Raw genomic sequence first — 51284 nt, forward strand, 5'->3', positions numbered from 1 at the left:
AGCGGTTCTCCGGGCAATCAGCATCTGGCTAACAGCTTTAGGAGACACGCCCTAGCCCAACACCCCAACGAAGTGGAAAAGGAAGAACTATGATCCATCGCAAACTTTCCCTGGCCGCCGCCGTCGTTACGGCCACGGCATTGTCCCTGACGGCGTGCAGCGGCGGTGATGCTCCGGCCGCGGACCTCACCTCCGTATCCATCATGGCGCCGTTCCTGGAAGCCCAGCCGCCGTCGGCGGACGGCGCGGTGCAGAAGAAGCTGGAGGAGATCACCGGCAAGCAGGTCAAGATCAACTGGGCTCCCAACGCCTCCTACGAGGACAAGACCAACATCACGCTGGCGGGCTCGGACATCCCGCAGGTCATGGTGATCCAGGGCAAGACTCCGGGCTTCGTCAAGAACGCCCAGGCAGGCGCGTTCTGGGACCTGACCGACAAACTGGACAAGTATCCCAACCTGAAGACCACCTTCCCGGACATTCAGCAGAACGCCAGCGTCAACGGCAAGGTGTACGGCGTCTTCCGCGGGCGTTCCCCCATGCGCACGGCCGTCATGTTCCGGCAGGACTGGCTGGACAAGCTGGGCCTGCAGCCGCCCAAGACCACCGAGGACCTGTACAAGGTGGCGAAAGCGTTCACGGAGCAGGATCCGGACGGCAACGGCGTCAATGACACGTACGGCATCACCATCCCCAAGTGGGGTGCGCTGGGCACCAACAGCCCCTATGACGTGATCGAGGAGTGGTACGGCGCCGGGAACCGCTGGACGGAGCGGGACGGCAAACTCATCCCCAGCTTCGAGACCGACGAGTTTCTTGAGGCAGACCGTTTCATCAAGAAGATGGTTGACGAAAAGCTCATCAACCCCGACTTCGCCACTTTCGACAGCACCAAGTGGAACGAGCCGTTCTTCAACGGCAAGGGCGGCATCATTGTCGACGTCGATTCCCGGGTCAGCGTGCTCATCAACCTCTTCAAGCAGGCAGACCCCAACAACTTCCAGAACAAGGTGGGATTCGTGGGCAACCTCGAAGGCCCGGACGGCAAACTCCACGCCCACCCCACCGACGGCTACTCGGGGTTCCTTGCCGTTCCCAAATCGAGCGTAAAGACCGAGGCTGAACTGGATAAGGTCCTTGACTTCCTGAACACCATGAACGGCAAGGATGTGGGAATCCTGCTGAACAACGGCATCGAGGGCGTGAACTTCACGGTGGAGGACGGCAAGGCCGCCACCATCAAGCCCGAGACCCCGGAGGGCAAAGCCGTCACCACCGACATCAAGAGCTACGCCCAGCTGGGCATGAATGTTACGGGCAACCAGTTCTATCCGGTGAAGCAGCCCACCGACTACGAGCAGCAGGTCTTCGACAAGCGCACCGACGTCATGGCCAAGGACCTCAAGAGCGCCGTCTACAACCCGGCGGCACCCTACGTTTCCGCCACCTACGTGGCTAAGGGCGCCCAGCTGGACAACATCGTGGCTGATGCGCGGATCAAGTACCTGGCCGGACAGATCGACGAGCAGGGCCTCAAGGATGCCATCAAGCTGTGGGACACCAGCGGCGGCAACAAGGTCAAGGAAGAAATCAACAAGCTGTGGCAGGACAACAAGTAAATGGCAGCCCCTGTCATTGACACCCTGGCCGGGGAGCGGACGCGCGGAACTGCGCCCGCTCCCCGGAAACGGGGCAGGTTCTCCGTCCACTTCGCGCACTACAAGTGGCTGTACCTTCTGCTGCTGCCCGGCGTGGTGTACTTTGCGGTGTTCCGGTACGCCCCGATGTACGGGGTGTCCATCGCGTTCAAGGATTACGTCCCGTTCCTGGGCGTCAACGGCAGCCCGTGGGTGGGGTTCCGAAATTTCGAGGACTTCTTCGCCAACCCGGACTTCCCGCGGCTGCTGGGCAACACCCTGATCCTGGCCTTCCTGAACCTCGGAGTGGCCTTCCCGCTGACCATCATCCTGGCGCTGCTGCTGAACGAAGTCCGGCTGTCCATCCTCAAGCGCACGGTCCAGACGCTGGTGTACATCCCGCACTTCCTGTCCTGGACCATTGTGGCCTCGCTGAGCTTCCTGCTGTTCGCCCTGGACATCGGGCCGATGTTCCAGTTCCTGAACAGCGTCATGGGCACCAACATCGACTTCCTGTCCGATCCCGCCTGGTTCCGTCCACTGATCGTGCTGCAGGAAATCTGGAAGAACACCGGCTGGGGCACCATCATCTTCCTTGCCGCGCTGTCCACGGTGGACCAGGACCAGTACGAGGCCGCCATTATCGACGGCGCCGGCCGGTTCCGCCGCGTCTGGCACATCACGCTTCCCGCCATCCGTTCCACCATCATCGTGATGCTGATCCTGGCCATCGGCCAGATGCTGAACACCGGGTTCGAGCAGATCTACCTGATGACCAATGCGCTCAACCGCGAGGTGGCCGACGTTTTCGACACCTACGTCTACTTCGTGGGCATCACCCAGGGCGCCTACAGCTACTCCACTGCCGTGGGCCTGTTCAAATCCCTGGTGGGCATCGTGCTGATCTTCGGCACCAACTGGCTGGCCAAGCGATTCAACCAGAGCGGACTCTTCTAGCCATGAAAATCCACAACACCCGCGGCGGCCGGATCTTTGACGCCGCCAACTACGTCTTCCTGTCCGTGATCGGCCTCATCACCCTTTTGCCGTTCGTGTATGTCTTCGCCGGTTCATTCGCCACCGAGGCCGAGATCACGCGCCGGGCGTTCTTCGTCTGGCCCGAACAGTTCACCCTGGGCTCCTACGAGTACATCTTCGCCACCCCGGCGTTCGTGCGCGCCCTGGTCACCACCATCCTGGTCACCGCCGTGGGCACCCTGGTCCAGCTGGCGTTCACCGTGACCATGGCCTACCCGCTGGCCAAGAAGACCCTGCGCGGCAGGAACCTCATCCTGTCCCTGGTGGTCTTCGCCATGGTGTTCTCCGGCGGCATGATCCCCACCTTCCTTTTGGTCAAGGACCTGGGCCTGCTCAACTCCTACTGGGCCCTGATCCTGCCGGCGGCCATCAACCCGTTCAGCCTGATCATCATCAAGAACTTCTTCCAGGAACTCCCCGCGGAACTGGAAGAGTCCGCCAAGATGGACGGCGCCACCGAAATCGGGATCCTGTGGCGGATCCTGCTGCCGCTGTCCAAACCGGTCCTGGCCACCTTTGCGCTGTTCTACGCCGTGGGCATCTGGAACGACTTCATGTCGCCCCTGCTGTACCTGAGCGACAACTCCAAATGGACCCTGCAGATGTACCTGCGCCAGGTCACGGCGGCCTCGGACCTGCTGGGCACGGGCAACGTTGACCCCAACTACATCCCGCCGGAACAGGGCATTAAGTTCGCGGTGATCGTGGTGGCCACCCTGCCCATCCTCATCTTCTACCCGTTCCTGCAGAAGCACTTCGCCAAGGGCATGCTGATCGGCTCCGTCAAGGGCTAAACTACAGAAAGAACCATCATGAAAATCCTGCTGGCCGGCGACTCCACCGTGGCCAACTGTCCCACGCACGAATTCCCCATGAGCGGCTGGGGCGCCCACCTTGCCCCGCTGACCCACCAGTGGGGCTCCGTCCACAACTTCGCCAAGGGCGGCGCGAGCACCGAATCGTTCCGCGACGAGGGGCTCTGGGCAGCACTCCTCGCCGACACGGGAGCGGGCGACGCCGTGCTCATCCAGTTTGGCCACAACGACCAGAAGAAACAGCACCTCGCCGCCCGCACCGGCTACGCGGCAAACCTGCGCACCATGGTGGGGGAGGTGCGCGCCCTGGGCGCGGCCCCGGTGCTCTGCACCTCGGTGGAGCGCCGGCACTTCCGGGACACGCCGTCGTCGGGCGCTGTCCTTGAGGAAAGCCTGGAGGATTATCCGGAGGTGGTCCGTGAGCTCGGCCTGGAGCTGGACGTTCCCGTGGTCGACCTGAACGCGTGGACCCGGCGCCTGTACCTTGGGCTGGGGCGGGAAGGCTCCAGGGAGCTTTTCTGCCACTTCGCGCCGGGGACGCACTCGTACTGGCCCAGGGGCCTGGCGGACAATACGCATTTTTCCCAGCAGGGAGCTGCGCTGGTGGCGGCGGAGGTGGCCCGGCAGCTGGGCGGACTGGGGTACGGCGCGTCCGACGCCGGAACGTCCCGCACCCCGGAATTAAGCGCGACGGCGGGACGCGGCTAAGTGGGCGCGGCCGCCCCTGACCAGGCCGTCCTGTACCGCAACCCGCTGGCCGTGCCGGGGGATGTGGCCGGGTGGGTGGCGGAAGGGCCGCTGGGCCTCGGCACGCATCCCGGCGGCCTGGAGCTGTCCGGCACCCTGGACGACCAGGCGCACGGCGACCACGCGCACTGGACGTTCTGGTGCCCGGAGGAGTTTCCGGACGGCATCCGCATCAGCTGGGAGTTCCTTCCCCTCGCGGAGCCCGGCCTGGCAATGCTGTTCTTCGCGGCCACAGGGCACGGCGGCCAGGACCTCTTCAGCCCGGCCCTCACAACCAGGACCGGCAACTACCGGCAGTACCATTCCGGCGACATTGATGCCCTGCACGTCTCCTATTTCCGGCACAAGTACCCGTCCGAGCGGGCTTTCCGTACCTGCAACCTCCGCAAGAGTGCCGGCTTCGAACTGGTGGCCCAGGGTGCTGACCCGCTGCCGCCCGCGGAGGACGCCACCGATTCCTACCGCCTGGAGGTGGTGAAGGACGGGCCGCTGGTGGCGTTTTCCATCAACGGTCTTCTTCTCTTCGAGTGGCGGGATTCCTCGGACCGGGTGCTTGGCGGCGGCCGGATCGGATTCCGGCAGATGGCCCCGCTCCGGGCCGCCTACCGGAACCTGATGGTGGAGAAGCTATAGGCGCAAACCGCCGGGTGGCAGGAGGTGAGCCTTTTGCGGGCGCCCAACTCGTTGTGGCTTCCGGACTGGTGCAAGATAGAGGGGTTCAGGAACTGCCCACTGGAGGGAGGCGGGGTATGGAGCCCGTAATGGTCGACGGCGGCAAGGGTACCGTGGAATTGCGTGCCGACGGGATCATCCACCTCATCTGGGAGCCCAAAGTCCGCATCGAGATCGAGGACGCGCAGGCGGCGATGGCTGCGGTGAACCGCATTGCAGGGGACGGCAACTATCCCATGCTGGTGGACATGGCCACCACGGAGAACGTGAGCATCCAGGCCCGCTCGGTGTTCTCCATCCCGTGCGCCGCCAACCGGATCGCCCTGCTGGGGACCAGCCCGGTGGACCGGATTATTGCCAACTTCTTCCTGGGCGTGCACGTCCCGCCGTGTCCCACGCGGTTCTTCACCTCGCGGACCGAGTCCATGAAGTGGCTGCAGCAGGCGGGGCAGTAAGGCCGGGCTGGTCAGCGGGCGCTGAGTGCGGCCGTGCTCTGCCGGACCACGAGTTCCGGTGTGAAGACCACGGACCGGTGGACGGGGTTCCGGGACTCCACTTCTTCTGACAGCAGTTCGATGGCGGTCCGGCCCAGCAGCTGCGTGGGCTGGCGGATGGACGACAGGGGGACCACAGCGGAGACGGCAAAGTCGATGTCGTCATAGCCGATCAGCGCCACGTCCTCGGGGATGCGGAACGTGTGCGTCATGGTCACGGACTGCATGACGCCCAGTGCCAGGAGGTCGTTGGCGCAAAAAATTCCCTCGGGCAGCTCAGCCCGGCCGCGCTCCACCAGCATGTCGCCCACGCTGCGGCCCGCCAGGACCGTCTGCCCTTCTGCTTCCAGCACCTCAAGCGAGGCGTCCGGCTCCTCCTTGACGGCCCGCCGGGCCCCCTGGAGGCGATCCGCCACCTGCCGGATGGACGTGGGGCCGCCAACAAAAGCGAGCCGGCGGCGGCCGGTGTCCAGCAGGTGCCGGGCAGCCAGGTACCCGCCGGCGTCGTCATCCACGGCAACCGAGCTGAACTTGGATTCGTCCGCCAGCCGGTCCACCAGCACCGTGGGCACGCCGCGCTCGCGGAGGAGGTCCAGCCTGTCCGTTACATCTCCCACGGGGGAAATCAGCAGGCCCTGCACGCGCTGCTCCTGGAAGAGGTCGATGTAGTTCGCTTCCCGGCCGGCGTTGTGGCCGCTGTCGCCCAGCAGGACGGCGCTGCCCTGCAGGGCAGCTGCGTCCTCCGCCGCGCGGACCACGGCGGTGAAGAACGGGTTGCCCACGTCCAGGACGATCAGGCCGATGGTGCGGCTGTGGCCCACCCGGAGCTGGCGGGCTGCGTCGTTGCGGACAAACCCCAGCTCGTCGATGGAGCGCAGGACCCGTTCCCTGGTCCGGTCAGAGACCCGGTCGGGATAGTTGAGGACGTTGGACACCGTTCCCACGGCCACACCCGCGTGGGTGGCGACGTCCTTGATACTGGCTGTGCGGTTCATCGATTCTCCGTGCCGACGTGCCCGCAGCAGGAGGTTCCGCCGCGGTACAACAAAAGTTTCTGCCATTGCTTGACACCTGCTCAAATCCAAGAGTACTTTGAATCGTACCAATGAAACGATTCAAATTTGCTGGAGTTTGTAAGGGGAGTTCCTATGAGGGTGTGTTTCCGTTCCTCGGTCCAGCCGGCGCTGATTGACGAGTACCGGCGCCGGCATGCAGCCGTGTGGCCGGAGATGCTCCAGGCCCTCAAGGAAGCGGGCTGGCACAACTATTCCCTCTTCCTCGGAGACGACGGGCTCCTGGTGGGATACGTGGAGTGCGACGACTTTGACGCCGTGCGTGCCCGGATGGCCTTGACGGACGTCAACGCCCGCTGGCAGGCCGAAATGGCAAGCCTTTTCGAGGATTCAGGCCAGGCGCCCGACGAAGGGTTCCAGGTGCTGGCGGAAGTCTTCAACCTCGACAGCCAGCTGGCCGCACAGGGCGCCACAAGCTGACCTGCAGTACCCGCCCGCCGGAGACTCTGAACAACAGGGGCTGGCGGCAACCACGCCCCGGCAGCGGGGCATCCACCAAACGCATCAGACAGACGCTCAACACCGGAAAGAACCAACATGAACGACGTAGCAACGGCGCTGGGCAGGCTCGGAGAGCTTGCCATCGAGGTCCCTTCGTGGGCCTATGGAAATTCAGGTACGCGGTTCAAGGTGTTCGGCACTCCCGGCACGCCGCGGACAGTCCAGGAAAAGCTGGCGGATGCCGCCAAGGTCCACGAGCTGACCGGCCTGGCGCCCACAGTGGCCCTGCACATTCCTTGGGACAAGGTGGAGGACTACTCCGCCCTGAAGGATTACGCGGCAGGCCTGGGCGTGGGCCTGGGCACCATCAACTCCAACACGTTCCAGGACGACGACTACAAGTTCGGGTCCCTGACGTCCTCCAACGCGGCCGTCCGGCGCCGGGCCATTGACCACCACCTGGAATGCATCGACATCATGCACGCCACGGGCTCGCGTGACCTGAAGATCTGGCTGGCGGACGGCACCAACTACCCGGGCCAGGACGACATGCGCGGACGGCAGGACCGCCTGGCCGAATCCCTGCAGGAGATCTACGCAGCCCTGGGCGATGAGCACCGGCTGGTGCTGGAGTACAAGTTCTTCGAGCCGGCGTTCTATCACACCGATGTTCCGGACTGGGGCACCTCCTACGCGCAGACCCTGGCCCTGGGGGAGAAGGCGTATGTCTGCCTGGACACCGGCCACCATGCGCCGGGCACCAACATTGAGTTCATCGTGATGCAGCTGCTGCGCCTGGGCAAGCTGGGGTCTTTCGACTTCAACTCCCGCTTCTACGCCGACGACGATTTGATCGTGGGTGCCGCAGACCCGTTCCAGCTGTTCCGCATCATGCACGAGGTGATCCGCGGCGGCGGGTACGGCAAGGATTCCGGCGTGGCGCTCATGCTGGACCAGTGCCACAACCTGGAAGAGAAGATCCCGGGCCAGATCCGTTCCGTCCTCAACGTCCAGGAGATGACCGCCCGTGCCCTGCTGGTGGACACCGCAGCGCTGACCGAAGCCCAGCGTGCAGGCGATGTCCTGGCCGCCAACGGCATCTTCAACGATGCGTTCTATACCGACGTCCGGCCCATGCTGGCCGAGTGGCGTGAATCCCGCGGCCTGCCCGCGGACCCGATGGTCGCCTACAAGGCCAGCGGCTACCAGAAACAGATCAACGAGGACCGCGCAGGCGGCCAGCAAGCCGGATGGGGCGCCTGAGAAGTGATGACGAACAAAACTGTGCAAGACCTGATTGCCCGTTCCAACCGCCTGGGCGCGGACAAACGGAACACCAACTTCGCTGGCGGCAATACCTCAGCCAAGGGCACCGAAAAGGACCCGGTGACCGGTGAGGATGTCGAGCTCCTCTGGGTGAAAGGCTCCGGTGGCGACCTTGGCACCCTGAAGGCCCAAAACCTGGCGGTGCTGCGCCTGGACCGGCTGAACGCACTGAAGAACGTTTACCCCGGCGTCGAGCGTGAGGACGAGATGGTGGCCGCGTTCGATTACTGCCTGCACGGCAAGGGCGGGGCGGCGCCGTCGATCGACACCGCCATGCACGGGCTGGTGGACGCCGCGCACGTGGACCACCTGCACCCGGACTCCGGCATCGCCATTGCGACGGCGGTGGACGGCGAAGCGCTCACCACCAAGATTTTCGGTGACAAGGTGGTGTGGGTTCCCTGGCGCCGCCCCGGTTTCCAGCTGGGCCTGGACATCGCAGCGATCAAGGACGCCAACCCGCAGGCCGTCGGCACCATCCTGGGCGGCCACGGCATCACCGCCTGGGGCGCCACCAGCGAAGAAGCAGAGCAGAACTCGCTGTGGATTATCGACCAGGCCGAAAAGTACATCAAGGACAACGGCAAGGCCGAGCCCTTCGGCGACAAGCTCCCCGGCTATGGGGCGCTCCCCGAGGCCGAGCGCCGTGCCAAGGCAGCCGCCCTGGCACCCGTGATCCGAGGCCTGGCCTCCACGGACAAGCCGCAACTGGGGCACTTCAGCGATGACGCCGTCGTCCTGGACTTCCTCGAATCAGCCGAACACCCGCGCCTGGGTGCCCTGGGGACCTCCTGCCCGGACCACTTCCTGCGCACCAAGGTCAAACCGCTCATCCTTGACCTGCCCGCCGACGCCTCCATCGAGGACTCGATGGCGCGGCTGCAGGAACTGCACGCGGACTACCGCGAGGACTACCAGGCCTACTACGACAGGCACAAGGACGCGGACAGCCCCGCCCTGCGCGGCGCAGACCCGGCCATCGTCCTGGTTCCCGGCGTGGGCATGTTCTCCTTCGGCGCCAACAAGCAGACCGCCCGGGTAGCCGGTGAGTTCTACCTCAACGCCATCAACGTGATGCGCGGCGCCGAGGCTATCTCCACCTACGCCCCCATCGAGGAATCCGAGAAGTTCCGCATCGAGTACTGGGCGCTGGAAGAAGCCAAGCTAGCCCGGATGCCCAAGCCCAAGTCCCACGCCACCCGCATCGCGCTGGTGACCGGCGCGGCATCCGGCATCGGCAAGGCCATCGCAACGCGGTTGGCGTCCGACGGCGCGTGCGTTGTCATTGCCGACCTGAATCTTGAGAACGCACAAAAGGTCGCCGAGGAACTGGGCGGTGCCGACGTCGCCATCGGCGTCCAGGCCGACGTCACCGACGAAGCGCAGGTCGCCGCCGCGATCGACGCCGCTGTCCTGGCGTTCGGCGGCGTGGACCTGGTGGTCAACAACGCCGGCCTGTCCATTTCCAAGCCGCTGCTGGAAACCACCGAGAAGGACTGGGACCTGCAGCACAACGTGATGGCCAAGGGCTCGTTCCTGGTGGCCAAGGCCGCCGCGAAGGTCATGATCGCCCAGGGCATGGGCGGGGACATCATCTACATCTCGTCCAAGAATTCCGTGTTCGCCGGCCCCAACAACATTGCCTATTCCGCCACCAAAGCCGACCAGGCCCACCAAGTTCGGCTCCTCGCCGCGGAACTGGGCGAGCACGGCATCCGCGTCAACGGGATCAACCCCGACGGCGTGGTCCGCGGCTCCGGGATCTTCGCCGGCGGCTGGGGCGCCAAGCGCGCAGCGGTCTACGGCGTGGACGAGGAGAAACTGGGGGAGTACTACGCCCAGCGCACCCTGCTCAAGCGCGAAGTCCTGCCCGAACACGTGGCCAACGCCGCAGCCGTCCTCACCAGCAACGAACTGTCCCACACCACCGGCCTGCACATTCCCGTGGACGCCGGTGTGGCGGCGGCCTTCCTGCGGTGAGCACGGCGGCAGGGGCAGCCAACGCGCAGCCTTCCTCCAGCGTGTTTGCCGCCGTGGACATCGGTGCCTCGTCCGGCCGCGTGATCCTGGGACGCGTCTCCCCGGCAGGCGTGGCCCTGGAGACCGTCCACCGTTTCCCCAACGGCGTGGTGGAGCGCGACGGCGGCCTCCGCTGGGACTTCGATGCACTGTTCGCGGAGGTGCTTGCGGGACTCCGGGCGGCCGCCGCGGTGGCGGCAGCCCAGGGGGAGACGATTGCCGGCATCGGGATCGACACGTGGGCCGTGGACTACGGCCTGGTCAACAAGGCCGGTGAACTGGTGGCCCAGCCGTACAGCTACCGTGACGACCGCAGCCGGGCTGCCGTCGCACCCGTCCACGCCAGGCTGGACCCGGAGCGGCTGTACCAAACCACGGGACTGCAATTCCTGCAGTTCAACACCATCTACCAGCTCGCCACCGAGAAGGACCTGGACGGGCTGCAGGCACTGCTCATCCCGGACCTGATCGCCTTCATGCTCACCGGGGTGCGCCGCACCGAGGCCACCAACGCCTCCACCACGGGCCTGTTTGACGCGGTAGCGGGGGAGTGGGCCACCGAATTCCTTGCTGCCCTGGGACTGCGGAAGGATCTGTTCCCGCCACTGGTCCAGCCCGGCGAAACGGTAGGTACACTCCTGCCGGAGATCGCCGCCGCCGTGGACCTGCCCGGGGACACGAAAGTGGTGGCGGTCGGCTCACACGACACTGCTTCCGCCGTTGCCGCGGTCCCCGCTGGGGAGGAGGACTTTGCCTATATCTCCTCCGGGACCTGGTCCCTGGTGGGGCTGGAACTGAAGCACCCGGTCCTCACCGAGGCCAGCCGCGAAGCCAACTTCACGAATGAACGCGGCGTGGACGGCACCGTCCGCTACCTGCGCAACGTGGGCGGGCTGTGGCTGCTGAGTGAATGCCAGCGCGCCTGGGCCGGCGAGGGTTTCCGGCCGGACCTTGACGCACTGCTTGCAGCCGCAGCCGCCCTCCCGGCAGGGCCGCAGATCAATGCCGATGACCCGTACTTCATCGCTCCGGACGACATGCCCGAACGCATCCGTGCGGCGGTCCGGCGCACCGGCGACGTCCTGCCCAACGATCCCGCCGCCATCACGCGCTGCATCATGGACAGCCTGGCGGCCGGCTATGCCAGGACCATTACCGCTGCCGAACGCCTCGCCGGCCGCACCGTTGACGTGGTCCACGTGGTAGGCGGCGGCTCCCAAAACGCCCTGCTCTGCCAACTCACCGCCGACGCCACCGGACGCCCCGTCGTCGCAGGACCCGTCGAAGCCACCGCGCTGGGCAACATCATGGTCCAGGCCCGTGCCGCAGGAGCGGCCGCCGGCGGGCTGGCGCACCTGCGCGGCATCATTGCCGCCGGGACAACCCTGCGCCGCTTCGAACCACTCATCAGCGTGCGCCAGGGATCCATGCAGTAGAAATAGAAGATCTCCACCGCGAGGCCGCCGCACAACAGAAAAAAGAACAGGACAACGATGCCCCTCTTCGACCTGCCCCTGGCCGGGCTCCGCACCTACGCCTCCGACGTCACGCCGCCCCGGGACCTGGCGGCCTTCTGGGACGCCACCCTCGACGAAGCCCGGGCTTTCCCGCTCAACGCGTCATTCGAACAGGTGGAAAACTACCTCACGGTGATTGATACCTTCGACGTCACCTTCTCCGGGTTCGGCGGCGCCCCCGTCAAAGGCTGGCTGCACCTGCCCGCCCACCGGGAGGCAGGCGCCCGGCTTCCCGTGGTGGTGAACTACATCGGCTATTCCGGCGGCCGCGGCCTGGCCAACCAGGACACACGCTGGGCGCAGGCCGGTTACGCCCACTTCATCATGGACACCCGCGGCCAGGGGTACGGGGGCCTGGTGGGCGATACCCCGGACCCCCATCCCTCCGCCGGGGACGTAGCGCACGCCGGCCTCATGACCAGGGGCATCTCCAGCCGGGAGGACTACTACTTCCGCCGCGTCTACGTGGATGCCTTCCGCGCGGTGGAGGCCGCCCAGGCCCATCCCGCCGTCGACCCGGCCAAAGTGGTGCTGGCCGGTGTCAGCCAGGGCGGCGGCCTGGTGGTGGCCACTGCCGGGCTCACCGCGGGACGGCTCGACGGCGTCATCGCCGCGCTGCCCGATGTTCCCTTCCTGCAGGACTTCCCCCGCGCGATCGACATCACCCCGCGCGGGCCGTACCCGGAGATTGCGCAGTTCCTGGCCCGCCACCGGGACCGCTACGACGCCGCGCTGGAGGTCCTCAACTATTTCGACGGCGTCAACCTGGCCCGGTGGGCCACCGTTCCGGCACTCTACTCGGCTGCGCAGATGGACGACATCTGCCCGCCATCCACGGTTTTTGCCAGCTACAACGCCTATGGCTCCGGCACGGACCCGGCATCGGCCACGGAAGCCGTAAAGGACATCGAGGTCTACCGCTTCAACAACCACGAGGGCGGCCAGGAGCACCACTGGATCAAGCAGCTGCAGTTCCTGCGCAAGCTTCTGGGGTAGGCCGGGACGGGTCCGGGACAGAATGTGACGGACCCGATTTTGCGGCCGCGCTGCGCCGGGCTTAGGGTCTCTCCCATGACTAACCGTTGGTATGCGTATTTTTCGTTGGCTCTGGAGGGGCCCGCGTCTAACTGACACGCATCCAGCTTCCTTCAGAGCCAACAGGGCAGAGAACATTCTCTGCCCTTCGCCGTTTCTCCGGCGGGTTCTGAAATCCGGGCCCGCTTCCCATCTGGAACAGGACCCCGAACATGAGCACCGCAACAGCACCCGCCAGCGCCACAGCTTCCACGTCCAACCTGCGCGTCAGCGAATTCACGCCGCTGCCCACCCCGTCGGAGCTCCTGGCCGACCTGCCGCTGGGCACCCGGGAAGCCGCCGTCGTCGAGCGCGGACGCGACGAAGTCCGCGCCATCATGGACGGTGTGGATGACCGCCTGCTGGTGATCGTGGGCCCATGCTCCATCCACGACCCCAAGGCCGGCCTCGAATACGCCCGCCGGCTGGTCAGCCAGGCCGAGAAGCACAAGGAAGACCTGCTGATCGTCATGCGGACCTACTTCGAAAAGCCGCGCACCACGGTGGGCTGGAAAGGCCTGATCAACGATCCGCGGCTGGACGGCAGCCACGACATGGCGACCGGCCTCCGCGCCGCCCGGCAGTTCCTGCAGCAGGTCACGGCGCTGGGGCTGCCCACCGCCACCGAATTCCTGGAACCGATCAGCCCCCAGTACATGGCGGACCTGGTCTCCTGGGGCGCCATTGGTGCACGCACCACGGAAAGCCAGATCCACCGGCAGCTCGCCTCCGGGCTTTCCATGCCCATCGGCTTCAAGAACGGGACCGACGGCGGCCTGCAGGTTGCCATCGACGCCTGCGGTGCCGCGGCGGCAGCCCAGGCCTTCCTGGGGATCGACGGCGAAGGCAGGGCCGCGCTGGTGGCAACGTCAGGCAACCCGGACACGCACGTCATCCTCCGTGGCGGCCGTAAAGGCCCCAACTACTCAGCGGCGGACGTGGAACGCGCCTCCACCGAACTGGCGGGCAAGGGGCTGAACCCCCGCCTGATCGTCGACGCCAGCCATGCCAACAGTGGCAAGAGCCACCACCGGCAGGCGGAAGTGACCCTGGAGATCGGTGCCCAGCTTGAGGACGGGGGAGCGGCCGCCCGGGCCGTGGCCGGGGTGATGCTGGAGAGTTTCCTGGTGGGCGGCGCCCAGAACCTTGACGTTGCCGACCACGCGGCGGGCCGGGCTGACCTGGTGTACGGCCAGAGCGTCACGGACGCCTGCATGGACTGGGACGTATCCGCGTCCGTCCTGGAGCAGCTGGCAGCCTCTGCCCGGAAGCGGCGGCAGTCCAATTAGGGGCGGAAATAGGGGAAACACTACTTTCACATCTGCCACATGAACATCTAGAGTATCTGTGTAGGGTGGATGGCTCAGCATCGGAACACCGCATTGGCAAGTACCTGGGGTCACTGTGTCCATCCGTCAGCAAAGGAAAATAGGGAAATGTCGGCAGAACAGAACTTCTCCAACGCGAAGTTCCTGACCGTGGCTGAAGTAGCCGAGGTCATGCGCGTCTCCAAAATGACTGTCTACCGCCTGGTCCACTCCGGCGAAATGCCGGCAGTGCGCTTCGGCCGCTCCTACCGGGTTCCCGAAAACGCCGTTGAACAGTACCTCAAAGGTGCTGTCGTGGACGGCCATACCGAGACCGCCTGAGGCGGCCTGTCCCGAGCCGCCCCCGATAGGCGGTACCCTGTTAAGGAACGTTTTACGTCATTGTAAGAATCTGTCAGTTGTTCAGTTCGTAGCTTTGTCCACGAACATTCCCCATCAGGCAGGTACTGCATCTAGTTTGTAAGGAACTTTCGTGGGTTCAGTTATCAAGAAGCGTCGCAAGCGTATGGCCAAGAAGAAGCACCGCAAGCTGCTTCGCAAGACCCGTCACCAGCGCCGCAACAAGAAGTAGAGATACTTCGCAGAGCGTGGAAATACCCGTCGCCTTTCGAGGCGGCGGGTATTTTTTTGTGCTGCAGCTGCCAGGCGGTTGCCGGGCGGGCTATGCGCGGGGGCCGCGAATCCGGGCGAACCCTTTCCAGAGGCCGTAGACGGCACCGCCAAAGGTTGCTGCCTTGAGGCCCAGGGTGGCGGCCCGGCGGCCGGAGCGGAAATCGTAGACGGGCCAGTTCCGGTCCCGGGCATGGCGCCGCAGCTTGGCGTCGGGGTTGATGGCCACGGGGTGTCCCACCAAGGACAGCAGCGGAACGTCGTTGTAGGAATCGCTGTAGGCCCAGCAGCGCTTGAGGTCCAGTCCCTCTTCGTCGGCGATAGCCTGGACAGCCACCGCCTTGGCTGAGCCGTGCAGGATGTCGCCCACCAGCCGGCCGGTGTACATGCCGTCCGATACCTCGCCGACGGTCCCCAGCGCTCCTGTCAGTCCCAGCCGGGTGGAGATCACGGTGGCTACTTCGATGGGCGTGGCCGTCACCAGCCAGACCCGCCGGCCCACCCGAAGGTGCTGTTCCGCGAGTGCCTTGGCGCCCGGCCAGATCCTGGACGCGATCATCTCGTCATAGACCTCTTCGCCCAGCGCCTTGATGTCATCAACGCTGATGCCCACTGCCAGGGTGAGGGCCGAGTCCCGGACGGCGTGGACATCATCCATGTTTTCACCGCGGGCCACGAACTTGAACTGTTTCCAGGCCATGCCAGCCGCCTGCCTCAGGGTGAACGCTCCCCGCTGGTGCATCTTCCGGGCCACGTGAAAAAGGCTGGCCCCGCGCATCAGGGTATTGTCCACATCGAAAAACGCCGCTTCGCCTGGCTGCGGCGCAGCAACCGGCCGCGTGACGACGGCGACGTATTTCTCCTCGGGCATGGACTCGAGTCTAGTCAATCCACCCGCCGGCCGCCGTCGGCGTCACCCGCACGCCGCGAACGGCGATACCGTTAAGCCATGGCTACCCCCCGCGTCGTCCTGGTCACCAAAGCTGACTGCCACCTTTGCGAAGAGGCGCGCGACGCCGTCGGCCGGGTCACTGCCTCCCTGGGCCTTACCTGGAGCGAAGAGCTGGTGGACAACCAGCCGGAACTGCGTGAGCGCTATGCCGAAGAAATACCCGTGGTCCTGGTGGACGGCGTGCAGCGCGACTTCTGGAAGATCGACGAAACCCGGCTGGAACGCGTGCTCCAGCGCGCCATGGCCAATTAGGGGGTGCGGGTGACGTCCTTGGATTCAACATCCCAGCCTGTTCCGGGCCTCCCGGACGCCACGGGCACACCGGCAAAGCAGATTCCGCCTGCTGCGGTGGCCCGGCTGACAATTTATTTGCGCGCCTTGAACACCCTGCTGTCCGAGGGGGTGGAGCGGGTCTCCTCGGAATCCCTGGCGGAAGCCTCCGGCGTCAGTTCCTCGACCTTACGCAAGGACCTCTCCCATGTGGGTTCGTACGGCACCAGGGGTGTTGGGTACGAGGTCCAGTACCTCAGCCGGCACATCGCTGCGGCGCTGGGACTGACGCACGACTGGAAAGTGGCCATTGTTGGCGCAGGCAACCTGGGCAAGGCGCTGGCCCGCTACGGCGGCTTTGAATCGCGGGGTTTCGACGTGGTGGCCATCTTCGACGCAGACCAGATGGTGGTGGGCAACGAGGTGGGATGGCTGCGGGTCAGCGACGTGGCAGACCTCGAGGCCGTCCTTCACCGCACCGGGGCCAACATGGTGGTGCTGGCGCTCCCCGCCGCGGTGGCGCAGGGCATCTGCGACCGCGTGGTGGCGGCGGGTGTGCACAGCGTGCTCAGCTTCGCTCCGGTGATGCTGCAGGTTCCGGAAGGGGTCAACCTCCGCAAGGTGGACATGGCCACGGAGCTGCAGATCCTGGCCTACCACGCCCAGCGGGCACAGGCGCCGGGGCAGACGGCGTAGTTTCACGGTTAAAGGCGGCGGCCCGGGATGCTGGACATCCCGGGCCGCTGCTGCGTGGTGTGGGGTTTACCGCCCGTACGGGTTGCCGAAGCCGCCGGAATACGGGTTGGCGAACGGCTGCTGCTTGCGGAAATACGGGGCAGCGGCGGGGAGGTAGAGCAGGACGATGGCCGCGATTCCCAGGACGGTTCCGAGCGTTCCGAAGCTGGGAACGCCAAACAGGCCCAGGATGGACAGCGCCGCGAACACGGTTCCGAGGATGCGTGCCCAGTTCTTGCCCTTGCGGATGAAGAAGGCCACCAGCAGGTAGAGGGCGGCGCCGATGATGGCGAAGACCACCAGGGTGCCCGCGATGACGCTCTTGATGTCGTCGTAGGTGACGCCCGCGCCGCTCGCCTGGACCTGCTGTTCAAAGGCCTGCCGGAACTGGGGGTCGTCCAGCTGGGTGAGGCCGGTGAGCATTGAGATGACGAAAATTGCGGCGGACGCGATCAACAGCCAGAACGAGATGTTCACCAGCTGTGGAACGCCGTTGCTGCCTGCCGCCTGCGGTTGCTCCGAGGGGTACTGGGCGTACGGCGACTGGTTGTAGGGCGACTGGCCGTACTGGGGCGCAGCCGAGGGCTGGGACCCGTACTGGGGCTGGTCCTGCCCGTACTGGGGTGCGTTTTGGCCGTACTGCGGCGCGTTCTGGCCGTACTGGGGCGCAGCCGAGGGCTGGGACCCGTACTGGGGCTGGTCCTGGGCGTACTGGGGTGCGTTTTGGCCGTATTGCGGCGCGTTCTGGCCGTAGCGGGGCGTCTGGCTGCCGGACTGGTCGTTCCCCGGCTGGCCGTTGCCGGAGTGGGGGTCTTGGGGTGCGGGAGGCGGGACGGGAGGAGTACTCATGGCGTTCCTTCTGCAGGTCGGGTTCCGGGTAGGCTGCCGGGAATCGGTCCTCAGCCTTCCCCCCAGCGTGGCTTATGTCCACCGTACCCCCGGCCGGGCGCGTTGTGCGTGATTCAGCGGGATTCACGCCCCGGACCGGCGGCAACGGCGGTGCACTGTTAAGCAGGATGCCCCGGTACCTGGCCGGGAGGGCCGGGTACCGGGGCATCCGGTGCGGGGAAACTTATGCTGCGGGGGCGATGAAGGCCAGTTCCAGGTTGATGGCAACCTTGTCGCTGACCAGCACGCCGCCGGCTTCCAGGACTGCGTTCCAGGTCAGGCCGAAGTCCTTGCGGCTGATGGTGGTCTCGGCGGTCAGGCCGGCGCGGGTGTTGCCGAACGGATCGACGGCCACACCGTGGAGCTCGGTCTCAAGGGCCACGGGACGCGTGACGCCCTTGATGGTGAGGTCGCCCTGGAGCTCGTAGGCGTCGCCCTTGGGGACGATCGCGTTGGAAACGAAGGAGATTTCCGGGAACTTCTCGACGTCGAAGAAGTCTTCGCCGCGCACGTGGCCGTCGCGGTTGACGTCGCCGGAGTCGAAGCTCGCGGTCTTGATGGTGGCGTTGACCTTGGAATCGGCCACGTTCTCGGCGAGGTCCAGGGTGGCCTCTGCTTCCTTGAACTGGCCGCGGACCTTGCTGATGCCCGCGTGCCGGACAGTGAAGCCGATCTCGCTGTGGGAGTTGTCCAGGGTCCAGGTGCCGGTGGTGACGTCTGCGGGAAGTGCCATGATGTTGCTCCTTGGTGTGAATGCCTGCTGTGGTCCTGCAGTTGAAACTTCATCGGTTGAAGCCTCAACTATCTTGCTGCATCCAGTATAAACATGCATTTGCATGTTTTGTTCCCGGTTTCGGAACATTTCTTCAGAAACTTAAGTTCTACTGTTTGTAGAAAGCCCGTGCGGAAGATTTCGGATCGCACGCCATCTTTGAGAAACTGGTAGACATGCCCCAATCCACTGTCCATCTGCTCCGCCACGGCGAGGTCCACAATCCCGACGGCGTTCTCTATGGACGGCTCCCCGATTTCCACCTCTCCGAGCTGGGGCAGGAGATGGCCCGGATGCTGGCCGGCCACTTCCGGCAGCGCGCCGAGCACGGAGCCCGGATCACCTACCTGGCCGCCTCCCCGCTGGACCGGGCGCAGGAAACTGCGCGGCCGACGTCGGAATCCCTGCAGCTGCAGATCCACACGGACCGGCGCATCATCGAAGCGGAAAACTACTTCGAGGGCATGAAGGTCACCAAGGCCGAACTGCGGCGGCCAAAGCACTGGCCCCACCTGGTCAACCCGCTGCGCCCCTCATGGGGCGAACCGTACAAGCAGCAGGCCGCGCGGGTGGCGGCCGCTGTGCAGGACGCGCGGCTGCAGGCCATCGAGCTGGCTGCCGGCGACTTCGGCGCCGAGGGTCCGGAGGCCATCTTGGTCAGCCACCAGCTGCCCATCTGGGCAACGCGCCTGAGCGCGGAGGGCCGCCCCCTATGGCACGACCCGCGCAAGCGCGAGTGCACCCTGACATCCGTTACATCCCTGGTGTTCAACGACGACGGCTCGCTGCTGCGGGTCGAGTACAACGAACCTGCGGCATCCCTTCTTCCCGGTGCCGCCAGCACCCCTGGAGCCTAGCCGTGAGCAACAACACCTTTCCCTCGCGCCGCAGCATGCTTGCCGCAGGAGGCATGGCCCTGACTGCGCTGACCCTTGGACTCTCCGGCTGCGCCCAGGAGGACGCGCTGGCCAAGCAGGCCAAGGCGGGCGACAACAAGAACTACGTTGCCGGTGACGGCTCCGTGACCGAGTTCGCCGCCGCGGACCGCAAGGAAGCCGTGCAGATCCAGGGTGCGCTCTTCAACGGCACCGGGGTGACACCGTCCGATTTCCAGGGCAAGGTCAGCGTGTTGAACTTCTGGTTTGCCGCCTGCGCACCGTGCCGGGTGGAAGCGCCGCTCCTTGAGGAACTGCACCAGGAATTCAAGGACCAGGGCGTCCAGTTCTTCGGCGTCAACCTCCGTGACGAGAAGCCTACGGCCGAGGCGTTCGAGAAGACCTTCAACCTGACCTACCCCAGCTTCGACGACAAGGACGGCGGCGTGCTGCTCTCCGTCTCCGGCCTTGTCCCGCCCGGCGCCGTGCCCACCACGCTGGTACTGGACAAGCAGGGCCGCGTGGCGTCCCGCGTCCTCGGCGAAATCGAGAAGGGCACCCTGAAAGCCCTCATCACCGCCGCCGTGGCGGAATAGGGACGGGCCGGGACCGTGAACAGCCCCTTCGCCGAAGCCATCCTCAGCGGCTCACTCCTGCTGGCCATTCCGGTTGCCCTGCTGGCAGGACTGGTGTCCTTCCTGTCGCCCTGCGTCCTTCCCCTGGTCCCCGGGTACCTGGGCTACGTGACCGGCCTGAGCGGCGTGGACCTGCAAAAGCAGAAGCGCGGCCGGATGCTTGCCGGCATCGGACTGTTCGTCCTGGGTTTCTCCGTGATCTTCGTCCTGCTGGGCGGCGCATTCGGGCAGCTGGGCAGCCTGATTACGGGCAGCCAGAATGCCTGGATCACCCAGCTCCTGGGAATCCTGGTCATCGTCATGGGCATCGTCTTCATGGGCGGCTTCAGCTGGCTCCAGCGCGACGCGAAGATCCACGCCAAGCCCCCGGCCGGGCTGTGGGGAGCGCCCCTGCTGGGGCTGACGTTTGGCCTGGGCTGGGCCCCGTGCATCGGTCCCACCTACTCGGCCGTGCAGCTGCTGAGCCTTTCCGGCGGATCTTCCGCCGCCAAGGGCGCCTTCCTTGCTTTCGTGTACAGCCTGGGCCTGGGCATCCCGTTCCTGCTGATCGCGCTGGCCCTGCGCCGGGGGATGGGCGTCATGGCCTTCTTCCGCAAACACCGCGTGGCCATCCAGCGCACCGGCGGCGGGATCCTGGTGGTCCTCGGGATCCTGATGGCTACGGGCGTGTGGGGCGCCTGGGTTACCGGGCTGCAGTACTGGTTCCAAACCGACGTGAAGTTGCCGATCTGATGAGCGAGCGTGTGAACGTAAAGAAGAAGCAATCCGCCCCTGTCAAAGAGGCGAAGGCCCAGGCTGCCCTTCCGGCCCTGGGACCCAAGGGCATGCTGCGGTGGGCCTGGACGCAGCTGACCAGCATGCGTACCGCGCTGTTCCTGCTGCTGCTCCTCGCCGTCGCCGCCGTCCCCGGATCGCTGTTCCCGCAGCGGCCCGCCAACCCGGCCGTGGTGACCCAGTACATCAAGGACCACCCGGATTACGGCAAGCTGCTCGATTCCCTGCAGCTCTACGATGTCTACTCCTCCGCATGGTTCTCCGCGATCTACCTCCTGCTCTTCATCTCCCTGATCGGCTGCGTGGTCCCGCGCGCCATCGCCCACTACAAAGCCATGCGCTCCCAGCCGCCGCGCACGCCGCAGCGGCTGTCCCGGCTGCCGGAATACGGCACCCTGGTGATTCCCGCCGATGCCGCCGTCCCGGCGTCGGAGGCTGTCAGCGGTGCGGCCCGCGTGCTGCGGAAGCGCGGCTACCGGGTGGAGGTCAGGGATGCCGACGGCGCCCTCCCGTCCCTGGGTGCCGAACGCGGCTTCATGAAGGAAGTTGGCAACCTGGTCTTCCACACCTCGCTTATCGGGGTGCTGGTGTCCGTGGCCGCCGGCGGCCTCTTCGGGTACAGCGGCCAGCGCATCCTGGTTGAAGGCGACACGTTCGTCAACACCTTGGTGGGCTACGACCAGTTCAACCCGGGCACCAATTTCCAGTCCAGCCAGCTCCAGCCGTACTCGCTCCAGCTGGACAAGTTCAACATCACGTTCGACCGCGAATCCAGGGGCAAGTTCGGCCAGCCCATCGATTTCGCGGCCACCGTGACCACCAAGGAAAACCCGGACGCTCCGCCCAAGCAGGAGATCCTCAAGGTCAACGACCCCGTCACCCTGGGCGGCACCAGCATCTACCTCACCGGCAACGGCTACGCGCCGGTGGTGACCATCCGGGACGGGGCAGGCAACGTGGCCATGCAGGGCCCGGTGGTGGCAAAGCTGCAGGGCGACAATTACTACTCCTCCGTGGTGATCAAGGTGCCTGACGCCCAGCCGGACCAGCTGGGATTCGTGGGCTTCTTCCTCCCCACCGCGTTCGTCTCGGACAAGAACGTTTCCTTTAGCGCGGACCCCGAGCTCTTCAACCCGCAGCTGACCCTGAACTCGTACTACGGCGACCTGGGCCTGAACAAGGGTGCCCCCCAGAACGTTTTTGAACTGGACGTCAAGAACCTGACACCGCTCAACGCCCGGAACCTGGCCGCCGGCGGCATCACGCTTGCGCCCGGCTCCACCTACACACTGCCTGACGGCAAGGGCAGCATCAGCTTCGACGGCGTGAAGCGGTACATCGGCGTGGACATCCACCACAACCCCGGACAGCTCTATGCCCTGGTCTTCGCGCTGCTGGCCGTGGCGGGGCTGATCCTCTCGCTCTACGTCAACCGCCGGCGCGTCTGGGTCCGGACCGGCACCGCGGATGACGGCCGCACCATGGTGGAGTACGGCCTCCTGGCACGCGGCGAGGACCACCGCCTGGCCGGCGAGGCAGCCGCGCTGCGCAAACTCTTCGCCACAGAATGGCAGCTGCCCGAGGAAGGTGCCCCCGGGGACACTTCCGAAAATGCTGCCCCGTCCCAGCAAACTCCCAGGCGGACGAGCGATAATGTCGCAGGCTCCGCCGGTAAAGCCGAGGGCCCCGCCGCCAACGCAGAAGGCTCCATCACCACCCCAGCAGGCCCCACCGGGCCCGAAAAGGACCAGTAATGCCATTTGGAATCAACGAAACCATGGGCCAGTACAGCGAACTCTTCATGCTGCTGGCGGCGGGTACCTACACAGTTGCCTTCATTGCCTTCGCCTGGGACCTGGCCAAGAGCAGCAAAGCCCTGCGCGCAGTAGACCTCAAGGCCGCCCAGGCCGGGGCAGCCACCAAGGTTCCCGTGGCCGCCGGCGTTGGCGCGGGCTCTGCCGGGGCCCGCCTGGACGGGCCGGCGGACCGTGCCGAGCGCCCGTCGTCGTCCGCTGCCAGGACCACCGGCTCAGGTGCGGGCGGGGTGGTAACGGCCGACGGCGACATGAAGTACGCCACGGAACGCCGGGTTCCCGCGCGGGTCGCCGTGGCCCTGACAACCCTCGCCGTCCTCATCCACGGCGCCGGCGTTGTCACCCGGGCCCTGGGCGCCGGCCGTGTGCCGTGGGGCAACATGTACGAGTTCCTCACCACCGGCGCATTCCTGGTGGCAGCTGTCTTCCTGCTCTCGCTGATCCGCCGCGACCTGCGCTTCCTGGGCACGTTCGTGGTGGGCCTGGTGATCATCATGCTGGTGGCTGCCTCTGTGGCCTTCTGGACCCCCGTGGGCCACCTGGTCCCGGCCCTGCAGAGCTACTGGCTGGTCATCCACGTTTCCATCGCCGTTCTTTCGTCCGCCCTGTTCACCCTGACGTTCGCCATGTCCGCCCTGCAGCTGGTGCAGTCGCACCGGCAGAAGACCGTTGCCGCAGGCGGGGCAGACAAGCTCGGATTCATGCGCCTGGTGCCCTCCGCCCTGAGCCTGGAGAACCTTTCCTACCGCATCAACGCCATCGCCTTCATCGGCTGGACCTTCACCCTTATGTTCGGCGCAATCTGGGCCGAAAAGGCCTGGGGCCGGTTCTGGGGCTGGGACACCAAAGAGGTCTGGACGTTCGTGATCTGGGTTGTCTACGCAGGCTACTTGCACGCCCGCGCCACCCGTGGCTGGACCGGCACCCGCGCCGCATGGCTGTCGATCGTCGGCTACCTCTGCGTGATCTTCAACTTCACCATCGTCAACCAGTTCTTCAACGGACTCCACTCCTACTCCGGCCTCTAAGGCAGGTGCGGGGCAACTCGTGCGCTAAATAACCATTCGATGTAGCAACAGGGGTGTCCCCGGGTCCTTCGGAAATGCTACGTTGGTGACGTTCACTGTGATGAAGCTTGCATGTGGACCGCCAGCCTTCCGAGGTAACCATGAGCTACGCTCTCGCCGTAGACGTCGGGACGAGTTTCACGGCAGCCGCCGTTGTTCGTTTCCACCAGGGTCCTTCCGCTGTGCCCGAGTGCCTGCCCCTGGGCACGCGGGGGGCGTCGGTTCCGTCCGTGGTGTACTTCCCGGAGGAAGGTCCCGTCCTGGTAGGCGAGGTTGCCGAACGCCGCGGCCTGGACTCGCCCGAACGCGTGGTGCGGGAATTCAAGCGCCGCATCGGTGACGACGTTCCCATCGTCCTGGGCACCCTGGCGCTGCAGCCCGAGGATGTCTTCGCCACCATGGCCCGCTGGGTGGCTGACCGGGCTGCCGAACGGGAGGGGGCCCCGCCGTCGGCCGTCTTCCTCACCCACCCCGCAGCCTGGGGACCGCACCGCCTGTCCGTGATCCGCGCTGCCCTTGCCGCCCATGGACTGGAGAACGTCACCCTCCTCCCCGAACCTGAAGCCGCGGCGTTGCACTACGCGTCGCAGGTCCGGGTGGAAGAAGGCAGCACCATCGCCGTTTACGACCTTGGGGGCGGCACCTTCGACACCGCCGTCCTGCGGAAAACCGGCAGCAACCGCTTCGATCTGCTGGGCCGCCCGGAAGGCATCGAGGACCTGGGCGGAGCCGACTTCGACGCCGCGGTGTTCAACCATGTTGCCGCGCACGCCGGCAACGCCCTGGCGGACCTTGACCCCGCAGATCCTGCCGCCCTCGGCGCCCTAGCCCGCCTCCGGCGCGAATGCATTGAGGCCAAGGAAGCGCTGTCCGCGGACAGCGAGGCAAGCATCCCGGTGCTCCTTCCGGGCGTCCAGCAGCAGGTCCGACTGGTCCGTTCCGAGTTCGAGGCACTTATTGAAGAGCCCGTGCGGGAAACCGTCGAGGCGCTGGAGCGCTCCCTGGCCCAGCTCCACCTGCAGCCGGCAGACCTTTCCGCGGTCCTGTTGATCGGCGGCTCCTCCCGGATCCCCCTGGTGGCCCAGGTGGTCTCCGAGGAGCTGGACCGCCCCCTTGCCGTGGACGCGGACCCCAAGTCCTCCATCTGCCTGGGTGCGGCCGTGGCTGCGCTCCTGGCGCGCGCTGCTGCCCTGGCGGAGGGGGAACAGACGGAGTCGGAACCTGAAACGGCCGCCGCGGAGGCGGCTCCCGTCGTCGTGCCCGCTGCGGTCCCTCCCGCCCCCACTGGGCCAGCCCTGCCCAGCTGGTCCCGGAAATACGCGACGCCGGCCGGAGACGGAACCGGACAGGATGCCATCCGCGGTGCACGGCGCGGGGCAGGGGGCGCCCACGCTCCGAAACCCACGGTCCGCGTTACGGCCGTGGCCGCAGCCGCAGTGCTGCTGACGGTCCTGACCGCTACGGCCGCGCAAAGTCCCGACGGATTCGGGAGCCTGACGGCGATGTTCGTTCCGCAGGCCGGAGCAAGCACCGAGGGCGGTTCCGCCGGCGCCGGCGCCACCACAGCGCCCGGGGCCGGGGGAGCGGCAGCAACCGGCGGTCCGCAGCCGCTCGCAGGCGTCGAGGCCAGCGCCAGGAAGCCGATAACCCAGGAGGCCGGCATCGAGGCATCCGCCTCACCCACGGGAAGCAGTGAGGACACAACCGGCGGACCTGCGGCAGCCGGCGGAGCACCGGCGGCCAGCACGCCGCCAGGAACCGGCGGGGGCACGGTGGGGACCGGGGTCATTCCGGATTCAACCACCGTTGGCCCCGCTGCGCCGCCCAGTACCGCGCAACCGGTCCCGGCGGACCCCCTCGCCACGGACCCTGCACCCACGGTCACTGATTCCCCGGGCACCACCGCGCCGGTGAAGACTGCCCCGCCAACGACGACGGCGCCCGGCACCTCTTCGCCCGGGACAACGGACCAGCCCACTCTTGGTTCCGGCACCGTGCCCCCGACCGACCCGACGACGTCTTCCCCCACCACAGAGACTGCGACCCCCACCGCAGCGCCCACGACCCTGATGGCTCCTGCCACCTCGGGGGATCCTTCCGTGACCCCCACGGCTGACTTAACGCCCACCCCGGCCGTTGCACCGCTACCCACCCTGGAGGAGTCAACCGCAACTTCGCCGGGAACCGCCGATGCAACGGCCTCGACCACCTCCCCGGGGGCCTGACATGGACGCACATCTTCAGCGGGCGGAACGGCCTGTCCCCTTGCATACCGCACCCGACCACCAGGGGCATCCGCCACACGGCGCGGAGCTGATGGCCAAGCAGTTGAAGGGTGCAAACGCTGCGGTCCGGGAGCTGCTGCTGGCGCTTTCGGTGGGTTTCGCCCTGCCCGGACCACTTCCCGCCGATTTCCAGAACAAGTTCATGAGTGGGACGGTGGAGGACCTTGATTCCCTAGTGGACCGGGCGGAGGCCGCCGGGCTGCTGAGGCCGGACGGCACGGTGGTGGGAACGGCCCAACACGCGCTCCTCACGGCTACCCCCACAGCCAAGGTGCATGCGCTCCAGCGTGAGCTTGTCACCGTCTTCACGTCCGCAGGGCAGCCGCTGGGGAACCTCGCCCGCGAACTGGCCAGGGGCGGGCTCGCCGATCCGCGGGTGGCCGCTGAGCTGGAACAGGCAGCGGATACCGCGCTGGAAAATGACCCCCGGTTGGCGTCCCAACTCTACGAGGAAGCCCTCCTGGCCGGCGCGGATCCGCTGGCCACGGCAGCCAGGCGCGCCCAGGCCGCTGCCGGTGACGGCGAACTTGATGCCGCGGCCCGCATCATCGATGCGCTCCTGGTCAGCCCGGATCCGCCGGATGTGCGCCGCGGAGCTGATGTGGCCGCGTCCGTCTGGGCGCAGCGGGGAATGCTCGCCCGGGGAGCCCACGTCTACAGCTGGCTTGGCCCGGGCCGGGTCGGCCCCTCAGCGCCGCTTGCTGCGGTGGCCATGATCGGTGCCGGTGACCGGGCGGCAGCGGAGGCCTTCTTCCAGCACGATGCCCCGGCCGCCTCGCCTACGCTGCTTGCTGCGGCCATGGTGCAGACGGGCCAAGGCATCCTGGCCTCCCTCGGGGACAAGCCGCAGCAGGGCCTCTCCATCCTGATCCATGCCTCGGACATGCTGAACTCCGCGGGCACGGCGCTCCCTCTGCCGGAAACCCCGGCTGCCCTGGCAGCCCTCCTTGCCCTGCACAGCGGTGAGCCGCACCTGGCGGAAACGGTGTGCATGGCCGCAGTTGCAGCAGGACAGGGTGGCAATGCAGCCCAGCCGCGGCTCCTCCTGCTCCAGGCCTGGTCTGCCATGATGCAGGACAAGCTCGAGGACGCGCGCATGGCAGCGACGGAGGCGGCCAAAGCCAACCACTGGCCCCTGGTCCCGCGTGACGAATTCATGTGCGCGGCCCTTGAGGTTGGCCTTGCCCGCCGGAACGGCGACGTGCCGGAGCTGCTCAGGGCATGGGAACGGGCGCGCGAGGCAATGCTCCATACCTCGGTGGACCTTTACAACCTGCTGCCCTGGGGTGAACTGCTGATCGCCGCCGCCAGGCTCCGGGAAACCCGCCGTGTTGCGCAGTACCTCGAGGACGCCTGGAAGCTGCTGGGGCGCCTGGGCGGCCCGGCCCTGTGGGCTGTTCCCCTGCACTGGTCCGCCGTGCAGGCTGCGCTGTTAAACGAAAGCCCCACGGATCTTGCTCCGCACGCAACGGCACTGGCGCGGGCTTCTGCCCACAGCCAGCTGGCCGCCGTGCTTGCCACAGCGGGGAAAGCCTGGGTCTCGGTGCTGGCCGGCCGGTTCCGGACCGGCGACGTGGAAGCCGCCGCCCGGCTCCTGGGAGCGGTGGGCATGCCCTGGGAAGGTGCACGCCTGGCCGGGCATGCTGCCGCGCGCGCCGATGAGCGCCGGGACATGATGCGGCTGCTCTCCTGTGCGCGGGACCTCCATCCGCAAGGCAGTCCCGGCGCCGGAGCAGCGGAGGTACAGGCAGGCGGGAGCGCCGATGCCGGCAAGGGCGGCCAGCCGGACGCTTCGGGGCTGAGTGAGCGCGAAAAGGAAGTCGCCAGGCTGGTGCTGGAGGGAAAGACCTACCGGGAGATCGGCGAGGCCATCTACATCTCACCCAGGACCGCTGAGCACCACATTGCCAGGATCCGGCGGCGGCTGGGAGCGGAAAACCGGTCCGACCTGCTGGCCCGTTTGCGACTGGCCCTCGGCGTGGAACATTCCCAACAGTTGAACCCGCAGCAGGAATAACCCCTAATCCCCCTAGGCACAGGGGTGTGGGTGCCCCGGAGCGGCCGTCGTGGGTAGGGGGAATGCGCCCGATGCCCTGTCCCCGGCAGCGTATTTAGGTTTGAAGCAACCGGGAAACGTACACCGGATGATCCACCACTCAAAGAAGATGTGAGGACCACGCATATGCCAACACTCGCAAACGACCTTGTTCAGTTCCTCATGCAACTATTCGGGAACCGGGAGGCCGTCCAGGAGTTCCTGGCGGACCCGGAAAGGGTGTTGCAGGAACACGGCCTGGCCAACGTGTGCGCGGCCGACGTTGACGCTGCCATGCCGGTTGTCCTCGATTACGCTCCCATCACCGTGAATGCCACGTCTTTCGCCCGGGAACATGCCACCGGCGGCAACAGCGTCTGGGCCGGGCAAACGGGCGCGTTGGGCGGCCACGGCGGAGGCATCCCTGCAGGCGGCGCGGCTGCGGGGCAGGGGGGCACAAACTACGACCAGGATGACCACGCCCACGCGGTGCAACAACTCCACCACGTGGTGAACCACTTCTCCTACACCACCAACACCACCGTTCTGGATGACCGGGACACCATTACGGACCAGTCCGTCAACCAGAACATCTGGGCGCACGGGGACGTGGAGCAGTGGTTCGACAACCATGCCGTGGTGGCCTCCGGCGACAGGGCCGTAGCTGCCGGCGATGACGCCACGGTGCGGGACTCCAACAACATCACGGACTCCTACAACGCGGACCACTCGGCGGATAACTCCACGGACAACTCCATCCATGCCGGCGGCGACGTCGGTATCGGCAACGAGGAGACGGACATCTCCGACTCCTTCAATACCGACCTCAGCCTGGACGTGGACGATTCGTTCAACGACAACTCCGACAATTCCAGCTACCAGGACTACTCGGACCACTCCACCAGCACCGATGTGGACCTCGATGTCCGGGATTCGTTCAACGACAACTCGGACGACTCCACCCACAACTCCGTGGCCGTGGAGGATTCCTTCAACCAGGACAACTCCAGCGTGGTGGAGGATTCCTTCAACCAGGACAACTTCAGCACCACCGACGTGGACGTTCACGTCGAGGACTCCTTCCAGGACAACTCGGCCACGAGCATCGTCGAGGACAACCTGGTGGTGGCGGACAACCAGCTTGACTTCATGGAGGACAACTCCACACACACCGACGTGGACCTCGAGAACCACACCACCATCGACGATTCGGTGGTTGACGACTCCACCGTGCTGTAACACGCTATTCCCGGGAGACGAACCGCCCGGCAGGAGGCATCCACCTCCTGCCGGGCTCTTCCGGTACGGGAACAGAACCAATGAGGCACTGAGCAGGGGGCACGCTGTGGTGGACGCAGGACCGGCAAGGCCGGCGGGGCCCGTGACGTCCGGGCAGCTGGTGAAGCTCGTGGAGCAGGGTTTGCAGCTGGTGGGCGACGGGGACCGGGCTGACCTGCGCAGGAGGCTGGACCATGCCTTCGGCCGGCTCCAGGACCCCAGCATCAGGGTCATTGTGGTGGGGGAGTTCAAGCAGGGAAAGAGCAAGCTGATCAATGCCCTGGTGAACGCCCCGGTATGCCCGGTGGATGACGATATCGCCACTTCGCTGCCCACGATCGTGCGCTACGGCGAACCGGCCTCGGCCAGCGTCCTGGTTCCCAGGGCCGACAACCCAGCGGCCGGTGGCGACGGCGCGGACGCCGGCATCGAGCGCCGGCCCATCGAACTCTCCGACCTTCCGGCGATGGTTTCCGAGCAGGGAAACCCGGGTAACAGCCGGAAGCTGGCGGCCGCCGAGGTATGCCTGCCCCGGCGCGTCCTCACGGGCGGGCTCACCATTATCGATTCACCGGGGGTGGGCGGCATGGGCTCCGCCCACACCCTGACCACCCTCACCGCCCTTCCCACCGCGGACGCCATGCTGCTGGTCTCCGATGCCTCGCAGGAATACACGGAACCGGAACTTCGGTTCCTGCGCCAGGCCATGCGGATCACCCCCAGCGTTGCCGCCGTCCTCTCCAAAACGGACCTCTATCCTGACTGGCGGCGGGTTGAAGAGCTGGACCGGGGCCACCTGGACCAGGTGGCCCCGGACATCCCGCTCTACCCGCTGTCCGCGGACCTCCGCCTTGAGGCATCACGGCTCCAGGACGCGGAGCTCAACGAAGAATCGGGTTTTCCTGCCCTGGTGGCGCACCTCCGCACCAACATCGTGGGCAAGGCGCAGCGCATCCAGCGGCGTTCCGTCAGCCAGGACCTGCTGTCCGTCACCGAGAACCTGCGCCTGTCCCTCCAGTCCGAGCTGGGCGCGCTGGAGAACCCGGACGGCACCCCGCAGATGCTCGCCGCGCTGGAACAGGCCAAGGCGGAGGCGGACGAGCTGCGGAAGCGGTCCGCCCGCTGGCAACTGACGCTCAGCGACGGCATCAACGATCTCATCGCGGACATGGAATATGACCTCCGCGACCGCCTGCGCCGGATCCAGCGGGAAGCCGAGAACGCCATCGACCAGGGCGATCCCGGGCCGGTGTGGACGCAATTTTCCACCTGGCTGGAAGAATGCGTTGCCGCGGCAGTTTCGGACACTTTCGTCTGGACCAGCGAGCGGTCGCAATGGCTGGCAGCACAGGTGGCCGAGCACTTTGCGGAGGATGAGGTGTCGCTGCCCGTCCTGCACGTCTCGGACTCAGGTGACGCCCTGGACCCGGTGGACCAAATGCCGGAGCTGGACCGGGGCCGAATCAACCCCATCCAGAAAGTCCTGATCGGGATGCGTGGATCCTACGGCGGCGTGCTGATGTTCGGCCTCCTGACAGGCATTTTCGGGATGGCCCTGATTAATCCCCTGTCCGTAGGTGCCGGCCTGCTGCTGGGCCGGAAGGCCTACCGGGAAGACAAGGAGACGCGGCTGAAGCGGCGCCAGGGCGAGGCGAAGACGCTGGTCAGGCGCCAGCTGGATGACGTCACCTTCCAGGTGGGAAAGCAGCTGAAGGACAGGTTGCGCCTGGTCCAGCGGACCATCCGGGACCACTTCACCGAAATCGCCGACGAATACCACCGGTCGCTGTCGGATTCGGTGGCAGCGGCCCAGAAAGCTGCCAACACGTATGCGCAGGAAAAGGATGGGCGCATGCGGGACATCAGGGCTGAACTCAAGAAGGTGGACGCGCTGCACCGTGCCGCCGAGGCAGTGGCCGCCGAGGTTGCCGCGGCCGGTCCCCGCACTGCGGCTGGGGTGGGATGACACCGTCCACCACCGCCGGGGCCGCCGCGCTGATCCGCGAAGCGCTGGACGCCTACGCGGATGACCCGCAGGCAGTCCAGGTGCTGCAGGGCTACGCGCAGCGCCTGGCAGAACCCCTGAGGATCGCCGTCGCCGGCATGGTGAAGGCCGGGAAGTCCACGCTCCTGAACGCCATTATCGGTGAGGAGATAGCCCCCACGGACACCGGCGAATGCACCCGCATCGTCACGTGGTACCGGCATGGGCGCACGCCCCGGATCACCCTGCACCCCACGGACGGCGCCCCCCGGAACCTGCCCCTGAAACGCGTGGACGGGCGCCTCGTCTTCGTCCTGGACGGTGTGCGGGCGGAAGAAGTGGACCGGCTCGAGGTCGAATGGCCGTCCCCGGCCCTGGAGGCCATGACACTCATCGATACCCCCGGCATCGCTTCCCTCTCCCAGGATGTGTCCGCACGCTCCCTGCGGTTTCTGACTCCGGAGGACGCGCCGTCGGAGGCTGATGCCGTGGTCTACCTGATGCGGCACCTGCACGAATCGGATGTCCGGTTCCTGGAGTCCTTCCGCGACACCGGGGCGGGACGCTCGGGCACCGTTAACGCCATCGCGGTGCTCTCCCGGGCCGACGAAGTGGGAGCCGGCCGGATCGACTCCCTGCTGTCCGCAGGAACCATCGCGGAACGGTACAGCCGTGACCCCAACCTCCGGAAACTGGCACTGGCCGTTGTTCCGGTGGCCGGACTCCTGGCCGAAAGCGCCCGCACCCTGCGCCAAACGGACTTTGAGGCCCTCCGGATGCTGGCCACACTGGACCGCACCGCGCGCGAACGCATGCTGCTGTCGGCCGACCGGTTCCGCCGCGCCGTTGTACCGGAAGGGCTGACGGAAGACGCGCGGGCATCCCTGCTGGAGCGTTACGGGCTTTTCGGCGTCCGGCTGGCCATGGTCCTGGTCCGCAACGGGTACGGGGAGCCCACGCCGCTCTCCCACGAACTCGCCAGGCGCAGCGGACTTGATCCACTGTTGGAGCTGCTGGACCGCCAGTTCCAGGCCAGGGCGGGGGCGCTGAAGGCGAGGACCGCGCTGGCAGCGGTGGAGGACCTCCTGGCCAACCGGCCGCGGCCGGGGACGGAACAGGTGGCGGCTTCCCTGGAGCGGTTGCAGGCCGGCGCCCACGAATTCCGTGAGCTGCGGCTGCTGGCGGCGCTGCGGACAACGGGAGTGGACCTGGCCCCGGAGCTGGCGGCGGAAGCTGAACGGCTGATCGGCGGCCAGGGCGCCGCGGCATCCCAGCGGCTGGGTGTGGCCCCCGGGTCCGGGCCCGAGGTGCTGGCGGCCCAGGCCCGCCAGGTGCTGGGGCGGTGGCGCGTTATTGCCGAGAGCCCGCTGACGGCACGCCCTGCCGCTGAAGCCTGCCGGGTGGTGATCCGCAGCTGTGAGGGCATGCTGGCCGACTGCACCGGCACGGCGTCCGGCACGGCCCGGCAGCCGCAAACGGCGTAGTACGGGCAGGCTCAGCCCCGGGGGCGCACGCGCTTCAGCCAGGCCCCCGCAGAGGGCAGGAACAGGAGCACCAGCCCGCCGAAGGCCAGCAGGATTCCGGCGCCCCACAGCATCACCACATAGCTGCCCGCGGCCCCACCGGGGACCAGGAAGGCGGAGGCCAGGACCATGACCGGCAGGTGCGCAGCCAGCACCAGCAGCAGGGTCCAGCGTGCCCATGCCCGGCGACCCATCACGGCGGCCAGGGCGGCGGCTTCAAGCACGGTTACCAGCAGCAGGGCACCGATGCTGCCCCAAAAGACGATGTCCGCCGCGGTTCCCACTGACGCGGCGTCGTTGCCCGTGGCCATGCCCGCCACCACACTGCGAAGCCGCTCCAGGTTGGAATCACGGGCGAGGAAGGACCCCAGCAGGACGGCCAGCCCGGCGGCAAAGCTGCAGAACCACAGCGAGCGGGCGATGCGGACGGTCCGGGGTACCGGGGGAATGACAGGGATGGGAGGCTGCGCGGAGTAGGACAGGCCCGGCCTCGGTGGGGGAGCGGACAGCCGCCGTTCTTCTCCGCCGGGTGGGGACGCCATAGGCCTACTTCAGCCCGTCGGCATCGTGTTCGTCGGTGCCGCGCTGTGGTTTGCCGCCGTCTTCTCCCGCCTTGGACTCCAGCTCCTCACGGAGCTTACGGAGCCGCTCGGCCTCGGCCTGGTTGCGGCGGCGCGCCTCCAGATTGCGGAGGAAATCGGGGTCGTCGTCCGGAGCAGTGGGGTGCGGGTAGCTGGGCCGCGGCTTCGCAGTGCCCCGCGGCCGCCCGATCAGCAGCCACAGGACGGCACCGAGGACGGGGAGGACAATCTGCACAATGATCCAGGCAGGTTTTGAAATACCCCGGGTGAGGCGGCCTTCAGTGCGGATCACGTCCACCAGGCCATACACAAAGATGACGAGGACTGCGACGGCCAAAGCCACACGGAAGAGCATGCCCTTAAGTCTACTGTCAGGACGCGCGGGGACCGCCGGCCGGGACGGCTAAACTTGAATAGTGGCCTTTTTGAAATATTCCCTGATCCGCCTGGCAATCTTCGTTCCCCTGTTTGTCGTGTTTATGCTCCTGCAGGTGGGGGCGTTCATGGCCGTCATCTGCGCCGCGCTCATTGCTTTTGCCGTCAGCTACCTGTTTTTCCAGAAGCAGCGCGACGCCGCGGCAGCAGCCCTTCAGCACCGCTTTTCCGGGAAGGCCAAGCCGATGCGCTCCGCCGGTGAGGTCCAGGACGCCAACGCCGAAGACGCGTTGCTGGATGCCAACCCGGACATCACCATCAACAACGTCAAGGGCAGCGGCAATGAGGGCTAGAACCCGTGGCTGAGGATCAGCCCCAGTGAGAACAGCAGGCTGTAGCCCAGGTTGATCAGGCCAGTCTGCTTCAGCACCGGGATCAGGCTCTTACGCTTGCGGCCGTTGATCATCAGCCAGGCCGGCATCAGGCAGGCCGGAATGAGCAGCAGCACGATCAGGATCCAGGGCCGGCCCGGCGCCAGGATCACCACCAGCAGGATGGCCACGGCGAGCATGAGGACGTAGCTTTCGCGGGCGTGCTTGTCGCCAAGCCGCACGGCCAGGGTCTTCTTGCCGGCCTGCATGTCCGTGGGAATGTCCCGAACGTTGTTTGCCATGAGCAGCGCGGTGGCGATCAACCCGGTGCCGATGGCGCCGATCACCGCGGACAGGCTGATGTGACCTGCCTGGGTGAAGGTGGTGCCCAGGGTGGCCACCAGGCCGAAGAAAACGAACACGAAGAGGTCGCCCAGGCCCATATAGCCATAGGGGTTCTTGCCGCCCGTGTAGCCCCAGGCTGCCATGACGCAACCCAGGCCCACCAGGATCAGCCACCAGGCCTGGGTGAGGACCACCAGGACCAGGCCGAAGACCATGGCCAGTGCGAAGGCGCCGAACGCCGCCCACTTGACGTGCTCAGGCTTTGCGGCGCCGGAGCCCACCAGCCGCAGCGGTCCCACCCGGTCGTCGTCCGTCCCGCGGATGCCGTCCGAGTAGTCGTTGGCAAAGTTCACGCCCACCTGGAGCAGGAGCGCCACCAACGCCGCCAGGATGGCGTTGGGCAGGAGGAACGAGTCCATTTCGTAGGCGGCTGCAGTGCCGATCAGCACCGGCGCGATCGCTGCCGGCAGCGTCCGGAGTCGGGCGCCTTGGATCCATTGGGCGGCTGTTGCCACGGTTAGTACCTCGTGTTGTTTCGGTCAGACGGCTGGACGGAACGGACGCACCCGCCGCGGTGGTGCAGGTCCACTCTACTTTCCCCCGTGGCGGGTACTGAGTTCGGCGGTCATGGCGAGCCGGTCCGGTTTTCCGTTGGGCAGCATCCGCAGGGAGGCTGCGGTGAGGACGGTCTTGGGGGCCAGCGCCCCCAGTTGCCCCTGCCAGTGCCGTTGGAGGACGACGGCGGGGTCCCCGGCTTCCTGCCCCGGGACGCCGTCGGCGGGCGTAGCTGCGGGGGTGGTGCCTTCGGGTGCCAGCGCCACGTAGGCGGCCACGGCCTGGCCCCATTCGGCGGAAGGGACGCCGGCCACGAATGCTGCCGCAACGGCGTCGGACTTCTCCAACTGCTCCTGCACATGGCCTGCCGAGACTTTGACGCCGCCGGTGATGATGACGTCGTCCGCCCGGCCCAGCACGGTGAGCCGGCCGTCGTCGTCAATCGAGCCGAGGTCGCTGGTGCGGTACCAGCGCACGCCGTCCTCCTCGAAGAACGTCCCGGTCTCTTCATCCGGTGCTTCGATGTATCCGGCGGCGACGGTATCGCCGCCCAGCAGGATGCGGCCGTCTTCAGCCACCCGCATGGAGACGCCTTCCAAGGGGTACCCGTCGTACACGCACCCGCCTGATGTTTCCGCGGAGCCAAAGGTGGTGACCACCCGGACCCCGGCGTCGCGGGCAGCGTCCAGCAGGGCCGGGGACGCAGGGGCGCCGCCCAGCAGGACCGCGTTGAAGCGGCGGAGCACAGCGAGCGTCTCCGGCGAAGGATCGTCCAGGAGCCGCTGGAGCTGGGTGGGGACCAGGGATGTGAAACGGATCTTGTCGGTCAGTTCCAGCGCGGCCGCGGTGAAGGCCTCCGGGGTGAAGCCGCCGGACATGTCCATGACCCAGGGCCGGGTGCCGGCGAAGAGGGACCGCACCAGCACCTGGATGCCGGCAACGAACTGGACGGGCAGGGCCAGAAGCCACTGGCCCTCGCCCTTGAGCCGCAGTGCCGTGGCCATCGAGGACGCCGCCAGGCACTCCACGGTCAGCAGGGTGGCCTTGGGGGTGCCGGTGGAGCCGGAGGTGCGGACCACGGCCACGGCGTCGTCGCAGCCGGGGGTCTCCACGTGGCCCACCACCAGTCCGCCGTCCGGTCCAACGGACAGTTCGACGGCGGGGCCCTCGCCATGGAGGGCGGCCGCGAGGGCCTTCAGGGCCGGTTCGATGTTGAGCGGGCCGCCATGGGCGGCGTTGGGTGAGGATTCGCTGTTCATTGCCGTCCTGCCTTAGAAGTAGTGCGGGAAGCGTGACCAGTCGGGGTCGCGTTTTTGCAGGAAGGCTTCCTTGCCCTCCACGGCTTCGTCCGTCATGTACGCCAGCCGCGTGGCTTCGCCGGCGAACACCTGCTGGCCGGCCAGGCCGTCGTCGGCCAGGTTGAACGCAAACTTCAGCATGCGGATGGCCTGCGGGGACTGCCGGGCGATATCCGCGGCGTACTCCAGTGCCACCTCCTCCAGCCGTTCGTGGTCCACGGCCTCGTTGACCGCACCCATGCGAACCATGTCTTCTGCGGAATATTCGCGGGCCAGGAAGAAGATTTCGCGGGCGGTCTTTTGGCCCACCTGCCGGGCCAGGAGCGCCGAACCGTAGCCGGCGTCGAAGCTCCCCACCGTGGCGTCCGTCTGCTTGAATCTGCCGTGCTGCCGGGACGCGATGGTGAGGTCGGCAACCACGTGCAGCGAATGTCCGCCGCCGGCTGCCCAGCCGTTGACGACGGCGATGACCACCTTGGGCATGGTGCGCATGAGCCGCTGGACTTCCAGGATGTGCAGCCGGCCGGCGCGGGCGGGGTCGATGGTTTCCTGGGTCTCGCCGTCGGCGTACCGGTAGCCGTCCCGCCCCCGGATTCGCTGGTCGCCGCCGGAGCAGAAGGAGTGGCCGCCGTCCTTGGGGGAGGGGCCGTTGCCGGTCAGCAGGACCGTGGCGACGTCCGGTGTCATCCGGGCGTGGTCCATGGCGCGGTAGAGCTCGTCCACGGTGCCGGGGCGGAACGCGTTGCGCACCTCGGGACGGTTGAAGGCGATGCGCACCGTAGGCAGGTCACGCACCCAATCACCCGCGGAATCACGCTCCACCTGGCGGTGGTAGGTCATGTCCTGGAAGTCCTCGAAGCCGGAGACCACCCGCCAGCGAGTGGGATCGAAGACATCGGACACCGGGGCGGGGATCTGGTTGCTCACCGTCCAAGTCTAGTAATCGGCTTCAGCTGATGCAGAACTCGTTGCCTTCGGGGTCCGCCATGGTGTGCCAGGAATGCGGGCCCTGGCGCGCAGACCAGAGGAAGGTGGCGCCGCGGGCCTCGAGTTCGCGCCGCACCTCGTCCTTGTCCCGGCCGTCCAGCCTGACATCCCAGTGCACCCGGTTCTTCACCGTTTTACCCTCGGGTGCGGTCTGGAACAGGATGCGCCGCTGCGGGGCCCTGGCGTCGATTTCCTCCGGCGGCCGGATGGCGGCACCGTCCTTCCACACCAGGCTGCCGCGGTGGTTGGTGGTTTGGTCTTCGGTGGCGAAGCCCTGGTCGATCATGGACCGGATGAAGCCTGCGTCCTGCGGTTCCACCGCCCATTGCAGCGTTTCGGCCCACCAATCGGCAAGCTCATGGGGGCTGGCGGAGTCAACCACGATCTGGATATTCAGTCCCATCCATCCACGGTAAAGCCGGCCGGAGCGTTGCGGAAGGGCCCGCGTGGATGCCGGCGCTGCCAAAAGTATTCTTGACAATATGTCATGACATAGGTCACAGTTTTCTCCGGAAAGGGTTTTCCCTCCGTTCAGCGAGAGACAGGACAGACCATTGTCAGAGAAGACAAGAATCTCCAGCATCACCCGTCGCCAGTTCGGGCTCACGGCCTTCGGCCTGTCAGCCCTGGCGGCCGGCCTCACCGCCTGCGGCGGGGGAGGAGGGAGCTCGTCCGGCGGCGACGCCAAGACCCTGCAGCTTATCCTGTCCGGCGACACCAACCAGGGCGGCGCCTTCGCCGCCGCAGCCAAGAAGTACAAGGAAGCAACCGGCGTCACCATCGAAGTGGTGGACGTTCCCACCGCTGACATCACCACCAAGCTGAAGAACGCAGCCACGGCGAACGACCTTCCCGCCTTGGCCCGGGTCACCGGCCTTGACCCGCTCTGGGTGAACCAGCTCCAAGACCTTTCGGACATCGCCAAGAACCACGGCATCGATGGGAAGTACCTCCAGGAGTCCCCGGACGGCATCATCCCCGCCATCCCGTCGGACCTGACGGCGGTGGGCCTCTTCGTGAACAAGAGCCTCTTCGACAAGGCGGGCGTGAAGTATCCCACCGCCGTGGAAAACACCTGGACCTGGGACGAATTCGTCGCAGTCGTCACCCAGGTGCGCGAGAAGGCAGGGGCAAAGTACGGCGTCGTCATGGACCGCTCCGGCCACCGGCTCCGCGCCATGATGTACGAATTCGGCAGCACCGCCTTTGCCAAGGAGAACGGCAAGTACGCCGGGGACAGCAAGGCCGTCGAAACGCTGGAGTACTTCAAGAAGATCAACGACGACCAGACCATGCCCAAGTCCGTCTGGCTCAGCGGCGAGGACGGCAACGCCATGTTCAAGAGCGGCCAGGTTGCCGCGTACTACTCCGGCAGCTGGCAGGTGGCGGACTTCAACAAGAACATCAAGGACTTCGAGTGGCTGTCCGTGCCGCTGCCGAAGAAGGAAGTCAATGCCACCAACCTCGGCGGCGGCTTCATGGTGGCCTTCAAGGACACGGGCGCGGACGAGGAAGCCAAGAAGTTCATCGACTGGTTCTACGAGGACGCCAACTACATCGAGTTCGCGCAGCTGGGCGGCTACCTTCCGGCCAAGGACCTCAAGGTCGACTACCAGTTCCAGCAGCCCTCCTTTGAGCTGTACCAGAAGCAGATCGCCGAAAACGACGCCAAGGGAGACAACGCCATCAAGCGGGTGGTGGCCGAGGCCTACGCCGAGACCCCGTTCTCCGGCGACCCGCTCCGCGAGGAGACCGTCAAGATGCTCTCAGGCAGCCAGGACGCCAAGACCACGGTGGACAACATCGTGAAGCTCTACAACGGAGCCTGATCCCGTGGCACAGCCAACCATCAGCACGGTCGCGCCGCCGGAATCCCCGGCGCCGCGGCCCGCCGCCGGCAAGGCCGCGCTGAAACGCCGGAACCGCTACGTCATCGCGCCGCTGGTCCTGATCGGCGTCAACGTGGTCCTCTTCCTGGTCTTCTTCGTCTGGCCCGGCGCGCTGGGCCTGTTGTATTCCTTCACGGACTACCGCGGAATCGGCAAGCTGCATTTCATCGGATTCGCCAACTTCCAGAAGCTCTTTGCCGATGCAGGCTTCTACGCCGCATTGGGCCGGACCTTCACCTACACCGTCCTGTCGGTGCCGCTGGTGTACGTCTGCTCCCTGGGAGTCGCCGCGCTGCTGGTCAGCAAGGCGGTCCGCGGCCGTACGGCGGCCAAGATGGTGATCTTCCTGCCGTGGCTGATCTCCCCGATCGTTGTCGGCGTCATTTGGAAGTGGCTGTTCGGCCAGGACTTCGGGTTCGTCAACTTTGTCATCTCCACCCTCGGCGGGCACCCCCTGCCGTGGTCCAGCGATGGAAACCTTGCTCTGGCGGTGGTCATCTTCGCCTCGGCATGGGGCGGTACGGCCTTCAATATGCTGCTGTTCATCGCCGCGCTGAAGAACATTCCGGAGTCCCTGCTGGAGGCGGCGGAACTGGATGGCGCCAACGCCTGGCAGCGCTTCCGGCACGTCACCCTCCCGGGGATCGCGCCGACGTCGTTCATGGTCATCCTGCTGTCCACCATCCACGCCATGAAGGAATTCGCCATGATACAGGCACTCACCGGAGGCGGCCCTGGAACCCAGAACACCCTGATCGTGCAGTACATCTACAAGACCGGGTTCGAACAGTCGAAGGTGGGCTACGCGAGTGCGGCGTCCATGGTGCTGATGGTGGTCCTGCTGGCCATCGCCCTCATCCAGCTGCGGTTCAACCGGAAGAAGGGCTGACCCATGGCAACAGCTGCCAACATGCCTCCCGCGGTGGCGGAGGAAGCCGCCCTGGGAACCGAACGTGCCGGTGCACCGCAGCGGAAGCGGGGCGCGAAGAACCAGCGCGGCAACCGCGAGGCCCGCGCCAAGGCCTCCGTTCCGCTGACCGCCCTGACCTGGCTCATTGCGGCCATCTATGCCGTGCCCCTGCTCTGGTTCCTGCTCAGCTCCTTCAAGCCGGGCAGTGAACTGTTCAGTTACCCGTTGTCCATGATTCCGCGGGAGTGGACTTTCCAGGGCTTCGTGGATGCCTGGGAACGGGTGGACTTCGCCCAGTACTTCCTGAACACGGCCACTGTGTCCATCGTGACCACCGCGCTGACGGTGTTCTTCAGTGCCTGCACCGGCTACGCGCTGGCCAAGTACAATAACAAGGGAACCAGGCTGTTCTTCATCTGCATCCTGGCCACCACCATGCTTCCCACCGAAGTGATCCTGAACCCGACGTTCTCGGTGATCCGTGACCTGGGGCTGTACAACTCGCTGGCCGGCATCATTGTGCCGTCCGTCCTGACGGCCACCGGCGTGTTCATGTTCCGCCAGTTCTTCCTCACGGTCCCGGACGACCTGCTGCACTCCGCCAGGATCGACGGCGCGGGCGAACTGGCCATCTTCTTCCGGATCATGCTGCCGCTGTCCAGGCCCATCCTGTTCACGCTGGCGATCTTTTCATTCCAATGGCGCTGGAACGACTACATCTGGCCCTTGATCGTGCTGAACGATCCCAAGTGGTACACCCTGCAGGTGGCACTGCGCAGCATCGTGGGTGCGGAAAACATTGACTGGCCAGTCCTTTTGGGCGCGTCCGTCATTTCCCTCCTGCCCCTGGTCCTGGTGTTCCTGGTGTTCCAGAAGTACGTACTCAACGCGGACGTCAGCGCGGGCCTGAAGGACTAGGACGGTTCCGCCCCGGCAGAACCCAGGAAAGGCAGCAACATTGCAGACAGCAACAGTGGATACAGTCTTCATCGAACAGGTGGCGGGGGCGGCTGACCGGCACGTGGCGGAGTTCCTGGCCACGCGCGACGACGACGTCCCGGCCCTTGCGCACCGGCCCGCCATGGCAATGCTGCTGGATCTGGTGACGGTCTACACGGCGCCGGGCTCCGGATTCCACCGGCAGGAACACCTGCGCGGGGCGATGGACCGCTGCCTGGACCGGCTGGAGGCACTGCAGGGGCCCACCGGCCTCTTCGACGGCACGAATCTGTGCTCGCCGCCGGACTCGGCCTTCACCCTGAACGACGTCTGCCTGGCGCTGCGGCTCATCCGTGGCCTGGCGGCACCGGACCCCGTCCTGGACCCGGTGGACCGCCGGCTGGCAGCCATCGTGGACCGGTCCGCTGATGCCATGGTGGCCGGGGGAGTGCATACCCCCAACCACCGCTGGGAGCTTTGTGCCGCCTTGGCCCAGATGAACATGCTGCAGCCGCGGCAGGACATCCTGGACCGCATGGAGCAGTGGCTGGCCGAAGGCATTGACCAGCTGGCGGACGGCATGTACTCGGAGCGGAGCCCGCTGTATGCCACGGCGGTCACCAATCCCTCCCTGCTGACCATCGCGGACGCCGCAGGCCGGCATGAGCTCTTGGACCATGTCCGGCGCAACCTCACGGCGTTCCTGCCCTGGTTCAACGCGGACGGCACCGTGGAATCCGTGTTTTCCCGGCGGCAGGACCAATGGATGAGCTTCGGGGCAGCCCCGTTCCTCCACGGCTACCGCCGCCTGGCGGTCCAGGACGGGCGCGGGGACTTCGCTGCCGCGGCCACGTGGCTGGGCACGCTTCCGCTGCATGAACCGGCGAAGCTGCTGGCGCTCACCAGGCTGGACCCTTGGCTTGGCATGGCACTTCCCGCCGTGCCGCCGCCGGACGGGGCAGCGTCCCTGCCCTTGCCCCTCGTCCCGGCTGACGCGGCCCTGGAAAGCTGCGGGGCCTACCGTTTCCGCCGTGGCGGCGCGGTTGCCACCGTGTTCGGCGGCTGCGACCCGCTGGAACCTGGCGTAGGATCCGGCCTGGCCACCAACCCCACCTTCCTGCGGTTCCGCCACGGTTCGGCAGAACTCTCCCATGTGCGCCTGTCCCGGAGCTTCTTCGACCTTGGCCCCTTCCGCAGCCAGCACACTGTCCGCCACGGTTCCTCGGTGGTCCTTTCGGAGGAGCTGACGGCGAACTTTTACCAGCCGCTGCCGGCCGGAAAGCTGCGTGCCGACGGCATATACCCGCTGGAGCATGAAGGCAGGTTCAGCGCCGGGATGGAGTTCAGCGCCCGGCCGAAGGACGTCCACCGGCTGGCCACGCAGATGACGGTGGAGGCCGGGGAAGGTGAGATCGGGCTGGACATCGGATTCCAGGGCACCAGGACCGCCTTTGCCCTGGAACTGACGTTTGCCCCGGGCGGAGAACTGGGCGGCGTGCAGCCGGGCGCCGTGCCGGGAACCTTCCAGCTGGTGTCCGGAACCGGCACCTACAGCGTGGACGGGGACGTCATTGAATTCGGGCCCGGGCTGGCGGCCGACGCCGACGCGCCGGCCGCCTACAACCCCGGCGAAAGCTACCGGTACCTGGCAGGCACCAACGCTTCAGCGGGCCTCAAGGTCTACATCGCCGGCTGGACCGAAGGCAGCCAGCAGTTCACGTTCCGGGGTTACACGCGGCCGGAGTGAGCGCTACGCCTGGACATTCTGCATCTGGTCGAAGAGCTCCGGCGGGATGGCGTAGACCAGGATCACTGCCAGGAGGTTCTTGGCCGCGTGCACGAAGTAGGAGAACATCACGTTCTTCCCGGTCCACATGTAGACGAACACCAGGGTGGCGCCCATGGCCAGGTAGGGCAGCAGTGCCGTGAGGGTGAGCGCTTCCTGGCCCACGATGTGCAGGGCAGCGAACAGCGCCACGGACAGGGCGCAGCAGATCCACACGTTCACGCGCCTGGACAACTTGCCGATGAGCAGGTGCCGGAAGATGTACTCCTCCACAAACGGGCCCACCACCACCAGCAAGGGCACCATGAGCCAGGCCGGGACCTGCTGCATGAGCGCCTGCAGGCCCGCCTGGTTCACGGACGTTTCAACCTGCCCGTTCGCCGCGACCACGACCGCGGTCAGGATCATCATCGCGATCACGGCTGCCGGCACCATCAGCAGGGTGAACCAGGGCCGGGTCGCGAGCACTTTGAGGTCCCGGACCACCACTTTGCGGGCTGCCAGGAAGGCGAGTATCCCCACCGAGGCATAGAACAGCAGGTTCACGGCGTAGGAGGCGGCAGCCGGGGACGGGGCCACCTGCCGCAGCAACGGGGCCAGCACGTCGCCGGCCACCGCGAAGAACCCGGCGATGGCGACATAGAGGCACAGTGCGGCCAGGTCCAGGCGGGAGAAGCGGTACAGCTGGGGCTGGTGGGCGGGCGGTAAGCGGTGGGCTGTTGCCATGGCCCCAGCCTATCGCCGGGCGGTGCGGTGTAGTGCGCGTCACGTACCACTCCGGGCGGTCTTGTAAGATGGTCAGGTCGCGTGAAGCTTCGGCAGTTCGGCTGATTCACCCTCACAACGGCTGGTCTTTGGCCTAAAGCCCGAATTTTGTGAGCTTGATCATACGAAGACCGGATGCGGCCAACCCCCAACCCACAAGGAACAGTTGTGCCTCAAAGTACCCCCACAGACCTCAAGAACAGCACGGCGGCAACCTCCGCCGTCGATTCATCCCTCAGCGACGAGGGCTACAGCAAGACCCTGGGCCGACGCCACGTCACCATGATCGCCATGGGCGGCGCCATCGGCGTCGGCCTCTTCATGGGCGCCGGCGGCCGCCTCGCCTCCACCGGTCCCGCCCTGATCCTCTCCTACGCCATTGCCGGCGTCATCGCCTACCTGCTCATGCGGGCCCTGGGCGAACTCATCATGTACCGCCAGACGTCCGGCTCCTTCGTCAGCTACGCCGGTGAGATGTTCGGCAAGAAGGGTGCGTTCCTCTCCGGCTGGATGTACTTCATCAACTGGGCCATGACCGGCATCGCCGAACTCATCGCGATCGGCCTCTACTTCCAGTTCTTCTTCCCCAACGTTCCCGTGGAACTGTCCGCCATCGCAGCGCTGGTGCTGCTGGTTGCCGTGAACCTGTTCAGCGTCAAGGCGTTCGGTGAATTCGAATTCTGGGCTTCCTGCCTGAAGGTCGCCGCAATCCTGATCTTCCTGGCCGTGGGCACCTTCATGGTGGTCACCAACGCCAAGGTGGGTGACGGCCACGCATCCGTCAACAACCTCTTCGCGGCCGACGGCGGCATGTTCCCCAAGGGCGCCCTGGTCATGATCCTGGTCCTGAACGCCGTGATCTTTGCCTACAACGCCATCGAACTGGTCGGCATCACCGCCGGCGAGATGCAGAATCCGGAACGCGAAGTGCCCAAGGCGATCCGCGCCGTCGTGGTCCGCATCGTGGTGTTCTACGTCGGTTCCGTGACCCTGCTCGCCATGCTGCTGCCCTCGGACCAGTACAAGGCCGGCACCTCCCCGTTCGTCACTGTCTTCGGCCAGATGGGCCTGGGCTGGATGGGCGATGTCATGAACATGATCGTCATCACCGCAGCCCTGTCCTCCTGCAATTCGGGCCTCTACTCGATCGGCCGGATCTTCCGCACCATGGCCAACAACGGCCACGCCCCGCAGTGGCTGACCCGCATGTCCACCCGCCGTGTGCCGTACGCGGCCATCCTGGCCATCGGCGCCGTGTACCTGGTGGGCATCCTCCTGAACATCTGGCTGGGCGGCTCGCACGCCTTCGACCTGGCGCTGAACACCGCCTCCATTGGCGTGATCTTCACGTGGGGCTCCATCTTCGCCAGCCAGATCGCGCTGCGGAAGAAGAAGGGCACCGTCTCCAGCCTGCCCATGCCGGGCTCGCCGTGGACCAGCTGGGCCGGCCTCATCGCCCTGCTCGTCATCACCGTGCTCATCGGCTTCGACACCATGACCAGCAAAGACGGGGAAGTGTTCTACCTGGGCCTGTGGACGCTGGCCACCATTCCGTTCTTTGCCGTGGTCCTCTGGCTGGGCTGGCAGAAGGTCAAGAACAACCAGCCCAAGAGTGAGCTCTTCAGCTAGGGCTGACTGGACAACATACGACGGCGGGCCGTCCCCTTGGAGGGGCGGCCCGCCGTCGGCATTTCCCGGCAAGCACCGGGAACCGGTCAGTCCTTCAGGTACCTGGCGAAATGGTCCTCGATGCGCTGCCAGGCCTCCGGGGCGGACTCCGGGTGCGGTCCCACGCCCATGACCCGCATCAGCGGCCTGAGGAGAACAGGCCCCTGTTCCTCATCATTGAGGAAGGAGTGGCCCGCGCCGGGAAACTCCTTCACGGTGTGCTCAATGCCCAGCTTGTCCAGGGTTGTTTCAAGCCGGGCCGCGGCTCCCTTCAGGGACTTGTCCGCACCGCCGTAGTTGGCCACGATGGGGCAGGCGCCGCGCAGGGCATCGTCCAGGTCCTGCTGCTCCTTGCCCGGGAGCCGGCCGTAGTTGACGGCGGCGGCGTCGAACCCGTCCCGCGCCACCAGGAGCGCAAAGCCCCCGCCCATGCAGAAGCCAATCACCCCGGTCCTGCCGTTGCCCATTTCCGACTCCGCCAGCCAGCGGCGGGCCGTGGCGATGTCCGTGAAGGGCCGCCCCGTGCGGGCCGCCATGGCACGCATTGTCGCCACCAGGCAACGCCGCGCGCCGCCTTCGCTGTACAGGTCCACCGCCAGTGTGAGGTAGCCGGCCCTGGCCAGCCTGTCCGCGTGCCGCCGGGTCTGGTCATCGAGGCCGAACGCTTCATGGATCATCACCACGCCAGGGAACGGCCCCCGGCCTTCGGGCACGGCAAGGTAGCCATGCAGGGAAGGGGAACCGCCGGCAGCGGTGCTTGCGGCGCTCAGATCTACGTTCGTCATGGGCCAAGGCTAACCGGCCCGCCACGGGATGTGGCACCGTTTGGATTTCCGACGGCGGGCGGCGGGGTGGTGCGTGCGCCGCGGCCGGGGCAGACTGGGGCTTGTGGGAGAACCGTGGGTGCTGCATGTGGACCTGGACCAGTTCATCGCGGCCGTCGAGGTGCTGCGCCGGCCGGAGCTGGCCGGGAAGCCCGTGATCGTGGGCGGCCGGGGCGACCCGACGGAACGGGCCGTGGTGTCAACGGCGTCCTACGAGGCACGGGCCTTTGGTGTGGGCTCCGGCATGCCGCTGCGGATCGCCGCGCGGAAAGTGCCTGATGCCGTCATCCTTCCCGTGGATCACGAGGCGTACCTCGAAGCATCCGACCACGTGATGGCTGTCCTGCGCTCGCAGCCCGGAGCCACGGTGCAGGTCCTCGGCTGGGACGAAGCATTCGTGGGCATTAATTCGGCAGACCCGGAGGCTTTTGCCCGGCGGTTGCAGGAGGCCGTCCTGGCGGAAACCCGCCTGCACTGCAGCGTCGGCATCGGGGACACCCTGGTCCGCGCCAAGGTGGCGACGACGTTCGGCAAGCCCGCAGGCGTCTTCCGGCTCACGCAGGCCAATTGGCTTGAGGTCATGGGGGATCGGCCCACCATGGACCTTTGGGGTGTGGGAAAGGCGGTGTCCCGCCGCCTTACAGCCCTTGGCATCACCACCGTAGCCGAACTCGCCGCGGCCAACCCTGGGGACCTGGTCCCCGAATTCGGTCCCAAAATGGGGCCCTGGTACGCGCAGCTGGGGCGCGGTGACGGCTCCCGGATCGTCGATGACACGCCATGGGTGGCGCGGGGCCACAGCCGCGAGACCACCTTCCAGCAGGACCTGACGGAGCCGCGGCAGATTGACGACGCCGTCCGCGGGCTGGCCGCCCAGGTGATGGAGGATGTGGCTGCCGAGGGCAGGCCGGTGGTGGGACTGACGCTGAAAGTCCGCTACGCCCCGTTCACCACAAAGACCTATGCGCGGAAGATTCCCGAGACCTCTGATCCTGCAGCTGTGCTGGCCGGGCTGCTTGGCCTCGCGTCCAGGATGGAAGCCGGGAACGCCGTCAGGCTGCTCGGGGTGCGCGCCGAAATGACCATGCCCGAAGACTCCCGGAAGGGGCATACGCCCACCCGCAGCGGCTGGTAACCCCAGTGGACAGCGAAACGGCGGCAGATCCAGTGGATCCGCCGCCGTTTTGGGCTGTGGCAGCACGCCGTTCGCTGCGGCTGCCCCAGCAAGGACTAGTTGCGCTTGAACTCGTCCTTCACGCTTTCGCCCATCTTCTTGGCATCAGCCTTAACCTGGTCGGCCTGGCCTTCCGCCTTCAGGCGGTCGTTGTCGGTCGCGTTGCCTGCAGCTTCCTTGGCCTTGCCGCCAAGGTCCTCTGCCGCGTTACTGATCTTGTCTCCGAGGCCCATGATTCCGGCCTCCTTTCGCGTCGTTGATCAACCGTGCCCTTTCACCATAAACAAAGCATGCTTACCATTTCAAGTCTCCGGCTCAACGCCCTTTGCCGGCTCCCGGCATTAGGCTCGGGCTTATGGAAAAATCACGTGGCACGGCGGCGTCCAGGGTGGTCGCGCCGCGGCTTTCCGCCGTAAACCTCCAGGAGTTCGACGACCGGCAGGACCACGCGTTCCGCCGTGGAGAGCGGTACGACAACCTCCGGTTCAACCGTGCCGCCCTCGATGGCCTCGATCTGGGGGAGGCGGTGTTTGCCGAGTGCCGGTTCGATGCCCCGTCCTTCAATGAGGCGCAACTCCGCGGAGCCTCGTTCCGCGACTGCATCCTGGCCGAAGCGTACGCGCCGGTCTTCCAGGGGGCCCGCAGTACCTGGCGCGACGTCGAGTTCTCCAACCCGCGCCTGGGCTCCGCCGAATTGTATGAAAGCGGCTGGCAATCGGTCCGCATCGACGGCGGAAAGCTGGACTTCCTCAACCTGCGCGGGGCGAAACTCGCCGACGTGCTGATCAGCGGCTGCATCATCAACGAACTCGACCTGGGGGCAGCCACCGCAACACGGGTAAAGCTGGAGGACTGCACCATCGGGTCGCTGGACCTGGCGGGAGCCAGGTTGAAGGACGTAGACATCAGGGGTACGGAATTCCGCAGCATCAGCGGCCTGGGCAGCATGAGTGGACTCGTTGTCGATGAGTACCAATTGGGCCTCCTGGCGCCGCTGATTGCCGCGCACTTGGGCGTGCGGGTGCTGTAACCGGGTGCGCGGCAAGGACCTGCCGTGTACCATTTACAGAACGAACGGTCGGTAAGTGGATAATTCCCTTGCGCCGGCCGCCGATGACAGTGCTGTTTATCGCGTGAAGGGTGTTTCCATGGCTGCAACCGCAGGTCCGCAGGCTTTCCTTGTTGGTGGGGTCCGAACGCCCGTAGGCAGGTATGGGGGCGCGTTGTCCTCTGTCCGGCCCGATGATCTTGCGGCCTTGGTGGTCCGCGAAGCCGTGGAACGTGCAGGCCTGGACCCCGAGAGCATCGACGAAGTCATCCTGGGCAACGCCAACGGCGCGGGTGAGGAAAACCGGAACGTGGCCCGGATGGCCACCCTCCTGGCCGGACTGCCGCTGCACATCCCCGGAATCACGGTTAACCGGCTGTGCGCATCAGGCCTCAGTGCCATCATCCAGGCCAGCCACATGATCAAAGCCGGGGCCGCGGACATCGTCATCGCGGGCGGTGTGGAGTCCATGAGCCGCGCCCCCTGGGTGCAGGAAAAGCCCACCGCTGCGTTCGCCAAGCCGGGCCAGATCTTTGACACTTCCATTGGCTGGCGTTTCACCAATCCCCGGTTCCAGCATGGCGGGCTCTCCCGGGACGGCAAGATGACATACTCCATGCCGGAGACAGCCGAAGAGGTGGCCCGGGTGGACGGCATCTCCCGGGAGGAGGCTGACGCATTCGCCGTCCGTTCGCACCAGCTGGCACTGGATGCCATCGCGGCCGGCCGGTTCAAGGACGAAATCGTTCCCGTCACCGTCAAAACCCGCAAGTCGGAGACCGTGGTGGACACGGACGAGGGGCCGCGCGCCGGGACCAGCATGGACGTGCTCGCCCGCCTGAAGCCGGTGGCACACGGCGGTTCGGTCGTCACGGCCGGAAACTCCTCGTCCCTGAATGACGGCGCGTCCGCCATCATCATCGCCTCCGAAGCAGCCATCGAGCGGCTGGGACTGACGCCCCGCGCCCGCATCATCGACGGCGCCTCCGCCGGCTGCGAGCCGGAAATCATGGGCATCGGCCCCGTCCCGGCAACGCAGAAGGTGCTTAAGCGGAGCGGACTGAGCGTCGGTGACCTGTCCGCCGTCGAGCTCAATGAAGCCTTTGCCACGCAGTCCCTGGCCTCCATCCGCCGCCTGGGACTCGAGCCGGAGATTGTGAACCGCGACGGCGGCGCCATCGCCCTGGGGCACCCGCTCGGTTCCAGCGGGTCGCGAATTGCCATCACCCTGCTGGGACGGATGGAGCGCGAGGACGCAAAGATCGGCCTGGCCACCATGTGCGTGGGCGTCGGCCAGGGCACGGCGCTGCTCCTGGAGAAGATCTGATGGCCGCCGCAGTGGACCTAGCCAAGGAAAGCTTCTCCGCGCTCCTGGTGGAGGAGCGGGACGACCGGGTGGTGGTGCTGCTCAACCGGCCCCAGGTGAAGAACGCGATCGACCAGGTCATGGTGGACGAACTCCACACCGTCTGCGCAGCCCTGGAACAGAACCCCAAAGTACTGATCATTGCCGGGGTGGACGGGGTCTTCGCCTCCGGCGCCGATATTGCCCAGCTGCGCGAACGCCGGCGGGACGATGCCCTCCAGGGCATCAACTCCACCATCTTCGTGCGGATCGCCAAGCTGCCCATGCCGGTCATCGCAGCATTGGATGGCTACTGCCTGGGCGGTGGCGCGGAACTCGCCTACGCCGCGGACTTCCGCATCGGCACCCCCAACGTGCGGATCGGCAACCCGGAAACTGGACTGGGAATCCTGGCTGCAGCCGGTGCCAGTTGGCGGCTCAAGGAACTCGTGGGCGAACCGCTGGCCAAACAGATCCTGCTGGCCGGCCTGGTCCTCGGAGCCGACGAAGCCAAAGCGGCCAACCTGATCACCGAAATCCACGACCCCGCTGAGCTCCTGGACGCCGCCCACAGCCTGGCCAACAGGATCGGACGCCAGGACCCGCTGGCCGTCCGCATTACCAAGTCGGTGTTCCACGCCCCCGCGGAAGCCCATCCCCTGATCGACCAGCTTGCCCAGGGCATCCTCTTCGAATCGCAGGCCAAATTCGACCGCATGCAGGCGTTCCTGGACCGGAATGCAGCGAAGAAGGCCGCCGCCCCCGCACCCACCGCCGACGGAAAGTAGACCATGAGTACTTCATCAACAGCCCCGGGCCTTCCCACTTACGTCGGCGTCCTGGGTGGCGGCCGCATGGGCGCCGGGATTGCCCACGCGTTCCTGATCAAGGGCGCCCACGTGCTGGTGGTGGAGCGGGACGACGTCTCCGCCGAGGCCGCGCAGGAACGTGTCGAATCCGCGGCGCTGAAGAGCATCGAACGCGGGGCAGTGGATGCCAACTTCGAGGAACTGGTGACGCGCCTGACCGTCAGCACCGATTACAACGATTTCAAGGACCGCCAGCTGGTGGTGGAAGCGGTCCCCGAGGACTGGGACCTCAAAGTCACGGCACTGAGGGGAATCGAGGACCGGCTCGCGGAGGACGCCTTCATTGCGTCCAACACGTCCTCGCTGTCCGTCAACGGCCTGGCCCGTGAACTGAAGCGGCCGGAGAACTTCCTGGGCCTGCACTTCTTCAACCCCGTGCCCGCCTCCACCCTCATCGAGGTGGTGCTGGGTGAACGGACGTCTCCGCACCTGGCCGACGCGGCCAAAACCTGGGTGGAGGCACTCGGTAAGACCGCCGTCGTCGTCAACGATGCTCCGGGGTTCGCGTCCTCACGCCTGGGCGTGGCCATCGCGCTGGAAGCCATGCGGATGGTGGAGGAGGGGGTGGCCTCGGCAGAGGACATCGATAATGCCATGGTCCTTGGGTACAAGCACCCCACCGGGCCGCTCAAGACCACGGACATCGTGGGACTGGACGTCCGCCTGGGCATCGCCGAGTACTTGCACTCCACCCTTGGCGAACGGTTCGCGCCCCCGCAGATCCTCAAGGACAAAGTGGCCCGCGGGGAACTGGGGCGGAAAACCGGGAAGGGCTTCTTCGACTGGCCCAGCTAGGGCGTCAGGGGGTTGCGCTGTGCCGGGACTAGGGCGTGTCTCCTAAAGCTGTTAGCCAGATGCTGATTGCCCGGAGAACCGCT

50 protein-coding genes are annotated in these 51284 nt (G+C 66.4%); 37 read left to right on the forward strand and 13 right to left on the reverse strand.

Annotated features, from left to right (window positions below):
• Positions 1 to 89 precede the first annotated feature (89 nt).
• The 6 genes from HNO81_RS16130 (at position 90) to HNO81_RS16155 (ending at position 5364) form a co-directional block, all read left to right on the forward strand.
• Entirely contained in the window at positions 90 to 1619 is a 1530-nt protein-coding gene (locus HNO81_RS16130; RefSeq protein ID WP_175319125.1) for an extracellular solute-binding protein, read from the forward strand.
• Positions 1620 to 2594: a sugar ABC transporter permease gene (locus tag HNO81_RS16135; protein WP_175319126.1), complete on the forward strand. Its 975-nt coding sequence runs from the start codon at positions 1620 to 1622 to the stop codon at positions 2592 to 2594.
• A gap of 2 nt (positions 2595 to 2596) precedes the next feature.
• Positions 2597 to 3469, forward strand: a complete 873-nt coding sequence (locus HNO81_RS16140) for a carbohydrate ABC transporter permease (RefSeq protein WP_175319127.1) — start codon at positions 2597 to 2599, stop codon at positions 3467 to 3469.
• Positions 3470 to 3487: 18 nt separating this feature from the next.
• Positions 3488 to 4198 carry a rhamnogalacturonan acetylesterase gene (locus tag HNO81_RS16145; protein WP_175319128.1) on the forward strand — a complete coding sequence of 237 codons (711 nt, stop codon included), beginning with the start codon at positions 3488 to 3490 and terminating at the stop codon, positions 4196 to 4198.
• Positions 4199 to 4870 (forward strand): DUF1961 family protein, encoded by a 672-nt coding sequence (locus HNO81_RS16150; protein ID WP_175319129.1) that lies wholly within the window; start codon positions 4199 to 4201, stop codon positions 4868 to 4870.
• 116 nt (positions 4871 to 4986) lie between these two features.
• Complete coding sequence (locus HNO81_RS16155; RefSeq protein WP_175319130.1) at positions 4987 to 5364, forward strand: STAS/SEC14 domain-containing protein; 378 nt, start codon at positions 4987 to 4989, stop codon at positions 5362 to 5364.
• Between the two features lie 11 nt (positions 5365 to 5375).
• Here HNO81_RS16155 and HNO81_RS16160 read toward each other — a convergent pair whose 3' ends face one another.
• The gene (locus HNO81_RS16160) at positions 5376 to 6398 is read right to left on the reverse strand and encodes a LacI family DNA-binding transcriptional regulator (RefSeq protein ID WP_175319131.1); all 1023 of its coding nucleotides are present in this window, start codon (positions 6396 to 6398) and stop codon (positions 5376 to 5378) included.
• Between the two features lie 153 nt (positions 6399 to 6551).
• Here HNO81_RS16160 and HNO81_RS16165 point away from each other — a divergent pair, with 153 nt between their 5' ends.
• From HNO81_RS16165 to HNO81_RS16200, 8 genes are all read left to right on the forward strand, one after another.
• The gene (locus tag HNO81_RS16165) at positions 6552 to 6896 is read left to right on the forward strand and encodes an L-rhamnose mutarotase (RefSeq protein ID WP_175319132.1); all 345 of its coding nucleotides are present in this window, start codon (positions 6552 to 6554) and stop codon (positions 6894 to 6896) included.
• Between the two features lie 117 nt (positions 6897 to 7013).
• Positions 7014 to 8180: an L-rhamnose isomerase gene (gene rhaI, locus HNO81_RS16170; RefSeq protein ID WP_175319133.1), complete on the forward strand. Its 1167-nt coding sequence runs from the start codon at positions 7014 to 7016 to the stop codon at positions 8178 to 8180.
• Positions 8181 to 8186: 6 nt separating this feature from the next.
• Positions 8187 to 10223, forward strand: a complete 2037-nt coding sequence (locus HNO81_RS16175) for a bifunctional aldolase/short-chain dehydrogenase (protein WP_175319134.1) — start codon at positions 8187 to 8189, stop codon at positions 10221 to 10223.
• Positions 10220 to 11698: a rhamnulokinase family protein gene (locus HNO81_RS16180; protein ID WP_175319135.1), complete on the forward strand. Its 1479-nt coding sequence runs from the start codon at positions 10220 to 10222 to the stop codon at positions 11696 to 11698. The genes HNO81_RS16175 and HNO81_RS16180 overlap by 4 nt, the downstream gene beginning before the upstream one ends.
• 57 nt (positions 11699 to 11755) lie before the next feature.
• On the forward strand, positions 11756 to 12775 hold the full coding sequence (locus HNO81_RS16185) for an acetylxylan esterase (protein ID WP_175319136.1): 1020 nt from the start codon (positions 11756 to 11758) through the stop codon (positions 12773 to 12775).
• 251 nt (positions 12776 to 13026) lie between these two features.
• Positions 13027 to 14142: a 3-deoxy-7-phosphoheptulonate synthase gene (locus HNO81_RS16190; protein WP_175319137.1), complete on the forward strand. Its 1116-nt coding sequence runs from the start codon at positions 13027 to 13029 to the stop codon at positions 14140 to 14142.
• A gap of 147 nt (positions 14143 to 14289) precedes the next feature.
• Positions 14290 to 14502 (forward strand): helix-turn-helix domain-containing protein, encoded by a 213-nt coding sequence (locus HNO81_RS16195; RefSeq protein ID WP_043452394.1) that lies wholly within the window; start codon positions 14290 to 14292, stop codon positions 14500 to 14502.
• A gap of 151 nt (positions 14503 to 14653) precedes the next feature.
• Entirely contained in the window at positions 14654 to 14752 is a 99-nt protein-coding gene (locus tag HNO81_RS16200; RefSeq protein ID WP_003792170.1) for a 30S ribosomal protein bS22, read from the forward strand.
• Between the two features lie 90 nt (positions 14753 to 14842).
• Here the strand turns inward: HNO81_RS16200 and HNO81_RS16205 are convergent, their stop codons facing one another.
• Positions 14843 to 15661 carry an HAD family phosphatase gene (locus HNO81_RS16205; RefSeq protein ID WP_175319138.1) on the reverse strand — a complete coding sequence of 273 codons (819 nt, stop codon included), beginning with the start codon at positions 15659 to 15661 and terminating at the stop codon, positions 14843 to 14845.
• 78 nt (positions 15662 to 15739) lie between these two features.
• On the opposite strand from HNO81_RS16205, the gene HNO81_RS16210 reads away from it, so the two are divergent.
• Together HNO81_RS16210 and HNO81_RS16215 are read left to right on the forward strand one after the other, a co-directional pair.
• A complete protein-coding gene (locus HNO81_RS16210; RefSeq protein WP_175319139.1) occupies positions 15740 to 15994 on the forward strand; it encodes a glutaredoxin family protein in 255 nt (84 codons plus the stop codon).
• A gap of 9 nt (positions 15995 to 16003) precedes the next feature.
• Positions 16004 to 16708 carry a redox-sensing transcriptional repressor Rex gene (locus HNO81_RS16215; protein WP_175319140.1) on the forward strand — a complete coding sequence of 235 codons (705 nt, stop codon included), beginning with the start codon at positions 16004 to 16006 and terminating at the stop codon, positions 16706 to 16708.
• Positions 16709 to 16774: 66 nt separating this feature from the next.
• Here HNO81_RS16215 and HNO81_RS16220 read toward each other — a convergent pair whose 3' ends face one another.
• Together HNO81_RS16220 and HNO81_RS16225 are read right to left on the reverse strand one after the other, a co-directional pair.
• Positions 16775 to 17596, reverse strand: a complete 822-nt coding sequence (locus HNO81_RS16220; protein WP_175319141.1) for a hypothetical protein — start codon at positions 17594 to 17596, stop codon at positions 16775 to 16777.
• Between the two features lie 223 nt (positions 17597 to 17819).
• Positions 17820 to 18368 (reverse strand): YceI family protein, encoded by a 549-nt coding sequence (locus tag HNO81_RS16225; RefSeq protein ID WP_175319142.1) that lies wholly within the window; start codon positions 18366 to 18368, stop codon positions 17820 to 17822.
• Positions 18369 to 18583: 215 nt separating this feature from the next.
• Between HNO81_RS16225 and HNO81_RS16230 the strand changes: the two genes are divergently transcribed.
• From HNO81_RS16230 to HNO81_RS16275, 10 genes are all read left to right on the forward strand, one after another.
• On the forward strand, positions 18584 to 19264 hold the full coding sequence (locus tag HNO81_RS16230) for a histidine phosphatase family protein (protein WP_175319143.1): 681 nt from the start codon (positions 18584 to 18586) through the stop codon (positions 19262 to 19264).
• Positions 19265 to 19299: 35 nt separating this feature from the next.
• Positions 19300 to 19878 (forward strand): TlpA disulfide reductase family protein, encoded by a 579-nt coding sequence (locus tag HNO81_RS16235; protein WP_175319169.1) that lies wholly within the window; start codon positions 19300 to 19302, stop codon positions 19876 to 19878.
• Between the two features lie 15 nt (positions 19879 to 19893).
• Positions 19894 to 20649, forward strand: coding sequence for a cytochrome c biogenesis protein CcdA (locus HNO81_RS16240; RefSeq protein WP_175319144.1), 756 nt, complete (start codon positions 19894 to 19896; stop codon positions 20647 to 20649).
• Positions 20649 to 22445: a cytochrome c biogenesis protein ResB gene (locus HNO81_RS16245; protein ID WP_175319145.1), complete on the forward strand. Its 1797-nt coding sequence runs from the start codon at positions 20649 to 20651 to the stop codon at positions 22443 to 22445. The genes HNO81_RS16240 and HNO81_RS16245 overlap by 1 nt, the downstream gene beginning before the upstream one ends.
• Positions 22445 to 23533: a c-type cytochrome biogenesis protein CcsB gene (gene ccsB, locus HNO81_RS16250; protein ID WP_175319146.1), complete on the forward strand. Its 1089-nt coding sequence runs from the start codon at positions 22445 to 22447 to the stop codon at positions 23531 to 23533. Before HNO81_RS16245 ends, ccsB begins: the two co-directional genes overlap by 1 nt.
• 140 nt (positions 23534 to 23673) lie before the next feature.
• On the forward strand, positions 23674 to 25797 hold the full coding sequence (locus tag HNO81_RS16255) for an Hsp70 family protein (RefSeq protein WP_175319170.1): 2124 nt from the start codon (positions 23674 to 23676) through the stop codon (positions 25795 to 25797).
• Between the two features lies 1 nt (position 25798).
• Positions 25799 to 27874 (forward strand): LuxR C-terminal-related transcriptional regulator, encoded by a 2076-nt coding sequence (locus HNO81_RS16260; RefSeq protein ID WP_175319147.1) that lies wholly within the window; start codon positions 25799 to 25801, stop codon positions 27872 to 27874.
• 165 nt (positions 27875 to 28039) lie between these two features.
• Positions 28040 to 29131, forward strand: coding sequence for an IniB N-terminal domain-containing protein (locus HNO81_RS16265; protein WP_175319148.1), 1092 nt, complete (start codon positions 28040 to 28042; stop codon positions 29129 to 29131).
• Positions 29132 to 29273: 142 nt separating this feature from the next.
• The gene (locus HNO81_RS16270) at positions 29274 to 31136 is read left to right on the forward strand and encodes a dynamin family protein (protein ID WP_175319149.1); all 1863 of its coding nucleotides are present in this window, start codon (positions 29274 to 29276) and stop codon (positions 31134 to 31136) included.
• Entirely contained in the window at positions 31133 to 32638 is a 1506-nt protein-coding gene (locus HNO81_RS16275; RefSeq protein WP_175319150.1) for a dynamin family protein, read from the forward strand. The genes HNO81_RS16270 and HNO81_RS16275 overlap by 4 nt, the downstream gene beginning before the upstream one ends.
• Positions 32639 to 32649: 11 nt before the next feature.
• On the opposite strand, the gene HNO81_RS16280 is transcribed toward HNO81_RS16275, so the two are convergent.
• Positions 32650 to 33219, reverse strand: coding sequence for a hypothetical protein (locus HNO81_RS16280; protein WP_254703524.1), 570 nt, complete (start codon positions 33217 to 33219; stop codon positions 32650 to 32652).
• A 4-nt stretch (positions 33220 to 33223) separates the two neighbouring features.
• Positions 33224 to 33613, reverse strand: a complete 390-nt coding sequence (locus HNO81_RS16285; protein ID WP_175319151.1) for a PLD nuclease N-terminal domain-containing protein — start codon at positions 33611 to 33613, stop codon at positions 33224 to 33226.
• A 61-nt stretch (positions 33614 to 33674) separates the two neighbouring features.
• Here HNO81_RS16285 and HNO81_RS16290 point away from each other — a divergent pair, with 61 nt between their 5' ends.
• Positions 33675 to 33986, forward strand: coding sequence for a DUF4229 domain-containing protein (locus HNO81_RS16290; protein WP_175319152.1), 312 nt, complete (start codon positions 33675 to 33677; stop codon positions 33984 to 33986).
• On the opposite strand, the gene HNO81_RS16295 is transcribed toward HNO81_RS16290, so the two are convergent.
• The 4 genes from HNO81_RS16295 to HNO81_RS16310 all read right to left on the reverse strand — a co-directional run bounded on the left by HNO81_RS16295 (position 33983) and on the right by HNO81_RS16310 (position 37592).
• Complete coding sequence (locus HNO81_RS16295) at positions 33983 to 34864, reverse strand: 1,4-dihydroxy-2-naphthoate polyprenyltransferase (RefSeq protein ID WP_175319153.1); 882 nt, start codon at positions 34862 to 34864, stop codon at positions 33983 to 33985. The two genes, HNO81_RS16290 and HNO81_RS16295, sit on opposite strands and share 4 nt — an antisense overlap.
• A 75-nt stretch (positions 34865 to 34939) precedes the next feature.
• Complete coding sequence (locus HNO81_RS16300; protein WP_175319154.1) at positions 34940 to 36163, reverse strand: AMP-binding protein; 1224 nt, start codon at positions 36161 to 36163, stop codon at positions 34940 to 34942.
• 12 nt (positions 36164 to 36175) lie between these two features.
• The gene (locus tag HNO81_RS16305) at positions 36176 to 37129 is read right to left on the reverse strand and encodes a 1,4-dihydroxy-2-naphthoyl-CoA synthase (RefSeq protein WP_175319155.1); all 954 of its coding nucleotides are present in this window, start codon (positions 37127 to 37129) and stop codon (positions 36176 to 36178) included.
• Between the two features lie 22 nt (positions 37130 to 37151).
• Positions 37152 to 37592, reverse strand: coding sequence for a VOC family protein (locus HNO81_RS16310; RefSeq protein WP_175319156.1), 441 nt, complete (start codon positions 37590 to 37592; stop codon positions 37152 to 37154).
• Between the two features lie 151 nt (positions 37593 to 37743).
• On the opposite strand from HNO81_RS16310, the gene HNO81_RS16315 reads away from it, so the two are divergent.
• Genes HNO81_RS16315 through HNO81_RS16330 form a run of 4 tightly spaced genes read left to right on the forward strand, consistent with a single transcriptional unit; the run spans position 37744 to position 42674 of the window.
• The gene (locus tag HNO81_RS16315; RefSeq protein ID WP_175319157.1) at positions 37744 to 39018 is read left to right on the forward strand and encodes an ABC transporter substrate-binding protein; all 1275 of its coding nucleotides are present in this window, start codon (positions 37744 to 37746) and stop codon (positions 39016 to 39018) included.
• Between the two features lie 4 nt (positions 39019 to 39022).
• Positions 39023 to 39967 (forward strand): carbohydrate ABC transporter permease, encoded by a 945-nt coding sequence (locus tag HNO81_RS16320; RefSeq protein ID WP_371818289.1) that lies wholly within the window; start codon positions 39023 to 39025, stop codon positions 39965 to 39967.
• Between the two features lie 3 nt (positions 39968 to 39970).
• Positions 39971 to 40906 carry a carbohydrate ABC transporter permease gene (locus HNO81_RS16325; RefSeq protein WP_175319158.1) on the forward strand — a complete coding sequence of 312 codons (936 nt, stop codon included), beginning with the start codon at positions 39971 to 39973 and terminating at the stop codon, positions 40904 to 40906.
• Between the two features lie 55 nt (positions 40907 to 40961).
• Entirely contained in the window at positions 40962 to 42674 is a 1713-nt protein-coding gene (locus HNO81_RS16330; RefSeq protein WP_371818290.1) for a hypothetical protein, read from the forward strand.
• A 3-nt stretch (positions 42675 to 42677) separates the two neighbouring features.
• On the opposite strand, the gene HNO81_RS16335 is transcribed toward HNO81_RS16330, so the two are convergent.
• Positions 42678 to 43439: a CPBP family intramembrane glutamic endopeptidase gene (locus HNO81_RS16335; protein ID WP_175319160.1), complete on the reverse strand. Its 762-nt coding sequence runs from the start codon at positions 43437 to 43439 to the stop codon at positions 42678 to 42680.
• Positions 43440 to 43646: 207 nt separating this feature from the next.
• On the opposite strand from HNO81_RS16335, the gene HNO81_RS16340 reads away from it, so the two are divergent.
• Positions 43647 to 45107, forward strand: coding sequence for an amino acid permease (locus HNO81_RS16340; protein ID WP_175319161.1), 1461 nt, complete (start codon positions 43647 to 43649; stop codon positions 45105 to 45107).
• Positions 45108 to 45193: 86 nt separating this feature from the next.
• Here HNO81_RS16340 and HNO81_RS16345 read toward each other — a convergent pair whose 3' ends face one another.
• Positions 45194 to 45931: a dienelactone hydrolase family protein gene (locus HNO81_RS16345; RefSeq protein WP_175319162.1), complete on the reverse strand. Its 738-nt coding sequence runs from the start codon at positions 45929 to 45931 to the stop codon at positions 45194 to 45196.
• 118 nt (positions 45932 to 46049) lie between these two features.
• On the opposite strand from HNO81_RS16345, the gene HNO81_RS16350 reads away from it, so the two are divergent.
• Complete coding sequence (locus tag HNO81_RS16350) at positions 46050 to 47105, forward strand: DNA polymerase IV (RefSeq protein ID WP_371818291.1); 1056 nt, start codon at positions 46050 to 46052, stop codon at positions 47103 to 47105.
• A 95-nt stretch (positions 47106 to 47200) separates the two neighbouring features.
• Here the strand turns inward: HNO81_RS16350 and HNO81_RS16355 are convergent, their stop codons facing one another.
• A complete protein-coding gene (locus HNO81_RS16355) occupies positions 47201 to 47377 on the reverse strand; it encodes a CsbD family protein (protein ID WP_175319164.1) in 177 nt (58 codons plus the stop codon).
• Positions 47378 to 47499: 122 nt separating this feature from the next.
• Here HNO81_RS16355 and HNO81_RS16360 point away from each other — a divergent pair, with 122 nt between their 5' ends.
• The 4 genes from HNO81_RS16360 (at position 47500) to HNO81_RS16375 (ending at position 51201) form a co-directional block, all read left to right on the forward strand.
• Positions 47500 to 48174: a pentapeptide repeat-containing protein gene (locus HNO81_RS16360; RefSeq protein WP_175319165.1), complete on the forward strand. Its 675-nt coding sequence runs from the start codon at positions 47500 to 47502 to the stop codon at positions 48172 to 48174.
• A 118-nt stretch (positions 48175 to 48292) separates the two neighbouring features.
• On the forward strand, positions 48293 to 49519 hold the full coding sequence (locus HNO81_RS16365; RefSeq protein WP_175319166.1) for a thiolase family protein: 1227 nt from the start codon (positions 48293 to 48295) through the stop codon (positions 49517 to 49519).
• Positions 49519 to 50325: an enoyl-CoA hydratase/isomerase family protein gene (locus HNO81_RS16370; RefSeq protein WP_175319167.1), complete on the forward strand. Its 807-nt coding sequence runs from the start codon at positions 49519 to 49521 to the stop codon at positions 50323 to 50325. The genes HNO81_RS16365 and HNO81_RS16370 overlap by 1 nt, the downstream gene beginning before the upstream one ends.
• Before the next feature lie 3 nt (positions 50326 to 50328).
• Positions 50329 to 51201, forward strand: coding sequence for a 3-hydroxyacyl-CoA dehydrogenase family protein (locus HNO81_RS16375; protein WP_175319168.1), 873 nt, complete (start codon positions 50329 to 50331; stop codon positions 51199 to 51201).
• The last annotated feature ends 83 nt before the right edge of the window (positions 51202 to 51284 follow it).

The organism is Pseudarthrobacter sp. C4D7, assembly GCF_013359725.1.
Classification (GTDB): domain Bacteria; phylum Actinomycetota; class Actinomycetes; order Actinomycetales; family Micrococcaceae; genus Arthrobacter.

Coding starts and splice junctions, on each gene's coding strand:
- HNO81_RS16130 (WP_175319125.1), top strand. CDS start 90: ATGATCCATCGCAAACTTTCCCTGGCCGCCGCCGTCGTTACGGCCACG.
- HNO81_RS16135 (WP_175319126.1), top strand. CDS start 1,620: ATGGCAGCCCCTGTCATTGACACCCTGGCCGGGGAGCGGACGCGCGGA.
- HNO81_RS16140 (WP_175319127.1), top strand. CDS start 2,597: ATGAAAATCCACAACACCCGCGGCGGCCGGATCTTTGACGCCGCCAAC.
- HNO81_RS16145 (WP_175319128.1), top strand. CDS start 3,488: ATGAAAATCCTGCTGGCCGGCGACTCCACCGTGGCCAACTGTCCCACG.
- HNO81_RS16155 (WP_175319130.1), top strand. CDS start 4,987: ATGGAGCCCGTAATGGTCGACGGCGGCAAGGGTACCGTGGAATTGCGT.
- HNO81_RS16160 (WP_175319131.1), bottom strand. CDS start 6,398: ATGAACCGCACAGCCAGTATCAAGGACGTCGCCACCCACGCGGGTGTG.
- HNO81_RS16165 (WP_175319132.1), top strand. CDS start 6,552: ATGAGGGTGTGTTTCCGTTCCTCGGTCCAGCCGGCGCTGATTGACGAG.
- rhaI (WP_175319133.1), top strand. CDS start 7,014: ATGAACGACGTAGCAACGGCGCTGGGCAGGCTCGGAGAGCTTGCCATC.
- HNO81_RS16175 (WP_175319134.1), top strand. CDS start 8,187: ATGACGAACAAAACTGTGCAAGACCTGATTGCCCGTTCCAACCGCCTG.
- HNO81_RS16185 (WP_175319136.1), top strand. CDS start 11,756: ATGCCCCTCTTCGACCTGCCCCTGGCCGGGCTCCGCACCTACGCCTCC.
- HNO81_RS16190 (WP_175319137.1), top strand. CDS start 13,027: ATGAGCACCGCAACAGCACCCGCCAGCGCCACAGCTTCCACGTCCAAC.
- HNO81_RS16195 (WP_043452394.1), top strand. CDS start 14,290: ATGTCGGCAGAACAGAACTTCTCCAACGCGAAGTTCCTGACCGTGGCT.
- HNO81_RS16205 (WP_175319138.1), bottom strand. CDS start 15,661: ATGCCCGAGGAGAAATACGTCGCCGTCGTCACGCGGCCGGTTGCTGCG.
- HNO81_RS16210 (WP_175319139.1), top strand. CDS start 15,740: ATGGCTACCCCCCGCGTCGTCCTGGTCACCAAAGCTGACTGCCACCTT.
- HNO81_RS16220 (WP_175319141.1), bottom strand. CDS start 17,596: ATGAGTACTCCTCCCGTCCCGCCTCCCGCACCCCAAGACCCCCACTCC.
- HNO81_RS16225 (WP_175319142.1), bottom strand. CDS start 18,368: ATGGCACTTCCCGCAGACGTCACCACCGGCACCTGGACCCTGGACAAC.
- HNO81_RS16230 (WP_175319143.1), top strand. CDS start 18,584: ATGCCCCAATCCACTGTCCATCTGCTCCGCCACGGCGAGGTCCACAAT.
- HNO81_RS16235 (WP_175319169.1), top strand. CDS start 19,300: ATGCTTGCCGCAGGAGGCATGGCCCTGACTGCGCTGACCCTTGGACTC.
- HNO81_RS16245 (WP_175319145.1), top strand. CDS start 20,649: ATGAGCGAGCGTGTGAACGTAAAGAAGAAGCAATCCGCCCCTGTCAAA.
- ccsB (WP_175319146.1), top strand. CDS start 22,445: ATGCCATTTGGAATCAACGAAACCATGGGCCAGTACAGCGAACTCTTC.
- HNO81_RS16255 (WP_175319170.1), top strand. CDS start 23,674: ATGAGCTACGCTCTCGCCGTAGACGTCGGGACGAGTTTCACGGCAGCC.
- HNO81_RS16260 (WP_175319147.1), top strand. CDS start 25,799: ATGGACGCACATCTTCAGCGGGCGGAACGGCCTGTCCCCTTGCATACC.
- HNO81_RS16265 (WP_175319148.1), top strand. CDS start 28,040: ATGCCAACACTCGCAAACGACCTTGTTCAGTTCCTCATGCAACTATTC.
- HNO81_RS16275 (WP_175319150.1), top strand. CDS start 31,133: ATGACACCGTCCACCACCGCCGGGGCCGCCGCGCTGATCCGCGAAGCG.
- HNO81_RS16280 (WP_254703524.1), bottom strand. CDS start 33,219: ATGGCGTCCCCACCCGGCGGAGAAGAACGGCGGCTGTCCGCTCCCCCA.
- HNO81_RS16285 (WP_175319151.1), bottom strand. CDS start 33,613: ATGCTCTTCCGTGTGGCTTTGGCCGTCGCAGTCCTCGTCATCTTTGTG.
- HNO81_RS16300 (WP_175319154.1), bottom strand. CDS start 36,163: ATGAACAGCGAATCCTCACCCAACGCCGCCCATGGCGGCCCGCTCAAC.
- HNO81_RS16310 (WP_175319156.1), bottom strand. CDS start 37,592: ATGGGACTGAATATCCAGATCGTGGTTGACTCCGCCAGCCCCCATGAG.
- HNO81_RS16325 (WP_175319158.1), top strand. CDS start 39,971: ATGGCAACAGCTGCCAACATGCCTCCCGCGGTGGCGGAGGAAGCCGCC.
- HNO81_RS16335 (WP_175319160.1), bottom strand. CDS start 43,439: ATGGCAACAGCCCACCGCTTACCGCCCGCCCACCAGCCCCAGCTGTAC.
- HNO81_RS16345 (WP_175319162.1), bottom strand. CDS start 45,931: ATGACGAACGTAGATCTGAGCGCCGCAAGCACCGCTGCCGGCGGTTCC.
- HNO81_RS16355 (WP_175319164.1), bottom strand. CDS start 47,377: ATGGGCCTCGGAGACAAGATCAGTAACGCGGCAGAGGACCTTGGCGGC.
- HNO81_RS16360 (WP_175319165.1), top strand. CDS start 47,500: ATGGAAAAATCACGTGGCACGGCGGCGTCCAGGGTGGTCGCGCCGCGG.
- HNO81_RS16365 (WP_175319166.1), top strand. CDS start 48,293: ATGGCTGCAACCGCAGGTCCGCAGGCTTTCCTTGTTGGTGGGGTCCGA.
- HNO81_RS16370 (WP_175319167.1), top strand. CDS start 49,519: ATGGCCGCCGCAGTGGACCTAGCCAAGGAAAGCTTCTCCGCGCTCCTG.
- HNO81_RS16375 (WP_175319168.1), top strand. CDS start 50,329: ATGAGTACTTCATCAACAGCCCCGGGCCTTCCCACTTACGTCGGCGTC.